This is a genomic window from Escherichia sp. AM3 (genome assembly GCF_032029835.1).
GTDB lineage: Bacteria > Pseudomonadota > Gammaproteobacteria > Enterobacterales > Enterobacteriaceae > Escherichia > Escherichia coli.
Map to the genome: position 1 here is coordinate 1 of NZ_JAVUPQ010000038.1, position 40393 is coordinate 40393.

A 40393-nucleotide genomic window follows, 5' to 3' on the forward strand; every position below is an offset into this window, starting at 1 on the left:
TCGAAACGTACTCTCAACAGTTCGCTTAGGCATGGAAGTTTTGCGGCATTCTGGCTACACAATAACAAGGGAAGACTTACTCGTGGCTGCAACCCTACTAGCTCAAAATTTATTCACACATGGTTACGCTTTGGGGAAATTATGAGGGGATCTCTCAGTGCATTGCCTCCAATTCCCATAATTTATTACGCCGATAATAACTTGGTGTAACCTTAAAAATGTACTTAAATCGACGTGTAAAAGATTGTTGGGAATCAAATTGATATTTTAATGCGATCTCAAGGATAGTTTTTTTCGTCAACCTCAACTCAACAGCCGCTTTCGTCAAACGACGAGCACGAATATAGCTAGCCAGTGTGACCCCTGTTACTTTTTTGAACAGCCGCTGAAAATACCACTTGGTATAACCCGCTTTATTCGCCACATCATCAAGCAGTAAAGACTGATCTAAATTATGTTCAATCCATAATAGAACATCTTTGATAACCGTTGTATGAAACTGCTTATCATCATATCTTAATTGGATGTTATTAGCTTTATTTTGATAGCGAGAATGCTGTTCAATATACATAAAATAACCTAAATGTTCTTAAGATTGTCACGACCACATCATCATGATACCATAAACATACTGACGGTATGTTATTTTAAATCTATCATGGAAAATAAAAATCATCAACAAGAAAATTTTAAGAGTACCTATCAATCACTGGTTAACTCAGCACGAATATTGTTTGTTGAAAAAGGCTATCAAGCTGTTTCAATAGATGAGATCTCGGGAAAAGCGTTGGTGACCAAAGGTGCCTTTTATCATCACTTTAAAAATAAAAAACAATTACTCAGTGCCTGTTATAAGCAGCAATTAATTATGATTGATGCCTACATCACAACAAAAACTGATTTAACAAATGGTTGGTCTGCCTTAGAAAGTATATTTGAACATTATCTTGATTATATTATTGATAATAATAAAAACCTTATCCCTATCCAAGAAGTGATGCCAATCATTGGTTGGAATGAACTTGAAAAAATTAGCCTTGAATACATTACTGGTAAGGTAAACGCCATTGTCAGCAAATTGATCCAAGAGAACCAACTTAAAGCTTATGATGATGATGTGCTTAAAAACTTACTCAATGGCTGGTTTATGCATATCGCAATACATGCGAAAAACCTAAAAGAGCTTGCCGATAAAAAAGGCCAATTTATTGCTATTTACCGCGGCTTTTTATTGAGCTTGAAAGATAAATAAAATAGATAGGTTTTATTTGAAGCTAAATCTTCTTTATCGTAAAAAATGCCCTCTTGGGTTATCAAGAGGGTCATTATATTTCGCGGAATAACATCATTTGGTGACGAAATAACTAAGCACTTGTCTCCTGTTTACTCCCCTGAGCTTGAGGGGTTAACATGAAGGTCATCGATAGCAGGATAATAATACAGTAAAACGCTAAACCAATAATCCAAATCCAGCCATCCCAAATTGGTAGTGAATGATTATAAATAACAGCAAACAGTAATGGGCCAATAACACCGGTTGCATTGGTAAGGCTCACCAATAATCCCTGTAAAGCACCTTGCTGATGACTCTTTGTTTGGATAGACATCACTCCCTGTAATGCAGGTAAAGCGATCCCACCACCAGCCAATAAAATTAAAACAGGGAAAACTAACCAACCTTCAGATATAAACGCTAAAAAGGCAAATGCACTACTATCTGCAATAAATCCGAGCAGTACTGCCGTTTTTTCGCCCCATTTAGTGGCTATTCTTCCTGCCACAAAGGCTTGGAATACTGAGTGTAAAAGACCAAGACCCGCTAATGAAAAGCCAACCATCATGCTATTCCATCCAAAACGATTTTCGGTAAATAGCACCCACACCGTTGCGGGAATTTGGCCTATCAATTGCGCTGAAAAATAAATAATCAACAAAATGGGCATCGTTTTAAATAAAGTGATGTATACCGAATTCGATTGCGTCTCAACCCCTACTTCGGTATCTGTATTATCACGTGTATTTTTGGTTTCACGGAACCAAAACATAACCACAAGGAAAGCGACAATATTTAGCAACGCAGCGATAAAAAAGGGACTATGCGGTGAAATCTCTCCTGCAAAACCACCAATAATAGGCCCCGCTATTAAACCAAGCCCAAAACTTGCCCCTAACCAACCGAACCACTTCACGCGTTGAGAAGCTGAGGTGGTATCGGCAATGACCGATGCCGCGACAGCCCCAGTAGCTCCTGTGATCCCTGAAAGCAAACGGCCTAAATACAGCATCCAAAGCGCACTTGAAAAAGCCAGCAATAAGTAATCCAGCGATGCGCCTATTAATGACAACAACAGCACTGGGCGCCGACCAAATCGGTCAGACATTTTTCCAAGCCAAGGAGCAAAGATAACCTGCATTAACGCATAAAGTGCAAGCAATACGCCAAAGTGGTTAGCGATATCTTCCGAAGCAATAAATTCACGTAATAACGTTGGCAAGACTGGCATGATAAGGCCAATCCCCATGGCATCGAGTAACGTAATTACCAATGCGATCTTTGTCGAACTATTCATTTCACTTTTCTCTATCACTGATAGGGAGTGGTAAAATAACTCTATCAATGATAGAGTGTCAACAAAAATTAGGAATTAATGATGTCTAGATTAGATAAAAGTAAAGTGATTAACAGCGCATTAGAGCTGCTTAATGAGGTCGGAATCGAAGGTTTAACAACCCGTAAACTCGCCCAGAAGCTAGGTGTAGAGCAGCCTACATTGTATTGGCATGTAAAAAATAAGCGGGCTTTGCTCGACGCCTTAGCCATTGAGATGTTAGATAGGCACCATACTCACTTTTGCCCTTTAGAAGGGGAAAGCTGGCAAGATTTTTTACGTAATAACGCTAAAAGTTTTAGATGTGCTTTACTAAGTCATCGCGATGGAGCAAAAGTACATTTAGGTACACGGCCTACAGAAAAACAGTATGAAACTCTCGAAAATCAATTAGCCTTTTTATGCCAACAAGGTTTTTCACTAGAGAATGCATTATATGCACTCAGCGCTGTGGGGCATTTTACTTTAGGTTGCGTATTGGAAGATCAAGAGCATCAAGTCGCTAAAGAAGAAAGGGAAACACCTACTACTGATAGTATGCCGCCATTATTACGACAAGCTATCGAATTATTTGATCACCAAGGTGCAGAGCCAGCCTTCTTATTCGGCCTTGAATTGATCATATGCGGATTAGAAAAACAACTTAAATGTGAAAGTGGGTCTTAAAAGCAGCATAACCTTTTTCCGTGATGGTAACTTCACGGTAACCAAGATGTCGAGTTAACCACCCTTTAGATTCATAAAGCGAAAATAATGCGGCTCCAACGTACCCACCTAAATGGAAACGGCGTTCACTCCAATCTAAACACGCACAACAGATTTTACGTGAATGTTTGGAAGGAACGTCAATTCCCATTTCATGAAAATATTGAATACCACTTAATGTGATCATTGAACCATTTTCAGTGATCCATTGCTGTTGACAAAGGGAATCATAGATCTTAACGGCAACTTCGCCAGCTAAATGATCATAGCAAGTACGTGCGGCTTTGTTGAATAAATCGAACTTTTGCTGAGTTGAAGGATCAGATCACGCATCCTCCCGACAACACAGACCATTCCGTGGCAAAGCAAAAGTTCAGAATCACCAACTGGTCCACCTACAACAAAGCTCTCATCAACCGTGGCTCCCTCACTTTCTGGCTGGATGATGGGGCGATTCAGGCCTGGTATGAGTCGGCAACGCCTTCATCACGGGGAAGGCCCCAGCGCTATTCTGACCTTGCCATCACGACTGTGCTGGTCATTAAACGCGTATTCAGGCTGACCCTGCGCGCTGCGCAGGGCTTTATTGATTCCATTTTTACACTGATGAATGTTCCGTTGCGCTGCCCGGATTACAGCTGTGTCAGCAGGCGGGCAAAGTCGGTTAACGTCAGTTTCAAAACGTTCACCCGGGGTGAAATCGCGCATCTGGTGATTGATTCCACCGGGCTGAAGGTCTTTGGTGAAGGCGAGTGGAAAGTCAAAAAGCATGGCCAGGAACGCCGTCGTATATGGCGAAAGTTGCATCTGGCAGTTGACAGCAACACACATGAAATCATCTGTGCAGACCTGTCGCTGAACAATGTGACGGACTCAGAAGCCTTCCCGGGTCTTATCCGGCAGACTCACAGAAAAATCAGGGCAGCATCGGCAGACGGCGCTTACGACACCCGGCTCTGTCACGATGAACTGCGGCGTAAGAAAATCAGCGCGCTTATCCCTCCCCGAAAAGGTGCGGGTTACTGGCCCGGTGAATATGCAGACCGTAACCGTGCAGTGGCTAATCAGCGAATGACCGGGAGTAATGCGCGGTGGAAATGGACAACAGATTACAACCGTCGCTCGATAGCGGAAACGGCGATGTACCGGGTAAAACAGCTGTTCGGGGGTTCACTGACGCTGCGTGACTACGATGGTCAGGTTGCGGAGGCTATGGCCCTGGTACGAGCGCTGAACAAAATGACGAAAGCAGGTATGCCTGAAAGCGTGCGTATTGCCTGAAAACACAACCCGCTACGGGGGAGACTTACCCGAAATCTGATTTATTCAACAAAGCCAGATGGAATAGCCCCGCTCGGTGATTTGGCGGACAGCTTCTTCCTTAAATTCAGGGGTAAAACGTGGTGTGCCCATAGACTATGACCTGCTCCCCGTTGATTAGTACACCCCGATGTTAGTAATGTCTTCATAAGCCACATGAGGACATCCCCATGAAGAAGCGTTTTTCCGACGAACAGATCATCAGTATTCTCCGCGAAGCCGAAGCTGGGGTATCCGGCGACGATAAGAACTGACCAGGGGCCGGAGTTCACTTGCCGTGCACTGGATCAATGGGCCTTTGAGCATGGTGTTGAGTTGCGCTTAATCCAGCCGGGCAAGCCAACGCAGAACGGATTTATTGAGAGCTTTAACGGACGATTTCGCGATGAATGCCTGAATGAGCACTGGTTCAGCGATATCGTTCACGCAAGGAAAATCATTAATGACTGGCGGCAGGATTATAACGAGTGTCGTCCACATTCAGCACTGAATTATCAGACGCCATCAGAGTTTGCAGCACGGTGGCGAAATGGAAAATGTGAAGGTAAACAAACCGACCTTACTAACTGACGGTTGTATCTAATCCTGGGGGCAGGTCACACGGATTCGCGAAACGCGATTATAGAAACTGTTGCCATATTAGACTTATGGTGTTTAATATCAGGAGCTTAAAGAATTTATTGAAATGCTCGTTGGCGATTATCTCGCTAAAAAATGCTAGATAAGAAGCAAAGCTAAACCTGTTTTTCTCTAGATGTAGATGTGTTGAGTTTGCAACACTTAGGTAATCCCTTTATTTATTTTTTGAATAGAAATCATGGCCTTAGAACAAGTTATCTACAATCTTGAAGAGGTTAAAGGGTTCTCTGATGAAGAGCTTTATCAATGCCTTTGTGAGAGTTGGGGGATTACGAATGGAAAACTGGCAGTTTGGGGCAAGATTCTAAATGGCCCAGATTCCGATAGCAGAAAGCTCCCAACCCGTCTTTTAGAGATTAAATCCCTCCAAACGGGACTGGATACTGAATATCCCATTAATGTTCGTTTGACGATGGACAAAGGTGTTTTTGTTTCCTTCAAAAGTGTCGAAGAGTTATTTGGCTTGGAAGATGGGAGTTTTGTCTCATGCGAGCTTGCTTTAGCGCCTCAATCTGAACGCGAAAAACATGAAAACCCGTTCGAATGCAATGTGGTAGTAAGTTCAGTCCGTCGACTTATCAAACTTCCTGAATATACGGCGAATGACATCATCAAAGGTGATGAAAACATCTTCCTTGATGAAGCTGTTTACAAGCAGCATTTACAGAACGTTCAATCAAGAATTGACAGCGAAGTGACTGCACTTAACGCAGAATTTGAGCGCGAAGAATCCTCATTGAAGGCTCAGATATCGTCATATAAAGATCAGCTTCAACATGTCCAAGATGACCTAAATCAAAAAAATAACGTTCTCTCTCAGGCAATTGCGAAAGCCCAAAAGCTGGAAGTTGAACACTCTGAATGGCAACACAAAATCGCATTGCAAAAGAAGGCAGAAGAAACAATGTCTAAAAAAATTGAACGCTTAAAAGCTTATGTCGAAAGTAAGGCTGGATTCCTAAAAAGCTTTGAGTTTTTGGATGATGACGATTTTGACCTTTTTGTTGGAAGCACCTTGTCTAATAAGGATCGTGACGAGCATATCTCTTTTTCGCAAGCTTTTGATTCTAACTACAGTGATGCCGTTTCATACATTCAAGCGCACCTAAAAGAACGAGATATCTTGTACCCGCGCCATATTATCGAGAACTTCCTAACGCTTATTCGCACCCATGATCTCATCATTCTGGCGGGGGACTCAGGCTCAGGCAAAACAAACCTGGTTCAGTCGTTTGCCAAGGCTATTGGTGGGGTATCGAAGATCATTCCGGTCAAGCCTAACTGGACTAGTTCAGAAGATTTGCTGGGTTATTACAATCCCCTAGAGAAGAAATATTTGGTGACACCATTTCTTGAGGCATTGATCGAGGCTAAGCAAAACCCAGATATCCCATACTTCATCTGTTTAGACGAAATGAACCTTGCCCGAGTGGAATATTACTTTGCCGACTTTCTTTCTAAGCTAGAGGAGCGTAACGAGCAACCGACCATTCAACTTTACTCGGATGATGAAGCTGCACACGTTCTTGCCGAGCTAAAAGGGGTTGTTTCTGTCATTTCTAACGCGCAAGAAAAGTTCAGCAAAAATGGCATCGTGGACTTCGTTGCGCTCATGCAAGATGAAGAAATTAACGCTGAAATGAAGCGCGCGTTTGGCTTTAGCGATAAAGACTCACTGATTAAATACCACGGTGATATCAGACGCATGTTGGCAGGTGTTCTCGGCACGCCTTCGTCAATCACGATTCCAGCGAACGTAAGAATTATTGGTGCTATCAACATCGACGAAACAACCCATTACCTCTCACCAAAAATTCTTGACCGCGCGCATGTGATGAAGTTTAAGAGTCCTTTGCTGACCGACTGGGATGCGATTTTTGATGAGATTGACTCTTACGGGCTAGACGACGTTACTTTACCGCTAGTGTTTGATATTGAAGAGCTTGGTGAGCGTACCCCTTATCCGAAATTTGAACGTACGAATGAATTCTGCGAGTTGTTTACGACCTTAAACCGAGATGTCTTTGATCCGCTTGGCGTGGAGTTTGGTATGCGTACCATTCGACAGGGGCTTAACTACGTAAGTTTGTTTAGCGATGTAAACGACAATAAGTCTCTGGCCATCAACAACTTTATCGTTCATAAGGTGCTACCAAAATTCACATTTGATGGTGATAAGCAAGTAGGCGATTACAGTAAAGCTGAGCTTGTTAGCCGTGTATTCTTGCCTCGCCTTGAGTCGCTGTTGGATAATCAAGCAGAGATAACGGCGGAGTTTTCTTGCACCAAATCGGTAGAGCGTTTGGTTAAAACGGCTGAATCGAATGATGGCGTTGTGAACTACTGGGCGTAATCATGGAAGCTCCATTCGTTATCAAGTTTATCGAGACCAAATGGCACGATAAGCAAACCTTAGTCAGTGTTAGCGAGTCGGAGTACTCGCTAAAGCTTGAGCAGACGGGGAACAATGCATTTTCCGCACACACCACCATCTACCCTAAGGTCGATGAGCTACGTTTTGCTCAACTTGCGATAAAAACTAAGCAGGGTGATCAGTCTCCGCCTTACATTGTCATGCCTAATGGTGATAGAAAGCAGTTAGAGTCGATAACCGATCCCGCATCTAATGCTGTGTGGTGGGTTGAGCCTGCTCATTGGGACGCAAAACAACGGGTGTGGCGCAGTGAAGCGAGGCGAACGGCTGGTCAGATCACGTTTGTTATTGGTAACTCGACACTAAAGCTTGATATTGATATCTCCGAACAGACCAAATCGGATCTTTCACGTTACCTGTCAGATTTTAAAGCGGACCTGTGGGAGCTGATCCTCGATGAGAATAGTCATATCACGGGCGACGCTAAAAATTCACAGGTTGCAGCCATCGGCCAAGAAGCGCTGTCATTAGTCGCATCAATTCTTAGCAATGCACAAACCATCCTCAAAAAGCCCAAAGTTGAACTGAAAGAAATTCAAGCGTTAAAGCCAGCAAAAGAAGTACGTCCTGTTCCACGTACATTTATGGAGATTTGTACCAAAGGTTCGCGTAAGCATTTAACGAGCCGCGCATCTGAGCCGAGTTACAACGTGCCAGAAAACCAGTATGTGCTGTATGTGGTTTCGAGCACGCTGAGCATTGTAAAGCAATTGGTTAAGGTGGCTGAGAGCAAAAAGAGTCGTTTTTCTGGGGCTATTGAAAAGCTCAATGAGCGTTTAGACAGTTTAAAAGACTATCGTATTATCAACCGTGACCTAGTAGTTAAAGACTTAGAACGACTTAAAAAGCGCTTTGATACAGAAGTAATCAATGCCGAGTTATCGGAACAGTTAGCGAAAATCAACGTTAATCTGTCTCGAAGTTACTCTGAAAAAGGTTACCTAAGATTGGAAAAAGCAACAGGCTCTGAGAATGAGTGGTGGGCTAAAATTAAACTATCGCAAAATGATGACTGGCAACAGTTTGAGCCAGATGGATATACCATTTTTAATTCTAGAGATCATTACGCCAGCTTGTTTAAAGCTTATAGCGACTATGAGATAGAAGCGAAGATCCCTTTACCGTTAAGAAGGGGAAAAGCGGTGGTCTTGTATCCAGAATACATCTCACGAATTTGCGTATTACCAGAGTCTCGTTCTATTCAAAGAGAGCAAGAAAATTTCACTAAATTGCGTGATAAAGGCATTGCTCTAAGTAAAAATGATTGGCAAGCGAAGCTGACAACAGATGAACTCGCTGAACAGGAAAAAGAACGTGCTACCATCAATAAGCGCTTGGGTTATTTCGCAACTGAACATGAAAAGGTGGGAATCGTACACAAAGCGCTTGAGCCAAAACTGAAACCTTTCCAGCAAATAGAAAAAGAATGGCGTCAATGCAAAGTCAAAAGTAAAAGCACCTTTCCTAACTCTATGACTTTTGTGCAAAACCCTGCCTATCAAGCGGTTCACTCGGGTTTTAAAAAGTTAAAAGAGCAGATTGGCTTGGCCGATGAGGACATTTTGCTTTCGCTGGAGAAGATCGAAGCGATTGGGTTAGTCAACATGCCACTACTTTATGAACGCTGGTGTTTGCTGCAAATCATCAAAGTGCTGACTCAGGCATTCCGCTATCAGCCAGAGGACAACTGGAAACGAAAATTGATTGCGAATATTCAAGGCAATGAAGAACAAATCAGCATTCAGTTTTTCAACCCAAGTGTTTCAAGAGCTATCACTCTGCAATACGAACCGTTCTTAGCAAATGGTAAGCGCCCTGATTTTGTTTTGGATGTAGAAGCGATTACCAAAAGTGGTAACCAGATTTCAAAGCGGTTAGTCGTCGATGCAAAGTACTATTCTGCTGCCTATCTCAAGCAAAGAGGTGGGATCGGTGGGGTTATCCATGAACTTTACAACGGCAAAGATTATAGCGAATGCCAAGAGAACAGTGTGTTTGTTCTTCACCCCGTGTTAGATGCGGTTGAGAAAGTCGTCTCTCCACAGGAATGGGCGAAAGACAGTTATTTGGGCGAACTATCCATGTTTGATTGGGAACCTGCACGCCATCAACGCCAAGCTACAAACTATGGTGCAGTATGTGCAAACCCAATGAAGTCGCAACGCTATCTTGATGAAATCCAACGTATGCTAGGGATGTTTCTACAGTACGGCATTGAAGACAATACATCTTTTCGAGGAGCATCGGATGATACTCATGCGGTGAATTTTTGTGTTTCTTGTGGGTCTGAAAAAGTAGTTGATGTAACGAAATCAATGAGTTCAAATAATCAAAAGCGTTGGTATCGGTGCAATGAGTGTACACACTTTACCGTGTATACCCACTGTGGTACATGCAATACACGATTAATTAAGAATGGCGAGTATTGGACCTATTTGTCTTTGATGCCTATGTCTTCAATTAACATAAAGTGTCCAAACTGCGAGTCTCCCGTGGCTTTGTTGAATAAATCAGATTTCGGGTAAGTCTCCCCCGTAGCGGGTTGTGTTTTCAGGCAATACGCACGCTTTCAGGCATACCTGCTTTCGTCATTTTGTTCAGCGCTCGTACCAGGGCCATAGCCTCTGCAACCTGACCATCGTAGTCACGCAGTGTCAGTGAACCTCCGAACAGCTGTTTTACCCGGTACATCGCCGTTTCCGCTATCGAGCGACGGTTGTAATCTGTTGTCCATTTCCACCGCGCATTACTCCCGGTCATTCGCTGATTAGCCACTGCACGGTTACGGTCTGCATATTCACCGGGCCAGTAACCCGCACCTTTTCGGGGTGGGATAAGGGCGCTGATTTTCTTACGCCGCAGTTCATCGTGACAGAGCCGGGTGTCGTAAGCGCCATCTGCCGATGCTGCCCTGATTTTTCTGTGAGTCTGCCGGATAAGACCCGGGAAGGCTTCTGAGTCCGTTACGTTGTTCAGCGACAGGTCTGCACAGATGATTTCATGTGTGTTGCTGTCAACGGCCAGATGCAACTTCCGCCAGATACGACGGCGTTCTTTGCCGTGTTTTTTGACTTTCCATTCGCCTTCACCAAAGACCTTCAGCCCGGTGGAATCAATCACCAGATGCGCGATTTCACCTCGGGTGAACGTTTTGAAACTGACATTAACCGACTTTGCGCGCTTGCTGACACTGGTGTAATCCGGGCAGCGCAACGGAACATTTATCAGTGTAAAAATGGAATCAATAAAACCCTGTGCAGCCCGCAGGGTCAGCCTGAACACGCGTTTAATGACCAGAACGGTGGTGACGGCGAGATCAGAATAGCGCTGAGGTCTTCCCCGTGATGAAGGCGTTGCCGACTCATACCAGGCCTGAATGGCTTCATCATCCAGCCAGAAAGTTATGGAGCCACGGTTGATGAGGGCTTTATTGTAGGTGGGCCAGTTGGTGATTTTGAACTTTTGCTTTGCCACGGAACGGTCTGCGTTGTCGGGAAGATACGTGCTCTGATCCTTCAACTCAGCAAAAGTTCGATTTATTCAACAAAGCCGTCTCCCGTATGACGGGTTCTATTTAAGATGATGTTAATTTCAGTATCTGTTATTACAGTTGGGTATCGGTGATGCTGCCAACTTACTGATTTAGTGTATGATGGTGTTTTTGAGGTGCTCCAGTGGCTTCTGTTTCTATGGGGTCAGTTTGGATATCGAAAATTATTGTACGTTAAGGTCGTTTTTTGACCTTTCTACTTTAGCTGGCCTCAGCCGACGAAACTTACCGGAGGCCGGTATTCTGTTGTTTTTCCAGATGTAATCGCCTGTCAGATTGATATGCTCCCAGCCTAACGGCGACAAATGTGACAGCAGTTGCTCGTTGATCTTCACCCCTTTACGCTTCAGGGCATCGACCGCTCTTTCCATATACACTGTATTCCACAGCGAGATAGTTGCTGTCAGCAGCGTCAGTCCACTGGCGCGGTAGCTCTGATTTTCCGGTTTACGATCCCTGATTTCACCCAGACGGTGCAGGAATACCGCGCGCGCTAGAGAGAGCTCCCATCGCTGCGCGACGGGCCCCAACCGGAGAACCAAGTTAGTTACAGCATTCAAATGAAAATTCATCATAAAACCGGCGCCGGTTTGCCAGCCAGGAGCCCCTCCCCACCACTGAAAAGCGCCGCCGCCCCCGGCCGAAGGCCGGGAGTAGTGTCGCTTTTAATGATGGGTGTTGTAACTACTCTTCGTCATCTCTGTGAGTAGTGTCGCGGTAAGTTCTGGGATACACGCTCGTAAGCGGCCCTAACGGCCCGCTAACGCGGAGATACGCCCCGACTGCGGCTGTCGCCTTGCCGGGACCACTCCGACCGCGTACAGAGGCATCTGAGCCGTTTTTAGCGGGTATAGCTTTGCAGGGAAGGGGGTGGGTGAGGCAGAACCTGTCAAAACAGCAGCCGGCTGCGCCGGGCGACGGCGCCATTTACCCGCAGTACTCCATTCAACTTCAGCTGGCGCCTCCATGCCGCTGACGCGGCATTATCTATACTTTAAGTCTGGCCACTGGAGGTAACCATGTGCGGACGTTTTTCTCAGTCTATGACGCGGGAAGAGTATCTTTCTCTCCTCGCCAATGAAGCCGATCGAAATATTGCCTACGGGCTTTGTTGAATAAATCAGATTTCGGGTAAGTCTCCCCCGTAGCGGGTTGTGTTTTCAGGCAATACGCACGCTTTCAGGCATACCTGCTTTCGTCATTTTGTTCAGCGCTCGTACCAGGGCCATAGCCTCCGCAACCTGACCATCGTAGTCACGCAGCGTCAGTGAACCCCCGAACAGCTGTTTTACCCGGTACATCGCCGTTTCCGCTATCGAGCGACGGTTGTAATCTGTTGTCCATTTCCACCGCGCATTACTCCCGGTCATTCGCTGATTAGCCACTGCACGGTTACGGTCTGCATATTCACCGGGCCAGTAACCCGCACCTTTTCGGGGAGGGATAAGCGCGCTGATTTTCTTACGCCGCAGTTCATCGTGACAGAGCCGGGTGTCGTAAGCGCCGTCTGCCGATGCTGCCCTGATTTTTCTGTGAGTCTGCCGGATAAGACCCGGGAAGGCTTCTGAGTCCGTCACATTGTTCAGGGGGTCTGACGCTCAGTGGAACGAAAACTCACGTTAAGGGATTTTGGTCATGAGATTATCAAAAAGGATCTTCACCTAGATCCTTTTAAATTAAAAATGAAGTTTTAAATCAATCTAAAGTATATATGAGTAAACTTGGTCTGACAGTTACCAATGCTTAATCAGTGAGGCACCTATCTCAGCGATCTGTCTATTTCGTTCATCCATAGTTGCCTGACTCCCCGTCGTGTAGATAACTACGATACGGGAGGGCTTACCATCTGGCCCCAGTGCTGCAATGATACCGCGAGACCCACGCTCACCGGCTCCAGATTTATCAGCAATAAACCAGCCAGCCGGAAGGGCCGAGCGCAGAAGTGGTCCTGCAACTTTATCCGCCTCCATCCAGTCTATTAATTGTTGCCGGGAAGCTAGAGTAAGTAGTTCGCCAGTTAATAGTTTGCGCAACGTTGTTGCCATTGCTGCAGGCATCGTGGTGTCACGCTCGTCGTTTGGTATGGCTTCATTCAGCTCCGGTTCCCAACGATCAAGGCGAGTTACATGATCCCCCATGTTGTGCAAAAAAGCGGTTAGCTCCTTCGGTCCTCCGATCGTTGTCAGAAGTAAGTTGGCAGCAGTGTTATCACTCATGGTTATGGCAGCACTGCATAATTCTCTTACTGTCATGCCATCCGTAAGATGCTTTTCTGTGACTGGTGAGTACTCAACCAAGTCATTCTGAGAATAGTGTATGCGGCGACCGAGTTGCTCTTGCCCGGCGTCAACACGGGATAATACCGCACCACATAGCAGAACTTTAAAAGTGCTCATCATTGGAAAACGTTCTTCGGGGCGAAAACTCTCAAGGATCTTACCGCTGTTGAGATCCAGTTCGATGTAACCCACTCGTGCACCCAACTGATCTTCAGCATCTTTTACTTTCACCAGCGTTTCTGGGTGAGCAAAAACAGGAAGGCAAAATGCCGCAAAAAAGGGAATAAGGGCGACACGAAAATGTTGAATACTCATACTCTTCCTTTTTCAATATTATTGAAGCATTTACCAGGGTTATTGTCTCATGAGCGGATACATATTTGAATGTATTTAGAAAAATAAACAAATAGGGGTTCCGCGCACATTTCCCCGAAAAGTGCCACCTGACGTCTAAGAAACCATTATTATCATGACATTAACCTATAAAAATAGGCGTATCACGAGGCCCTTTCGTCTTCAAGAATTTTATAAACCGTGGAGCGGGCAATACTGAGCTGATGAGCAATTTCCGTTGCACCAGTGCCCTTCTGATGAAGCGTCAGCACGACGTTCCTGTCCACGGTACGCCTGCGGCCAAATTTGATTCCTTTCAGCTTTGCTTCCTGTCGGCCCTCATTCGTGCGTTCTAGGATCCTCCGGCGTTCAGCCTGTGCCACAGCCGACAGGATGGTGACCACCATTTGCCCCATATCACCGTCGGTACTGATCCCGTCATCAATGAACCGGACTGCCACGCCCTGAGCGTCAAATTCCTTTATCAGTTGGATCATATCGGCAGTGTCGCGGCCAAGACGGTCGAGCTTCTTAACCAGAATGACATCACCTTCCTCCACCTTCATCCTCAGCAAATCCAGCCCTTCCCGGTCTGTTGAACTGCCGGATGCCTTATCGGTAAATATACGGTTTGCTTTCACACCTGCGTCTTTGAGTGCTCTGACCTGAAGATCAAGAGACTGCTGACTGGTTGAGACCCGAGCGTAACCAAAAAGTCGCATAAAAATGTACCTTAAATCGAATATCGGACAACTCATGTCTATTATTACAAATTTACGATTTAATAGACATATTAATGTAACAGTTTTACGATGTCCGATAATTTATAACATTTCGTACGGTTGGAAAAATGTTACTAAATGCCCGTCAGGCAGGGAGGCCGATATGCCCGTTGACTTTCTGACCACTGAGCAGACTGAAAGCTATGGCAGATTCACCGGTGAACCGGATGAGCTTCAGCTGGCACGATATTTTCACCTTGATGAAGCAGACAAGGAATTTATCGGAAAAAGCAGAGGTGATCACAACCGTCTGGGCATTGCCCTGCAAATTGGATGTGTCCGTTTTCTGGGCACCTTCCTCACCGATATGAATCATATTCCTTCCGGCGTCCGGCATTTTACCGCCAGACAGCTCGGGATTCGTGATATCACCGTTCTTGCAGAATACGGTCAGAGGGAAAATACCCGCCGTGAGCATGCAGCGCTGATACGTCAGCACTATCAGTATCGTGAATTTGCCTGGCCCTGGACATTTCGCCTTACCCGTCTTTTATATACCCGGAGCTGGATAAGCAACGAACGTCCTGGCCTGCTTTTCGATCTGGCGACAGGGTGGCTTATGCAACATCGTATTATTCTCCCCGGAGCCACTACGCTGACCCGGTTGATTTCAGAGGTAAGGGAAAAGGCGACGTTGCGCCTGTGGAACAAACTGGCACTGATACCGTCAGCCGAACAGCGTTCACAGCTGGAGATGCTGCTGGGGCCAACTGATTGCAGCCGCCTGTCTTTACTGGAATCACTGAAAAAGGGCCCTGTGACCATCAGTGGTCCGGCGTTTAATGAAGCAATTGAACGCTGGAAAACTCTGAACGATTTTGGCCTGCATGCTGAAAACCTGAGTACACTCCCGGCTGTGCGCCTGAAAAATCTCGCACGTTATGCTGGTATGACTTCGGTGTTCAATATTGCCAGGATGTCACCGCAGAAAAGGATGGCGGTTCTGGTTGCCTTTGTCCTTGCATGGGAAACGCTGGCGCTGGATGATGCATTGGACGTTCTGGACGCCATGCTGGCCGTTATCATCCGTGACGCCAGAAAGATTGGGCAGAAAAAACGGCTCCGCTCGCTGAAGGATCTGGATAAATCTGCATTGGCGCTCGCCAGCGCATGTTCGTACCTGCTGAAAGAAGAAACACCGGACGAATCGATTCGTGCTGAGGTGTTCAGCTACATCCCAAGGCAAAAGCTGGCTGAAATCATCACGCTTGTCCGTGAAATTGCCCGGCCCTCAGACGATAATTTTCATGAAGAAATGGTGGAGCAGTACGGGCGCGTTCGTCGTTTCCTGCCCCATCTGCTGAATACCGTTAAATTTTCATCCGCACCTGCCGGGGTTACCACTCTGAATGCCTGTGACTACCTCAGCCGGGAGTTCAGCTCACGGCGGCAGTTTTTTGACGACGCACCAACGGAAATTATCAGTCGGTCATGGAAACGGCTGGTGATTAACAAGGAAAAACATATCACCCGCAGGGGATACACGCTCTGCTTTCTCAGTAAACTGCAGGATAGTCTGAGGCGGAGGGATGTCTACGTTACCGGCAGTAACCGGTGGGGAGATCCTCGTGCAAGATTACTACAGGGTGCTGACTGGCAGGCAAACCGGATTAAGGTTTATCGTTCTTTGGGGCACCCGACAGACCCGCAGGAAGCAATAAAATCTCTGGGTCATCAGCTTGATAGTCGTTACAGACAGGTTGCTGCACGTCTTTGCGAAAATGAGGCTGTCGAACTCGATGTTTCTGGCCCGAAGCCCCGGTTGACAATTTCTCCCCTCGCCAGTCTTGATGAGCCGGACAGTCTGAAACGACTGAGCAAAATGATCAGTGATCTACTCCCTCCGGTGGATTTAACGGAGTTGCTGCTCGAAATTAACGCCCATACCGGATTTGCTGATGAGTTTTTCCATGCTAGTGAAGCCAGTGCCAGAGTTGATGATCTGCCCGTCAGCATCAGCGCCGTGCTGATGGCTGAAGCCTGCAATATCGGTCTGGAACCACTGATCAGATCAAATGTTCCTGCACTGACCCGACACCGGCTGAACTGGACAAAAGCGAACTATCTGCGGGCTGAAACTATCACCAGCGCTAATGCCAGACTGGTTGATTTTCAGGCAACGCTGCCACTGGCACAGATATGGGGTGGAGGAGAAGTGGCATCTGCAGATGGAATGCGCTTTGTTACGCCAGTCAGAACAATCAATGCCGGACCGAACCGCAAATACTTTGGTAATAACAGAGGGATCACCTGGTACAACTTTGTGTCCGATCAGTATTCCGGCTTTCATGGCATCGTTATACCGGGGACGCTGAGGGACTCTATCTTTGTGCTGGAAGGTCTTCTGGAACAGGAGACCGGGCTGAATCCAACCGAAATTATGACCGATACAGCAGGTGCCAGCGAACTTGTCTTTGGCCTTTTCTGGCTGCTGGGATACCAGTTTTCTCCACGCCTGGCTGATGCCGGTGCTTCGGTTTTCTGGCGAATGGACCATGATGCCGACTATGGCGTGCTGAATGATATTGCCAGAGGGCAATCAGATCCCCGAAAAATAGTCCTTCAGTGGGACGAAATGATCCGGACCGCTGGCTCCCTGAAGCTGGGCAAAGTACAGGTTTCAGTGCTGGTCCGTTCATTGCTGAAAAGTGAACGTCCTTCCGGACTGACTCAGGCAATCATTGAAGTGGGGCGCATCAACAAAACGCTGTATCTGCTTAATTATATTGATGATGAAGATTACCGCCGGCGCATTCTGACCCAGCTTAATCGGGGAGAAAGTCGCCATGCCGTTGCCAGAGCCATCTGTCACGGTCAAAAAGGTGAGATAAGAAAACGATATACCGACGGTCAGGAAGATCAACTGGGCACACTGGGGCTGGTCACTAACGCCGTCGTGTTATGGAACACTATTTATATGCAGGCAGCCCTGGATCATCTCCGGGCGCAGGGTGAAACACTGAATGATGAAGATATCGCACGCCTCTCCCCGCTTTGCCACGGACATATCAATATGCTCGGCCATTATTCCTTCACGCTGGCAGAACTGGTGACCAAAGGACATCTGAGACCATTAAAAGAGGCGTCAGAGGCAGAAAACGTTGCTTAACGTGAGTTTTCGTTCCACTGAGCGTCAGACCCCTTCAGCGACAGGTCTGCACAGATGATTTCATGTGTGTTGCTGTCAACTGCCAGATGCAACTTTCGCCATATACGACGGCGTTCCTGGCCATGCTTTTTGACTTTCCACTCGCCTTCACCAAAGACCTTCAGCCCGGTGGAATCAATCACCAGATGCGCGATTTCACCCCGGGTGAACGTTTTGAAACTGACGTTAACCGACTTTGCCCGCCTGCTGACACAGCTGTAATCCGGGCAGCGTAGCGGAACGTTCATCAGAGAAAAAATGGAATCAATAAAGCCCTGCGCAGCGCGCAGGGTCAGCCTGAATACGCGTTTAATGACCAGCACAGTCGTGATGGCAAGGTCAGAATAGCGCTGAGGTCTGCCTCGTGAAGAAGGTGTTGCTGACTCATACCAGGCCTGAATAGCTTCATCATCCAGCCAGAAAGTTATGGAGCCACGGTTGATGAGGGCTTTATTGTAGGTGGGCCAGTTGGTTATTTTGAACTTTTGCTTTGCCACGGAACGGTCTGCGTTGTCGGGAAGATGCGTGATCTGATCCTTCAACTCAGCAAAAGTTCGATTTATTCAACAAAGCCCATTCAGTCCTCAATTTGTGCATTTTTTAAACGAAAAAAGGGTGTCTAATACGGTGAAATCATAGTATTACCAAAGTAATAAATAAAAAGTTATTTAAATCAGTAATTTAGATTTGATTTGTAATACCTGGGTAATACCGCAGCATGGCTAAATTTTGTTTTTTTTCTTTTAAATCAGTGCAATAGCGTGATTTATCACGCTGCGTTAGGTGTATAGCAGGTTAAGGGATAAAAAATCATCTTTTTTTGGTAGGGCGATCTCCGTAGGTTAAGGGGCATTTGGCTAAAAAGCGTCCTATTCTTTGATGGTCATGCTTGCATGACCATCTGAGCAACCAAAAACTACAGATAAACTACAGATAAACTACAAAAAACGTTTTGCCTTAGTGTTGTAAGACTACAAATAGACTACAATAAAACTACAAATAAACTACAAAAAACGTGACAGACTACAAATAGACTACAATAAAACTACAGATAAACTACAAAACTCGATTGACCCCTTCTTACGAGTGTTGTAGAGTCATTTTCATACAACGGAGGGGGTTATGAATAAACCAGCAGATCTGAAACCCCGCAACTTATCGGCTGCTGTCAGATTGCGCCTAAATGAAATCGAGAACTGGCTGGACAGAGGGCTAACGCGGCATGAAATTGCTGAAATCCTCGACAGCGAATACAGCTTTTCGGTAACAGCCAAAGGGCTTGAGATGGCACTGTATAGAACGCGGCAAAACCGAAAAAATGTATTGCACAATACGCATGATAAGAGTAGCGCGAAGGGTGCAGCGGAAAGTGTATTGCACAATACACAACCGTCTGAGCCTGAAGTGCAGGAAAGTAAAAAAGCAGAGAGTCCCGGCATTATTGATAAAGAATTCTTCAAGAAAATCGGTGAGAATTTCGACCCTAAGAAGTTCAACAAAAAATTCTGAGGTGATTTATGAAAGTAGCGGTAATTAATTACAGTGGCAGTGTTCGTAAAACCTTAATTTCATCTTACCTGTTAGCCCCGCGCGGCTTTGTTGAATAAATCAGATTTCGGGTAAGTCTCCCCCGTAGCGGGTTGTGTTTTCAGGCAATACGCACGCTTTCAGGCATACCTGCTTTCGTCATTTTGTTCAGCGCTCGTACCAGGGCCATAGCCTCTGCAACCTGACCATCGTAGTCACGCAGTGTCAGTGAACCTCCGAACAGCTGTTTTACCCGGTACATCGCCGTTTCCGCTATCGAGCGACGGTTGTAATCTGTTGTCCATTTCCACCGCGCATTACTCCCGGTCAGCCGCTGATTCGCAACAGCACGGTTACGGTCTGCATATTCACCGGGCCAGTAACCCGCGCCTTTTCGGGGCGGGATAAGCGCGCTGATTTTCTTACGCCGCAGTTCATCGTGACAGAGTTGGGTGTCGTAAGCGCCGTCTGCCGATGCTGCCCTGATTTTTCTGTGAGTCTGCCGGATAAGACCCGGGAAGGCTTCTGAGTCCGTCACATTGTTCAGCGACAGGTTTGCACAGATGATTTCATGTGTGTTGCTGTCAACTGCCAGATGCAACTTTCGCCATATACGACGGCGTTCCTGGCCATGCTTTTTGACTTTCCATTCGCCTTCACCAAAGACCTTCAGCCCGGTGGAATCAATCACCAGATGCGCGATTTCACCCCGGGTGAACGTTTTGAAACTGACATTAACCGACTTTGCGCGCTTGCTGACACTGGTGTAATCCGGGCAGCGCAACGGAACATTCATCAGTGTAAAAATGGAATCAATAAAACCCTGTGCAGCCCGCAGGGTCAACCTGAACACGCGTTTAATGACCAGAACGGTGGTGATGGCGAGATCAGAATAGCGCTGAGGTCTTCCCCGTGATGAAGGCGTTGCCGACTCATACCAGGCCTGAATAGCTTCATCATCCAGCCAGAAAGTTATGGAGCCACGGTTGATGAGGGCTTTATTGTAGGTGGGCCAGTTGGTTATTTTGAACTTTTGCTTTGCCACGGAATGGTCTGCGTTGTCGGGAAGATGCGTGATCTGATCCTTCAACTCAGCAAAAGTTCGATTTATTCAACAAAGCCGTCTGTGTTGTAAAATGGCGCCGAAAGCCCGGCGTAGCCGGTTGCCGGGCTATAAATTCTGCCACCCTACCCCCTGCCCTGATTAGCCTTAACTCGCGAACAGCAATGAAGAAGTCAAAGTAATCCCTTTTAACCCCGGTGAGCGGGCTTTACGGCGTTTACGACGTAAAGGGCGTGATTTCCGGGGCCTAAGCGGCGGCAGCTTGCTGCTGACGCTTAGGGGGATGTTCATCAACTATTTCAGCGACACCAGGGAACTTAACACGGTAGCTGCAAAGCCCTAATCCCGCTCACCGCCACGCAGCTGCCGTACGTCCCCCACGGGGGTGCGCAGTGCTGCGCGCGGGAACGGCGGCCCGTCTGCGGGACGCGGCGCCGTACTGCGCGTTAGCGGCCGCACGCGGCCGGTTACGGGGGACACTCCGCCATACGACCAGCGACCCGCTGAGCTGCACAATCCACAGATAACACAAGCTACATACATGTCGATATGGGAATCGGCCCACCTTGCCGGGCGCCGGTGCCGTGTGGAAATCCGCCCACCTTGCCGCGCGCCGGTGCCGTGTGGGAATCCGCCCACCTTGCCGCGCGCCGGTGCCGTGTGGGAATCCGCCCACCTTGCCGGGCGCCGGTGCTGTGTGGAAATCCGCCCACCTTACCGGGCGCCGGTGCTGTGTGGAAATCCGCCCATCTTGCCGGGCGCCGGTGCCGTGTGGGAATCCGCCCACCTTACCGGGCGCCGGTGCTGTGTGGAAATCCGCCCATCTTCATGACAAAAATTTGTCAAATGACAGGCTCATGTGTGCTGATTTATGTCAGACGGGATTTTGCTTATCAATTATTGAGAACAGAAATTTTCCTGAATCATCAATACTATACTTAGCAAGTAAAGGTGTTTTCTCATTTATCTGCTTGAGTGCAGGATCAAGGAAAGATCGTTTCAACTCTGCCAAGTTCTTCTGCTGGGATTCCGGTAAGACGAAACGGTCATTTAACCAAGCATGAGTAGTAACCCATAAGCCTGAAGATTTGAATTGAGCAAGACTTTCATAAAGGCGGATCGTCCGGGGATTTCGAAGACTGCCACAATCGCGGAGCGAGTAGGTGGTGAACTGGTTGGTAATGACTCCAACTTACTGATAGTGTTTTATGTTCAGATAATGCCCGATGACTTTGTCATGCAGCGCCACCGATTTTGAGAACGACAGTGACTTCCTGCCCAGCCTTGCCAGATGCTGCCTCAGATTCTGGTTATGCCGCTCAATTCGCTGCGTATATCGCTTGCTGATAACGTGCAGTTCTCCCTTCAGGCGGGATTCATAAAGCGGCCAGCCATCCGTCATCCATACCACGACCTCAAAGGCCGACAGCAGGCCCGGAAGACGCTCCAGCGTGGCCAGAGTACGCTCACCAAAGACGCGTGCCACCACCGTCCTGCACATCCTGCCATAGGCGTAAAATAACCAGCGCTGACGTGATTTAGCCCCGACATAGCCCCACTGTTCGTCCATTTCCGCGCAGACGATGACGTCACTGCCCGGCTGTATGCGCGAGGTTACCGACTGCGGCCTGAGTTTTTTAAGTGACGTAAAATCGTGTTGAGGCCAACGCCCATAATGCGGGCAGTTGCCCGGCATCCAACGCCATTCATGGCCATATCAATGATTTTCTGGTGCGTACCGGGTTGAGAAGCGGTGTAAGTGAACTGCAGTTGCCATGTTTTACGGCAGTGAGAGCAGAGATAGCGCTGATGTCCGGCAGTACTTTTACCGTTACGCACCACGCCTTCAGTAGCTGAGCAGGAGGGACAACTGATGGAGATGGAAGCCACTGGAGCACCTCAAAGACACCATCGTACACTAAATCAGTAAGTTGGCACCATTATCCGGCAGGCGATCTGGATTATCGTCACGCTGTTAAATATGTCGCGGTAGGGATACCCGTTACCGGATACCCCCCGCACAGATCCCGGCGTGCGCGATTTACGCACCGGGCTCCTGCCTCGGGTGTCTGGCGGTGAACCGCTCCACAGGCCATGGATGAAGAACCCGAACCCTTGGTAGCCATGCGGCTGCCAGTTTGTTTGCTTTCGTCCAGGTCGTATCATCCTTCTGGCTCCTGCGCCTGAGCGCCCGGCGCCAGAGGTTTGTTACGTGTGTCCTGAACTTCTGCATGGTGGGGAAGTTGCCCGGTACCGAGTGATAGTTCAGGTATCCCTGAACCACTCTCCTGAGCCATTTTCCCTGTTCGGGGATTGAGTAATGCCAGCGCCTTCGCAGACCGTCTTTGATGGCTTTCAGAGTTGCCGTCATCCGATCCCGGCGGGTCTTTCGTATCAGCATGAACCTGCCGTTGCGATCTTTCCCGCTGATGTGCGTGAACCCGAGGAAGTTGAACGTTTCTGGTTTGCCTTTTCCCCTGATGGCACGGTTTTCGGCAGCGAAGCGGCCGAACTCCATCAGACGGGTTTTCTCCGGGTGAACCGTGAGTCCGAACTCCCTCAGTCTGCGCTGCATGGCTATACGGAAGCGCCGGGCATCGTATCGTTTGTCGAACCCGATGACGATGTCATCGGCGTATCTGACCATTACCACATTGCCTGTGGCATAGCGACGTCGCCACTGATGCGCCCACAGATCGAAGACGTAGTGGAGGTATATGTTTGCCAGCAGCGGTGAGATGACCGCACCCTGTGGGGTGCCTTCCTCCGTTGCTCGCCATTGACCCTCCTCCAACGTCCCGGCTGTGAGCCACTTACGTATGAGCCTGATTACGCTCCGGTCGCCGATCCGATGCTCTGTGAACCTGATCAGCCATTCGTGGCTCACCCTGTCGAAGAACTGACTGATGTCGGCATCCAGTACCCAGTTTACGTTAGTGCGTACCAGCCCTGTGGCCAGTGCGTCCAGTGCATCGTGCTGGCTTCGCCCGGGTCTGAACCCGTATGAGAACCCCATAAAGTCGTTTTCATAGACTGCGTTCAGGATTTTCACCAGCGCATACTGGACGATCTTGTCCTCCAGCGAGGCGATGCCGAGCGGGCGTTGTTTTCCATCCGCTTTTGGGATGTAGTGACGCCTGCCGGGCTGCGCCCTGTAGCTGCCCTAATGTAGCCTCCGGTGCAGATCTGTTATGTTGTTCTTCATGTTTCCGGCGTAGTCCATCCACCTGATGCCATCCACTCCGGCGGCCGCTTTCCTGCTCAGGGAGAGGAATGCGGCTTCCAGTGCTTCGACTGTCAGCAGGTGGAACAATGCTGTAAACCGTTCTTTCTTCCGCTGCTTCGCAGCTTCCCGCACGCGTGACAGCCTCTGTGACATGCTTTCCCGGCTCTGTGTCCGGCGCATGTGTGGCTGTTCCGCGTTCCCCTTGGCCCCGCTCCTTCGCTCCACTGACTCCGCTCCTTTCGGGTTGTTCGCCTGCTTCGCCGCTACTATGAGCGAGTCCGACTTCTCCTCTCCGTACATCACCGGCTATGACTCCTCGTCTTCCCGGTGCGGGCCGTCTCCGACACTGGCAGATGGTCAGAGGGGAGATCTCCCGGTTCCCGCGTAGAGATCGTATTGACATGCCAGGGTCTCAGACCCCGCCGGGTCCATGTGGCACTCGCAGTATCGCACCCTATGATGTTGCCTTCCGTTAACAGTACAACGTCGGCACCCGGTAATTTAATATACATTTCGTGGCTCAATGGCTGGCCTGTCAACACCCCTGTCAACGCTTCGCCCCATACCTCGCGGTATGCAACGCATGACTCGGGGACCTTGTGGATTGCTGGTCCTTCAATGGTCGGGGACTTTCACCCCTTGATCTCTACCGGTCTCCCGGTGAACACTGTATGTATAACCAGTAAAATTAGAGTGTCAGGAGGAAAGATGAAACTACAACTTTTCAGCACCGGGAAAGAACTCCCGCCACAGGCCCATCCATTGTTTGCCGATCTGGCCAGCTGCGGTTTTCCCAGCCCTGCTGCTGACTATGTCGAGTCCGATCTGGATCTCCATGATTACTGCATACGGCATCCGAGCGCGACGTACTACCTGCGTGCCAGCGGAGACAGCATGGCCGACGGCAGTCTGTACAATGGCGATCTGCTGGTTGTGGACAGTGCTGAAAAGCCGCGGCACGGCGATATCGTTGTCGCCAGCATGCAGGGGGAGTTTACGGTGAAACGGCTTCTGCTGACGCCGCGACTGACGCTGCAGCCCATGAATGCCTCCTGGTCGCCGATTTATCCTGATCCCGACGAGCTGGATATCTTTGGCGTCGTCACGCATATCATCCACCGCCCGAGGGAGATGTACTGATGTTTGCCCTGGCCGATGTGAACAGCTTCTATGCCAGCTGTGAACGTGTTTTCCGCCCGGATTTGAAAGGAAAGCCGATAGTCGTCCTGAGCAACAACGACGGGAATGTAATCGCTCGCAGTGCCGAGGCGAAGCCCTGGATCAAAATGGGAACTCCGTGGTTTCAGATAAAAAACGAAAGATACCCGGAAAAAATATATGCGTTTTCAAGTAACTATGAACTTTATGCCTCGATGTTGGCGCGCGTGATGAACAGCCTGGAGGAACTGGCCCCCAGAGTGGAACAGTATTCAATTGATGAGATGTTCCTCGATTTGACCGGCGTGGAGCACTGTATGGAGCTTGAGGACTTCGGCCGGCAGCTGCGTCAGCACGTGTATGACTGTACCCACCTGACCATTGGCGTGGGCGCCGGACCAACGAAGACCCTCGCAAAATCAGCCCAGTGGGCCTCAAAAGAGTGGAAACAGTTTCGTGGCGTACTTGCTCTGACCAGGGGAAATCCGCAGAGAACGCGGAAACTGCTTTCACTGCAGCCGGTTGAAGAAATCTGGGGGGTGGGTAACCGTATTGCACGCAAGCTGAATGTACTGGGCATTAAGACCGCGCTCGATCTCGCCCTGACGAACCCGGCCTTCATCCGCAAAAATTTTTCTGTGGTCCTTGAGCGAACGGTACGGGAACTGAACGGGGAAAGCTGCCTTTCGCTTGAGGAAGCCCCTCCGACGAAACAGCAAATTGTCTGCAGCCGCAGTTTTGGCGTGAAGATCACGGAGTACGAGTCACTCCGTCAGGCTATCTGTCAGCACGCAGAGCGGGCCTCTGAAAAACTGCGTAAAGAGCACCAGTATTGCCGGCATATTTCCGTTTTCATCAAAACGTCTCCGTTCGCCATTAAAGAGCCTTACTACGGCAACGTGGCTACGGAAAAACTTCTTACACCCACTCAGGACACCAGGGACATCATTGCAGCCGCTACAACGGCTCTGGAGCGTATCTGGAGGGATGGGCACCGGTATGCCAAAGCCGGAGTTATGCTGAATGACTTCACCGGCTCCGGCGTTTCGCAGCTGCAGCTGTTCGACGAACGCCCGCCACGCCCTTACAGTGCTGAGCTGATGAAGGTTCTGGACGGGATCAACAACTCAGGGCTGGGTAAAGTATGGTTTGCGGGGCGGGGTATTGCCCCGGAATGGCAGATGAAACGGGAGATGCTTTCTCCTGCTTATACGACACGATGGTCAGATATTCCTTCAGCGAAACTGGCGTAAAACTTTGGCGATTTCACCTTGAAATTCTCAGCCTAAACTGCCTAATTACAATAAGTTAGATGTGAAATCGCCATGGCGAAATTATTGACTCAAATTTCTGTCAAGGACCTCGTTGATAGCCTTGTCCAGTTCATCCTGAATCACTTTTGACATACGGCTAAACTCATAAGTCAGCGTACGCCCTTTCACACGCTTACGCGCGAACTTGTCCTTTTCTTCAAAAGACCAGAGTGGGGAAACCACTGACTTTTCCTTGGGAGATGGATCTATCAATGCCTGAGATGCCTGAGAAATCAGCTTCAGTATACTGGCTTTCTGTTCGTCTTCTGGTCGCTCGCCTTCACTCAAAATTGCATCGAGCTGAGCTGATACAGACTGAATGAGTTCTTCAGGCGTTAATCCCTTTTCACTGAGTTTTTCATTAACTTCTAAAAGAAGTTTATAGTCACTAAACGATAGCTCCGACTGAACCGGGAACAGAGAAATCAAGTCTTGCGGTACGGCCGCCGCCTGCAGCGCCCTGGTAACTTTAGCTTGAGATAACCCCTCCAGTTCAGCAATTTCCTTTTGATTAAATCCGGACTCTTTAAGAGCGATCAATCTCAGGCCAATCTCCCGAAGATTATGTTCTTTAGCTGTCTGGATATCTTTAGCCAGTTGGCGAGCTTCATCAGCTGATAAATGCTCTTCGGTAACCATTACATCAAGGCCTGTACGGACAAAAATTGCTGAGGCTCGCCGTCTTGAACCATCCAGTATCTCAATCCTTTCACTTTGCTTAATACCAATACAGGGAAAGAACTGCTGAAACTTAATCGTCTGGATAATGGATTTCAGGGATTCCCTGGTCAGTGCAAGTTGATCTCTTCCGTTGTTTTCCTGGTTTACGAAGGTCTTACTTTCAACTTCAGATGCAGGCACCCGAACAAACCTGAACGTTACCTTCCTGCCGGTTTTTAAGGTAAATACCTGGCTTCTACCGGTGTCCGTCATTTCCGCAATTGACGCCTGGGTATTTAACTGTCTGCCGATGGTTTTTCTTTTCTCATTCGACATCACATACCTCCGTTAGTACGAATGAACTCGATGCGATCAAAGACTGCCTTCGCAAAGTCTTCCGCTGCTGATTTTGCGCTTTTTAGTGCCTCTGTACTTCCATCATAGGTTGCTGGATTTGCTGAAATAACTGTGTCAAAAGTCTCCCCACAACGTTCGAAACCATCCAGTCTTGGCAGAACCATGTCTAGCATATCGGCACCGAAAACCTCTTTGGCCTGACTATGGCAAATTTTGTGATCAGACTTGTTCAGGATCTTGGACATGAAGCCGACATTACCGATGAGATTGCAGGTGTGCCCATCCATTTCGATGGAATCTATGAGGGCAGGGAGGCTGGCCACAAACTTCAGGGAAGAATGAAAATCAACCGTCGCCGGTGGAAGAGGGGTCAACATCAGGTCTGCCGCCCCAATGCAGTTTTTCAGGAACGCATCAAGGTGAGGACCACTATCAAGGAAAATAAAGTCGTAGTCATGCTGGAGCTTGTCGATAATGTTCTCTTTAAGCACCGCATGAATATTTTTCCCTGGCAGATGTTCTTCACACAATCCCTTCCAGCCTTCAGCAAGGAATGCATCGTCAATGGAAGCGGGGATTACATCAACACCAGGGATAATAGACGGTACTATAAAATCGGAAAGTAATTCTTCACGAGACACGTTCTGGAGCATGGCCTGAGCAGCCGTATTTTCAACCAAGCCCACTGAATTCTCATGGCTCAGGAACATTGTCAGAGATGCCTGCGGATCGAAATCGATGGCCAGAATACGCAGGTCTTCGAACAGAAGCTGAGGATGAGCTCGAAAAGCATGTGATAATGAAGCGGTAGAAACTGTCTTGGAACCACCACCTTTAAGATTACATACAAAAATCGTAAAGGCTTTATCGAAGCGATCCCTGTACTTCGGTACTTTACGATGGTTATACAGATCGATGACATTCTGAATCGTCATCGCGTATTTCATCGTATTACCAGAAGGTTTCTTTTTAAAAATGTAGCCACCGGCTTCCATTTCGGACACAGCATACTCAACACTGCCTTTACTGAGCTTAGGCAGCTTATACAGAGCGGCTTTGCTGTATTCCTGATAGAACTCGGTAAGCTTCAATTCCTCTTTTTGCTGTCGGATACTTTCGCTCAAAGATGTCAGAAGCTTACCTGCACGTGTAGCGACTTTCCGTAACTGCTCAATATTGTCCATTTATCACCTCATGACGTTTTTTGTCATTTTGAACAAAAAGTGTCATGTTGCAAGAAAAAAATCATATTGTTTTGATTTCGCTCTCAACAGAAGGGGGATGAAGCTCGACGGGCGTGCTACTAAATCACACTGCAGCAACACGCAGACGCACTTTTGACCATCAACAGCAACTCATACAAAAGGGCTTTGAGAAAGGTATTCAACTTGCAAGACAGGAGAGTCATTCAGAAGGATTCTGATTTTAGTTACGACCAGTGCAATGCTGAGCCTTATGTATCAGCGCTCGCCGCAGCCATGTAACCGAGCGTAGCGAGCGAACTGGCGAGGAAGCGAAGAGGAACCGTTCCGGCAGATAGCTCTTACGCTCAGCACAAGAAGAGTTTTCCATCCTCTGTGGGAAACAGGTCAACTTTAATGGACGCTCCGGACTATGGGAAACAGGTCAACTTCGCGGACGGCCCGGACTATGGGAAACAGGTCAACTTCACGGGCGGCCGGGAGTGTGGGGAACAGGTCAACTTCGCGGACGGCCCGGATTATGGGAAACAGGTCAACTTCGCGGGCGGCCGGGACTGTGGGAAACAGGTCAACTTTGCAGACGGCCCGGACTGTGGGAAACAGGTCAACTTCGCGGGCGGCCGGGAGTGTGGGGAACAGGTCAACTTCGCGGACGGCCCGGACTAAGGGAAACAGGTCAGCTTCTCGGACGGCCCGGACTATGGGAAACAGGTCAACTTCTCGGACGGTCGGGAGTGTGGGAAACAGGTCAAGTTAGGCAAGCACTATGGGAAACACAGCAAGTTCAGTATCCCCCCATATGTCAGCAACAAACTAAGGGGGGAGGAAATAAAAATTACAGACTATTGTTTTTTATCAAGAAAATTAAACAGCAAGCGACCATCTTCTTCAGTGGTATATGTTACCTTTAATGGCGTCTTCTCATTAATTTTCTTCAGAGCAGGTTCCAGGAAGGTACGCTTCATTTCAGCAATATTGTTTTTCTGCGAGGCAGGGAGCATAAACCTTTCACATAACCAGTCATGTGTGGTGATCCAGACACCAGTGCTCCGGAACTGACACAGGCTTTCATAAAGCCGGATGACACGAACACTATTAAGCTGGCCACAGTCATAGAGAGAATAGGTAGTGAACTGGGAGGTTAAGCCGACCAGGAATGGCATGACCTTGTAGTTAAATTCAATCTGCCAGGAACCCCGGCCTCGCTTCATTCCTGCTTCAGCCAGCCACGGACGTTTAACTTCTTCAAACTCACCTTCTTTTGGATAAAAGGTAACCGTTGATTCGCCCAGAGCATTTACCCCAGCCTTCACATCACGACTGGCGACAGACGTAGCGACATTGAAGTATTTGACGTAATCGGAAACGCTGATTTTGAAGAGCGGCAATACGTCAGAGTCATCTTCCTGGCTGTCATTAAAATAGGCCTGCATGAGGCATAACCACAGCACACGTTTTGCCTGAAGAGGCAGGTAATATGCAGCTTCGGTCAATTCGTTAGATTGCTTTATACTGGCGCGTTTTTTAAACGTTTTAGTAGCTGGCAAGAGTGCTTGAGTATCCATTTCAATGCCTATGGGTAAATTTTTACCCACCCATAATGACAGTGAAAACAGAAATTGCAAGCTATCGCGATACTTATCCACCGGAAAAATCTGCACTTTATCCACAAGTGGATAATTGAGAACTGAACTTGACCTCTTTCCCATAGCTTGTTGATGCGTATCCCATAGCTTGTTGACACAAAACCCACTGATACGTGATTAATTTCCCATATTATGTTTACCAGTTGCCCATACAGGCCCCCTCTCAGGCCGCACTGTACGCGGCTTTCAGGCTCCCTAAAAGATGTAAAATAAAGAAAAAGAATAAAAAAGTACTTTATAAAAATATGCCCGTGGATAAGTGGATAACCCCGAGGGGAGGTGATTTTTCAGGCATTGAGCGTAAGCAGAATTTATAAGTTTTGTTCCCTGGTGCTTCCTCGCTCACTCGGGGCTTCGCCCTGTCGCTCGACTGCGGCGAGCACTGCTGGCTCGATCATATCCGTGGCCGGAAGATACTACTCCTCCCCCGAGTCGCTCTCCAGAGCCGGCTACAGCGAGACAACCCGCACGAAGATTTCTATCGTCCCTGCAGACATATTCGAATCGTTTTTATTAACCCTGGCTTCCGTCGTGACAGAACACTACGTCCTGTAAAAGGGGGACTAAGGCCCCTGAATCACACACCTGAATAATGCGGAGTTTTACGATAATGTCATTGCTGGAAACTTTCCTGACCGCTTCTCAGGGGGCAACAATCCTGTTCCTTGCCATGCTGATCTACTGGCAAAAGCGATAAATCCAAGCGGGCTGGCCTTTGGCCAGCTTCGCTGTATAAGGGGAAAAATGCGGCATATCCAGACATTTCACTAGGCAATTTGAATTCAGATATCTATGCTTGGGATCCGGTCAACAGGAGGTAACAAGATGAAACTTGAAACTATACAGATAGATAATACCGTAAGGAGTGGTCTTAATTCTTTCACTGACGGGGTGATTATTCGTGATACAAAGGTATTGATCACGCTCAATCTCCCGGATGGACAGAAAACCACTATTGAGGGGGAATGGCGGCATATGTCGGACGCCAACAGGTTGTCAGAACGTATTACGATGCTTCAGCATGCGATCTATGAGCAGTATGAGGAATACAGAGCAGATATTCCCGTCAGCTGGTCCAGATAACGTCTGACAGACCTCCCCGGCGAGCAGGACGTTCGCCAGCATCATTCTCCTAAGTACTTAAATATTCCCTTTCAGCATGGCTACCGCATCCGCTTCGGGCATCTGAAACTGAACTCGATGCCGCGCAGCAACATCAAGTGCGAACACCTTCGTATAGACTTCCGTCGAGCTAATCGATTTGTGGCCCATCAGGCTCTGCAAAACCTTCAGTGGTATGCCGGCATACAGCATATGCATCGCGTAGGAGTGGCGGAACGTATGCGGGGTGACCGGCACCGAGAATGTCACCCCGTCGACGGCGGCCGCTTCAACCGCTTCGCCAATCCAGGTCCGTACTGTCCGGTCGGTGATGTCCCAGATGCGGGCTTTCTCTGTTCTGCCGGTACGCTTGTTGCGTCTTTCCAGCGGAATTTTCAGGGTGGCCACCATCATCTGCAGCTGGCTGACGTAGTGGTGATCGGAAAGCGGAACCAGACGATGAGCCTGGCTACCGGCGGGAGCTCGGCCGGCTGTCCTGGCCGCTTTTTCGGTGCGCTGCTTAAGCGTGGCCAGCTGCACGAACGGATACGGTGGCACCAGCGAAAAATCCCCCCGGGTCAGCGCCAGCGCCTCGTTGATACGTGCGCCGGTGTTCCAGAGGGTTGCCAGCAGCATCTTGCGGTGCAAATCGGGCACATAATGGAGCAGGGCGCTGACTTCCGGTGCCAGCAGGTATTTCGGTAGTTCATCTTGAACGAGCGCCATCTGGCGCAGGGCCAGCGCGGCGGGATAGTCAATGGCCACCGGCATTTGCGCCGGCTGCTGCGGGTGAGAATATGATAAGAGGCCGCTCATTGGTTTGACATTCCATCAGGTATCACTAATTGATTCCACTCCCTGTTGCGGGTAGCTTCAGCAGCGCGCAGGGCTCTTTCGCGCCTCCAGACTTTACGAAACACGGAAACTGCAGACCATTCATCATGACCTGTAAGACGTGTTTCGGGCATCCCGGTTGCCTTGCGCAGACGGACGGCAAGAATGACAGCGTTGATGCCCAAGCGCGTGAACTGATACTGCCGTTCCCTGAAATAGTCCTTATGCCAAGGAGGGTCGGAGTATTCGGCGGCATATGCAATTGCCCTGTGGGCCTCATCCTGGAGCACCGGCAGTTCACGGATGCGATACATAAGACGTGGCTCTAAAGTCCGCCAGTCACCGGAGACATCGATCAGATTCAGTTCAGGGTAATTCGTGACAGCTTTTCTCTCAGGCTGGGGGGCATCATCATCCTGGCCGTCATCCGTCACAACCCGGAAACAACCCTCAGCATACCGTTCAAGCATGAATACCAACTCGGTGGCAATGTAATGCAGTTCCTTTTTCATTTTATCTTCTGACGCCTGTCTCTCACGCTTAAGCGTGAAATAATGTGTCAGCCAGATGCCAGTGAGTGTTATACCCCCAGTAAGCAGGCCAGTGATAAGCCCGGTTGCCACGTTTCCCCAGATCCCCGCCCCTTGATTAATCAGCTGTACGGAAACCGGATGGGATGTCGCAGCAACTATACTCTCAGTTGCGGCCTGTATATCAGTCATTGATCATTTACCCCTTTATATTCCTGAGAAATCCCGCCCTCTGTCCGTAGTCAGCGGCCGGCAGCCAGCTCTTCAGCCAGTTTCACAAACCTTTTGTGCTCAGTCTGCAGGTAATGGCTGTAAATCCGGGCATCACGTTCTGTCAGTCCGGATGGATTGCCGGTGAAGTAACGTTGCAGCACCGCAATACAGTGATTGTAGGTATCGAGATCATATTCCCAGTTTCCCAGCTCACCGGCCGCATCCAGTTCCTGGCGAAACTGCTCGTATTTACGGAGCAGAATGCCAAGACCTAATTCTGTTGCAGCATAAAGATTATTTTCTCCTGGCGCGGAAATCGCATTACGGATTTTTTCAAAAGCATAACTGAAATCATTTCTCTCATTGAATGCAGTAAACATGTCCTTTCCTCAGTTGAATAGTTAGCCGTGCAATTTTACCACACCTCAATCATCGTCAGATGAGTGCCACTCTGTCGCGACAGTGACTTTCACGAGAGTGATTTTCACATACTAAAATAATAAGCAGCCATATAACAACGTAATTAAATTACCTGACGGCCGCTCTGGCCGGATCCGACTTTTATGTTATTCCACAGTTTCCGGAAGTGTACCACGCACACGGAATAACCACAGCGCCCTTTCAGGGTGGTGAGCGGCCGGTCACGGGGCAGGGGAGGGGCACAACATATATGGTCACTGACAGCTGGAAACACCGCTACATCTTGTGTTTCCGGGCCGCTGCGCGCCGGCGGGGCTGAATCAGATCCGGAACTGCCTTTTTTCGGATCTGAGCGGGAAAAGTGAGAAACCAACATAGGTGTAACATATCCATATGCCGGGCATCTGCATAGGCAAAGCATACGCATATACCTACCATCTGCATATGTAACACCTATACAAGCCGGGCTTGCAGGCATATACTTCACCTATGCGGGAATACTCCCTGGCACACTCAGCATATGAGGAAAAACCATGCGCACAGTTTCAATATTTAAAAACGGCAATAACCGCGCCATCCGTCTGCCCCGGGACCTGGATTTTGATGGCGTCAGCGAGCTGGAGATCGTCCGGGAAGGGGACAGCATCATTCTGCGTCCCGTCCGGCCGACCTGGGGCTCGTTCGCGCAGCTGGACAGGGCCGATCCGGACTTTATGGCGGAGCGTGAGGATGTGGTCAGCGATGAAGGACGCTTTGAGCCATGAAGAAAACCTGGATGCTCGACACCAACATCTGCTCGTTCATCATGCGCGAGCAGCCGGCAGCGGTGCTGAAGCGCCTGGAGCAGGCGGTGCTGCGCGGTGATCGCATTGTGGTCTCGGCCGTGACGTATGCCGAGATGCGCTTCGGCGCCACCGGCCCGAAGGCCTCGCCGCGCCATATTCAGCTGGTCGACGCGTTCTGCGCGCGCCTCGATGCCGTCCTGCCCTGGGACCGCGCCGCGGTGGACGCCACGACGGACATCCGGGTGGCGCTGCGCCTAGCCGGGACGCCGATCGGCCCGAATGACACGGCCATTGCCGGGCACGCCATCGCGGCGGGCGCCATCCTGGTGACGAACAATGTGAGAGAGTTTGCGCGGGTCCCGGGCCTGGTGCTGGAAGACTGGGTGAAATAATCCCGTAATAATTTCCGTGACGGAGACGACAGACATGAATGGGCTTTGTTGAATAAATCGAACTTTTGCTGAGTTGAAGGATCAGATCACGCATCCTCCCGACTGGATTTGCCCCTATATTTCCAGACACCTGTTATCACTTAATGGAGTGACCCCGAGCCCGTAGACAAATCTGCCCTATAGTTTGAGCATAGGAGGAGTCTATGGGCACATCACGTTTTACCCCTGAATTTAAGGAAGAGGCCGTCCGCCAGATCACCGAGCGGGGCTATTCTATTGCTGAAGTATCTGAACGGCTCGGCGTGTCGGCGCACAGCCTATATAAATGGCTCCGGGCTGTTAAGCCTGACAACAGTGGACAGCAGGCACAGGATTTACTGGATGCCAGAACAGAAATTCTCAGGCTGAAAGCACAGCTTAAACGCACTGAGGAAGAGCGGGATATTCTGAAAAAGGCAGCGCGGTACTTTGCAAGGGAGCCCGACTGAAGTATCGCTTTATCAACGATCACCGTGAAATCTGGTCGATCGTTACAATGTGTCGGGTCCTTAAGGTTGCCCGTGCCGGATTTTATGTCTGGCTCCATAACCCTGTATCTGCCGGAGAAAAGGATAACCAGCGACTGCTGGAACTCATCCGCGACTCCTATACGCTGAGTGGTGGAGTTTACGGTTATCGCAGGGTTCATGGCGATCTTCGCGAAATTGGCGAAGTGTGCAGCAGAAACCGGGTTGCCAAAATCATGAGGAAAAACAGGATTCAGGCTATACATGGTTATAAAGTGCCACGCGGGAGCCGGGGACGACCGTCACTGATAGCGCCTAATCACGTGCGGCGTGAATTTACTGTAGTGAAGCCCAATCAGGTGTGGGTCACCGACATCACCTACATCCGCACCTGGCAGGGCTGGCTGTACCTGGCAGTGGTTATCGATCTTTTTGCCCGTAATGTGGTGGGCTGGTCGATGAAGCCGACACTGTCGCGCGAGCTGGCACTGGATGCGCTGCTGATGGGGTCGTTTGCGGGAGAGGGCGAAATCCTACGCTAAGGCTTTGGCCAACGATATTCTCCGGTAAGATTGATGTGTTCCCAGGGGATAGGAGAAGTCGCTTGATATCTAGTATGACGTCTGTCGCACCTGCTTGATCGCGGCCGCGATAGCTAGATCGCGTTGCTCCTCTTCTCCATCCGCGTTCCAAGCTGCGGAAAGGCACCCATAAGCGTACGCCTGGTCGAGCAGGCGACGCGGATCGACGTCCAGCGCACGAGAGAATGCGTCCGCCATCTGTGCAATGCGTCTAGGATCGAGACAAAGGTCGTCTCTGTCAGCCGGATCGTAGAACATATTGGCGGCGCCAAAGCCCACTTCACCGACCAGACCGACGGGATCTATCACCAGCCAGCCGCGACTGGAGAACATGATGTTTTCATGATGCAGATCGCCATGTAGCCCACGCAGTTCCGAGGCATTGCTCATCATTTGATCGGCTATAATCGCCGCGTGGACGTAGTCAGTTTGACAACCTGCGTTTTGATCATCGCGCGCCCGCTGAAACAAAGCTGCAAAGCGATCCCGGATCGGGAGAAGGGCAGAAGGCAGGGGTTCCTCAGATGCGGCATACAGCTTCGCCATTAGTTCCGCTGCAATTTCGGTCGCCTGGTAGTCGCCGTGCTCGGCAACGATGTGAGAGAGCATTCGCTCCCCGGCATATTCGAGCAACATCAGATTGTTCTCACGACCGAGCAACCGGACTGCTCCCCTCCCATTGCGCCATACCAGATAGTCGGCCCCGCGCAGTTCATCAGCAATGTCTTCTATAGGTTTCAATCCCTTGACGATTGCAGGAGTCCCGTCTGGCAATGAAACTTTCCAAACGAGGCTGGAAAAGGTGTCCGCAATGAGAACAGGTTGCGAAACGTGCCAATGAGCAGGAAAAACAGGCGGCATGAACATCAACCCCAAGTCAGAGGGTCCAATCGCAGATAGAAGGCAAGGCGTTCGCGGTCGGGGGCTTCGATCCCCAATACATTGAATAGGACAGCGAAGGCGCGCTCTGCTTCATCTGGCGCTGCCCAGTTCTCTTCGGCGTTAGCAATCATGAGTGCCAAATCGGCATAGCGATCTGCTGTTCCGAGCCGCCCAAGGTCGATCAGACCCGTGCATTGAAGAGTTTTAGGGTCCACCATGAAGTTCGGCATGCAGGGATCACCATGGCAAACAACCATATCGGTGCGCTCTTGGTCGAGCCGCACCGGTAGCTCTCGTTCGACACGAGCCAAAAGATCGAGCTGCGGCGTACTCTTGTCCTCGTCCGGTAAGAAGTCGGGATTGACGGCATTGCGGGACACCACATCAACGGCGCGTCCGAACATTCGCGACAGCCTGCGCTCAAACGGACATTGATCAACCGATAGGCTGTGAACAGCGCCAAGTTGCTGCCCCATTGACGGCCACGCTTTGAGCAAATCCGCTCCAGACAGATCAGCCGCCGGTACTCCCGGAATTGCCGTTATCACCAAGCATGCACCCTCCTGTTCCTCCTGCCAGTTGATCACCTCGGGGCAAGCCACACCTCGACCTTTGAGCCAAATGAGGCGGTCACGCTCTCCAGCGAGCTCACCGCGGCGGGAAGCAGGTGCGATTTTCGCGAAGGCATGCCCGTCACCACGTCGAAAAACAAAATCACCAGATTCTCCGCCTCTGACAGGCAACCAGTCAGAATGCGATTCACCAAAAAAAATATTAGTTCGATTCAATGGAGGTTCCTTCAGTTTTCTGATGAAGCGCGGAGGTGGCTCAACCTGCGAAAAGAAACGAGTTGCTATGGACTTGCACCGGTTGTGTTCCGGTCTATCTCTCATTTTAAGCGGCTTTTTTCTCAAATGCCACCGGCGATTTCCAGCCGAGTGTTGAATGTCTTCGGCGTGGATTATAAAAGCCATTTATATATTCGAAGATTGCAATCTCAATATCTCGCCTTGTTTGCCAGTGTCTGCGCCAAATCAACTCAGCCTTTAATGATTTAAAGAAGCTTTCTACTGCGGAGTTATCAAAACAATTGCCTTTCCCGCTCATGGACGGCAGCAATTGATGTTTGAGCAGTAGCTTTTGATATTCATGAGCGCAATATTGGCTCCCACGGTCTGTGTGTTGAATACAACCCGGTGGTGGTTTGCGTAAAGCCAACGCCATATTCAGTGCCCTTAATGCAAGATCCTGCTTTAATCGATCACCTGTTGCCCAGCCAATCACGCGACGGGAATACAGGTCAAGGATAACAGCAAGATAGACCCATCCTTCTCTGGTCCAAACATAAGTGATATCGCCTGCCCATTTCTGGTTGGGTGCGCTTGCGCTAAAGTCTTGTTTTAATAGGTTCGGTGCAATGTTGAAGGTATGATGACTATCCGTTGTCCGTTTGAATTTACGCGTTCGAACAACTGTAATGTTATTCTGGCGCATCAAACGTCCAACCCGACGCTGCCCAACCTGCAGGCCCAGCGCTTTCAACTCTTCTGTCATACGCGGCCTACCATAGCTCCCCAAACACAACCGATGCTGCTCACGTATATGCGCTAGAAGTATAAGATCACGACGCTGGCGCAGTGATGGAGGACGGCGTTTCCATGCACGTAAACCACGATCTGTTACGCCCATCAAACGACATATGCGTGAACGTGAGAGAGAGCCACGGTAATCCGTAATAAACTGAAATCTCACAGCTTTTGTACTGCGAAAAATATTGCTGCCTTTTTTAATATCTCCCTCTCCTCCCGAAGGATACGGTTCTCTTTGCGTAAACGTTCATTCTCACGCAGAAGATCAGTGTCTTGGGTAGGAATTTTAGTTTCATCGGAAATTGATGCGATCCATTTCCCAAGCGTGGAAAGCCCAATACTTAAATCTGACGCAACTTGACGGCGTGTTAAGCCACTAGTGAGTGCTATGCGAACTGCATCACGCTTAAATTCATCACTATGCTTTAATGACATATATGGTCTCCTTGATAACAAATAATGCTCTCAAAAAGACCGGAACGAAACCGAGGCAAGTCCACTACGTAAGTCCGAGAACATGCTTTCCATGGTCTCTGAGCTCGCCTTTGGGACCGACATATCGGTAGAGAGTGACGCGCTCGATGCCGAGTTCCTTGCAGAGATCGGAAACTGAAGTATCGCGCTGGGCCATGGCGGCTTGCGCGAGACGCACCTGAGCTTTGGTGAGCGCGAATTTTCGTCCGCCCTTGCGACCGCGCGCTCTCGCGGAGGCGAGACCCGCCATGGTGCGCTCTCGGATCAGATCCCGCTCGAACTCGGCCAAGGTGGCGAAGATTCCGAACACCATGCGACCGGACGCAGTCGTGGTGTCGATCTGAGCGCCCTTTCCAGTCAGAACCCGCAGGCCGATCTTGCGGTCTGACAGCTCCTTCACCGTGTTGACCAGATGGGCAAGCGATCGTCCGAGGCGATCGAGCTTCCAGACCACCAGCACATCGCCGTCACGCAATGACTTGAGGCAGGCAGTCAAGCCAGGGCGATCATCACGACCGCCGGAAGCAAGATCATCATAGATATTGTCCCGTTCGACACCTGCGGCGCGCAAGGCGTCGTGCTGCAGGTCGAGAGACTGCGAGCCATCGGCTTTGGAGACGCGGGCATATCCGATCAGCATGTATCACAAACGTTGGTTTGAGGCGGCGCTTCGGCCACGATTGCATTGACCTCTGGAAATGTATCTCAACCAGCTTCATAAACAAAGCGTCTTGAACGCTATCAGATTTTGAAAAAGGAACATGTATGCCGCGTCGCGTCACTCTAACCGATCGGCAGAAAGACGCGCTGTTGCGCTTGCCGACTTCACAGACGGATTTGCTCAAGCACTATACGCTGAGTGATGAAGACCTTGGGCATATCAGGCTCTGATGAATCCCCTAATGATTTTGGTAAAAATCATTAAGTTAAGGTGGATACACATCTTGTCATATGATCAAATGGTTTCGCGAAAAATCAATAATCAGACAACAAGATGTGCGAACTCGATATTTTACACGACTCTCTTTACCAATTCTGCCCCGAATTACACTTAAAACGACTCAACAGCTTAACGTTGGCTTGCCACGCATTACTTGACTGTAAAACTCTCACTCTTACCGAACTTGGCCGTAACCTGCCAACCAAAGCGAGAACAAAACATAACATCAAACGAATCGACCGATTGTTAGGTAATCGTCACCTCCACAAAGAGCGACTCGCTGTATACCGTTGGCATGCTAGCTTTATCTGTTCGGGCAATACGATGCCCATTGTACTTGTTGACTGGTCTGATATTCGTGAGCAAAAACGACTTATGGTATTGCGAGCTTCAGTCGCACTACACGGTCGTTCTGTTACTCTTTATGAGAAAGCGTTCCCGCTTTCAGAGCAATGTTCAAAGAAAGCTCATGACCAATTTCTAGCCGACCTTGCGAGCATTCTACCGAGTAACACCACACCGCTCATTGTCAGTGATGCTGGCTTTAAAGTGCCATGGTATAAATCCGTTGAGAAGCTGGGTTGGTACTGGTTAAGTCGAGTAAGAGGAAAAGTACAATATGCAGACCTAGGAGCGGAAAACTGGAAACCTATCAGCAACTTACATGATATGTCATCTAGTCACTCAAAGACTTTAGGCTATAAGAGGCTGACTAAAAGCAATCCAATCTCATGCCAAATTCTATTGTATAAATCTCGCTCTAAAGGCCGAAAAAATCAGCGCTCGACACGGACTCATTGTCACCACCCGTCACCTAAAATCTACTCAGCGTCGGCAAAGGAGCCATGGGTTCTAGCAACTAACTTACCTGTTGAAATTCGAACACCCAAACAACTTGTTAATATCTATTCGAAGCGAATGCAGATTGAAGAAACCTTCCGAGACTTGAAAAGTCCTGCCTACGGACTAGGCCTACGCCATAGCCGAACGAGCAGCTCAGAGCGTTTTGATATCATGCTGCTAATCGCCCTGATGCTTCAACTAACATGTTGACTTGCGGGCGTTCATGCTCAGAAACAAGGTTGGGACAAGCACTTCCAGGCTAACACAGTCAGAAATCGAAACGTACTCTCAACAGTTCGCTTAGGCATGGAAGTTTTGCGGCATTCTGGCTACACAATAACAAGGGAAGACT

At 49.1% G+C, this 40393-nt stretch carries 31 protein-coding genes and 13 pseudogenes; 20 read left to right on the forward strand and 24 right to left on the reverse strand.

From position 1 onward, the window contains the following. Positions 1-145: pseudogene (locus tag RTW80_RS14435) on the forward strand (IS4 family transposase); the annotation flags it as partial. Between the two features lie 30 nt (positions 146-175). Here the strand turns inward: RTW80_RS14435 and RTW80_RS14440 are convergent. Then, a pseudogene (locus RTW80_RS14440) lies at positions 176-571 on the reverse strand (helix-turn-helix domain-containing protein); the annotation flags it as partial. Between the two features lie 87 nt (positions 572-658). Here RTW80_RS14440 and tetC point away from each other — a divergent pair. After that, the gene (gene tetC / locus RTW80_RS14445) at positions 659-1252 is read left to right on the forward strand and encodes a tetracyline resistance-associated transcriptional repressor TetC (protein WP_000428546.1); all 594 of its coding nucleotides are present in this window, start codon (positions 659-661) and stop codon (positions 1250-1252) included. A gap of 112 nt (positions 1253-1364) precedes the next feature. Here tetC and tet(B) read toward each other — a convergent pair whose 3' ends face one another. Further along, positions 1365-2570, reverse strand: a complete 1206-nt coding sequence (tet(B), locus tag RTW80_RS14450) for a tetracycline efflux MFS transporter Tet(B) (protein WP_001089068.1) — start codon at positions 2568-2570, stop codon at positions 1365-1367. A gap of 81 nt (positions 2571-2651) precedes the next feature. Between tet(B) and tetR(B) the strand changes: the two genes are divergently transcribed. Further along, the gene (tetR(B), locus tag RTW80_RS14455; RefSeq protein WP_000088605.1) at positions 2652-3275 is read left to right on the forward strand and encodes a tetracycline resistance transcriptional repressor TetR(B); all 624 of its coding nucleotides are present in this window, start codon (positions 2652-2654) and stop codon (positions 3273-3275) included. Here the strand turns inward: tetR(B) and RTW80_RS14460 are convergent. After that, positions 3253-3600: pseudogene (locus RTW80_RS14460) on the reverse strand (transcriptional regulator); the annotation flags it as partial. The gene tetR(B) and the pseudogene RTW80_RS14460 sit on opposite strands and share 23 nt — an antisense overlap. A 26-nt stretch (positions 3601-3626) precedes the next feature. Between RTW80_RS14460 and RTW80_RS14465 the strand changes: the two are divergent. The 4 genes and pseudogenes from RTW80_RS14465 (at position 3627) to RTW80_RS14485 (ending at position 10232) form a co-directional block, all read left to right on the forward strand. Further along, positions 3627-4595, forward strand: coding sequence for an IS5-like element IS903 family transposase (locus RTW80_RS14465; RefSeq protein WP_001348255.1), 969 nt, complete (start codon positions 3627-3629; stop codon positions 4593-4595). A 267-nt stretch (positions 4596-4862) separates the two neighbouring features. Beyond that, positions 4863-5204, forward strand: a pseudogene (locus RTW80_RS14475) (integrase core domain-containing protein); the annotation flags it as partial. Positions 5205-5451: 247 nt separating this feature from the next. Continuing rightward, positions 5452-7626 (forward strand): AAA family ATPase, encoded by a 2175-nt coding sequence (locus tag RTW80_RS14480; protein WP_032494870.1) that lies wholly within the window; start codon positions 5452-5454, stop codon positions 7624-7626. A gap of 2 nt (positions 7627-7628) precedes the next feature. Next, on the forward strand, positions 7629-10232 hold the full coding sequence (locus RTW80_RS14485) for a nuclease domain-containing protein (RefSeq protein ID WP_032494871.1): 2604 nt from the start codon (positions 7629-7631) through the stop codon (positions 10230-10232). A 25-nt stretch (positions 10233-10257) separates the two neighbouring features. Here RTW80_RS14485 and RTW80_RS14490 read toward each other — a convergent pair whose 3' ends face one another. Together RTW80_RS14490 and RTW80_RS14495 are read right to left on the reverse strand one after the other, a co-directional pair. Further along, positions 10258-11226, reverse strand: a complete 969-nt coding sequence (locus RTW80_RS14490; RefSeq protein ID WP_032494872.1) for an IS5 family transposase — start codon at positions 11224-11226, stop codon at positions 10258-10260. A gap of 205 nt (positions 11227-11431) precedes the next feature. Beyond that, a pseudogene (locus RTW80_RS14495) lies at positions 11432-11757 on the reverse strand (Tn3 family transposase); the annotation flags it as partial. A gap of 519 nt (positions 11758-12276) precedes the next feature. On the opposite strand from RTW80_RS14495, the pseudogene RTW80_RS14500 reads away from it, so the two are divergent. Then, positions 12277-12360: pseudogene (locus tag RTW80_RS14500) on the forward strand (SOS response-associated peptidase); the annotation flags it as partial. Between the two features lie 57 nt (positions 12361-12417). On the opposite strand, the pseudogene RTW80_RS14505 reads toward RTW80_RS14500, so the two are convergent. The 3 genes and pseudogenes from RTW80_RS14505 to RTW80_RS14515 form a co-directional block, all read right to left on the reverse strand. Beyond that, positions 12418-12843: pseudogene (locus tag RTW80_RS14505) on the reverse strand (IS5-like element IS903 family transposase); the annotation flags it as partial. Positions 12844-12990: 147 nt separating this feature from the next. After that, positions 12991-13851: a broad-spectrum class A beta-lactamase TEM-1 gene (locus RTW80_RS14510; RefSeq protein WP_000027057.1), complete on the reverse strand. Its 861-nt coding sequence runs from the start codon at positions 13849-13851 to the stop codon at positions 12991-12993. Positions 13852-14033: 182 nt separating this feature from the next. Then, complete coding sequence (locus RTW80_RS14515) at positions 14034-14591, reverse strand: recombinase family protein (protein ID WP_001235713.1); 558 nt, start codon at positions 14589-14591, stop codon at positions 14034-14036. A gap of 163 nt (positions 14592-14754) precedes the next feature. On the opposite strand from RTW80_RS14515, the gene RTW80_RS14520 reads away from it, so the two are divergent. Beyond that, positions 14755-17760, forward strand: a complete 3006-nt coding sequence (locus RTW80_RS14520; protein WP_001143760.1) for a Tn3-like element Tn3 family transposase — start codon at positions 14755-14757, stop codon at positions 17758-17760. Between the two features lie 35 nt (positions 17761-17795). Here RTW80_RS14520 and RTW80_RS14525 read toward each other — a convergent pair. Then, positions 17796-18341: pseudogene (locus tag RTW80_RS14525) on the reverse strand (IS5 family transposase); the annotation flags it as partial. 580 nt (positions 18342-18921) lie between these two features. Between RTW80_RS14525 and stbA the strand changes: the two are divergent. Continuing rightward, positions 18922-19308 carry a plasmid stabilization protein StbA gene (gene stbA / locus RTW80_RS14530; protein WP_001039464.1) on the forward strand — a complete coding sequence of 129 codons (387 nt, stop codon included), beginning with the start codon at positions 18922-18924 and terminating at the stop codon, positions 19306-19308. Positions 19309-19447: 139 nt separating this feature from the next. On the opposite strand, the gene RTW80_RS14535 is transcribed toward stbA, so the two are convergent. From RTW80_RS14535 to ltrA, 4 genes and pseudogenes are all read right to left on the reverse strand, one after another. Continuing rightward, positions 19448-20416 carry an IS5 family transposase gene (locus tag RTW80_RS14535; protein ID WP_030005799.1) on the reverse strand — a complete coding sequence of 323 codons (969 nt, stop codon included), beginning with the start codon at positions 20414-20416 and terminating at the stop codon, positions 19448-19450. Positions 20417-21263: 847 nt separating this feature from the next. After that, positions 21264-21572, reverse strand: a pseudogene (locus RTW80_RS14540) (replication initiation protein); the annotation flags it as partial. 9 nt (positions 21573-21581) lie between these two features. Continuing rightward, positions 21582-22279 (reverse strand): IS1-like element IS1X3 family transposase gene (locus RTW80_RS14545; RefSeq protein WP_223229472.1). Its coding sequence is split into 2 segments (ribosomal slippage): positions 21582-22030 and positions 22030-22279, totalling 699 coding nucleotides; the frame shifts between segments, so codons are not numbered across the junction. 151 nt (positions 22280-22430) lie between these two features. Next, positions 22431-23918 (reverse strand): annotated as a pseudogene (gene ltrA / locus RTW80_RS14550) (group II intron reverse transcriptase/maturase). A 405-nt stretch (positions 23919-24323) separates the two neighbouring features. On the opposite strand from ltrA, the gene umuD reads away from it, so the two are divergent. Continuing rightward, a complete protein-coding gene (gene umuD, locus RTW80_RS14555; RefSeq protein ID WP_000776034.1) occupies positions 24324-24755 on the forward strand; it encodes a translesion error-prone DNA polymerase V autoproteolytic subunit in 432 nt (143 codons plus the stop codon). Beyond that, complete coding sequence (locus tag RTW80_RS14560) at positions 24755-26026, forward strand: Y-family DNA polymerase (RefSeq protein ID WP_000457559.1); 1272 nt, start codon at positions 24755-24757, stop codon at positions 26024-26026. The genes umuD and RTW80_RS14560 overlap by 1 nt, the downstream gene beginning before the upstream one ends. 81 nt (positions 26027-26107) lie before the next feature. Here RTW80_RS14560 and RTW80_RS14565 read toward each other — a convergent pair whose 3' ends face one another. Then, on the reverse strand, positions 26108-27082 hold the full coding sequence (locus tag RTW80_RS14565) for a ParB family protein (protein WP_000064119.1): 975 nt from the start codon (positions 27080-27082) through the stop codon (positions 26108-26110). Then, positions 27082-28287: an AAA family ATPase gene (locus RTW80_RS14570; RefSeq protein WP_000368714.1), complete on the reverse strand. Its 1206-nt coding sequence runs from the start codon at positions 28285-28287 to the stop codon at positions 27082-27084. The genes RTW80_RS14565 and RTW80_RS14570 overlap by 1 nt, the downstream gene beginning before the upstream one ends. A gap of 414 nt (positions 28288-28701) precedes the next feature. On the opposite strand from RTW80_RS14570, the gene RTW80_RS14575 reads away from it, so the two are divergent. Then, a complete protein-coding gene (locus RTW80_RS14575) occupies positions 28702-28971 on the forward strand; it encodes a hypothetical protein (RefSeq protein WP_000339857.1) in 270 nt (89 codons plus the stop codon). A gap of 176 nt (positions 28972-29147) precedes the next feature. On the opposite strand, the gene RTW80_RS14580 is transcribed toward RTW80_RS14575, so the two are convergent. After that, entirely contained in the window at positions 29148-30014 is an 867-nt protein-coding gene (locus RTW80_RS14580) for a replication initiation protein (RefSeq protein ID WP_004118283.1), read from the reverse strand. Between the two features lie 529 nt (positions 30015-30543). Between RTW80_RS14580 and RTW80_RS14585 the strand changes: the two genes are divergently transcribed. Together RTW80_RS14585 and RTW80_RS14590 are read left to right on the forward strand one after the other, a co-directional pair. Beyond that, entirely contained in the window at positions 30544-30648 is a 105-nt protein-coding gene (locus tag RTW80_RS14585; RefSeq protein WP_032409716.1) for a hypothetical protein, read from the forward strand. 128 nt (positions 30649-30776) lie between these two features. After that, a complete protein-coding gene (locus RTW80_RS14590; protein ID WP_000764642.1) occupies positions 30777-31034 on the forward strand; it encodes a hypothetical protein in 258 nt (85 codons plus the stop codon). Positions 31035-31091: 57 nt separating this feature from the next. Here the strand turns inward: RTW80_RS14590 and RTW80_RS14595 are convergent, their stop codons facing one another. The 4 genes from RTW80_RS14595 to RTW80_RS31380 form a co-directional block, all read right to left on the reverse strand. Further along, positions 31092-31868, reverse strand: coding sequence for a site-specific integrase (locus RTW80_RS14595; RefSeq protein ID WP_000015958.1), 777 nt, complete (start codon positions 31866-31868; stop codon positions 31092-31094). Further along, entirely contained in the window at positions 31865-32608 is a 744-nt protein-coding gene (locus RTW80_RS14600; RefSeq protein WP_000129823.1) for a hypothetical protein, read from the reverse strand. The genes RTW80_RS14595 and RTW80_RS14600 overlap by 4 nt, the downstream gene beginning before the upstream one ends. 50 nt (positions 32609-32658) lie before the next feature. Continuing rightward, positions 32659-33009: a hypothetical protein gene (locus RTW80_RS14605; protein WP_000493378.1), complete on the reverse strand. Its 351-nt coding sequence runs from the start codon at positions 33007-33009 to the stop codon at positions 32659-32661. A gap of 143 nt (positions 33010-33152) precedes the next feature. Then, positions 33153-33527: a hypothetical protein gene (locus RTW80_RS31380; RefSeq protein ID WP_024130061.1), complete on the reverse strand. Its 375-nt coding sequence runs from the start codon at positions 33525-33527 to the stop codon at positions 33153-33155. Between the two features lie 55 nt (positions 33528-33582). On the opposite strand from RTW80_RS31380, the gene vapB reads away from it, so the two are divergent. The 3 genes and pseudogenes from vapB to RTW80_RS14620 form a co-directional block, all read left to right on the forward strand. Then, entirely contained in the window at positions 33583-33813 is a 231-nt protein-coding gene (vapB, locus tag RTW80_RS14610) for a type II toxin-antitoxin system VapB family antitoxin (RefSeq protein WP_001261276.1), read from the forward strand. Then, positions 33810-34226 (forward strand): type II toxin-antitoxin system VapC family toxin, encoded by a 417-nt coding sequence (locus tag RTW80_RS14615; protein ID WP_000754566.1) that lies wholly within the window; start codon positions 33810-33812, stop codon positions 34224-34226. The genes vapB and RTW80_RS14615 overlap by 4 nt, the downstream gene beginning before the upstream one ends. Before the next feature lie 203 nt (positions 34227-34429). After that, positions 34430-35238, forward strand: a pseudogene (locus RTW80_RS14620) (IS3-like element ISEc15 family transposase); the annotation flags it as partial. Positions 35239-35343: 105 nt separating this feature from the next. Here the strand turns inward: RTW80_RS14620 and RTW80_RS14625 are convergent. The 4 genes from RTW80_RS14625 to RTW80_RS14640 all read right to left on the reverse strand — a co-directional run bounded on the left by RTW80_RS14625 (position 35344) and on the right by RTW80_RS14640 (position 38898). Beyond that, positions 35344-36180, reverse strand: coding sequence for an aminoglycoside O-phosphotransferase APH(6)-Id (locus RTW80_RS14625; protein ID WP_000480968.1), 837 nt, complete (start codon positions 36178-36180; stop codon positions 35344-35346). Next, on the reverse strand, positions 36180-36983 hold the full coding sequence (gene aph(3'')-Ib / locus RTW80_RS14630) for an aminoglycoside O-phosphotransferase APH(3'')-Ib (RefSeq protein WP_001082319.1): 804 nt from the start codon (positions 36981-36983) through the stop codon (positions 36180-36182). Before aph(3'')-Ib ends, RTW80_RS14625 begins: the two co-directional genes overlap by 1 nt. A gap of 106 nt (positions 36984-37089) precedes the next feature. Further along, a protein-coding gene (locus RTW80_RS14635) for an IS3-like element IS1133 family transposase (protein ID WP_085959879.1) occupies positions 37090-38219 on the reverse strand; the annotation gives its coding sequence in 2 pieces (ribosomal slippage) (positions 37090-37973 and positions 37973-38219; 1131 coding nt in all). 64 nt (positions 38220-38283) lie between these two features. Beyond that, positions 38284-38898 carry a recombinase family protein gene (locus tag RTW80_RS14640; RefSeq protein WP_000904906.1) on the reverse strand — a complete coding sequence of 205 codons (615 nt, stop codon included), beginning with the start codon at positions 38896-38898 and terminating at the stop codon, positions 38284-38286. Positions 38899-39023: 125 nt separating this feature from the next. On the opposite strand from RTW80_RS14640, the pseudogene RTW80_RS31385 reads away from it, so the two are divergent. Both RTW80_RS31385 and RTW80_RS14645 read left to right on the forward strand, forming a co-directional pair. Beyond that, positions 39024-39146 (forward strand): annotated as a pseudogene (locus RTW80_RS31385) (DUF4158 domain-containing protein); the annotation flags it as partial. Between the two features lie 106 nt (positions 39147-39252). Next, positions 39253-40393: pseudogene (locus RTW80_RS14645) on the forward strand (IS4-like element ISVsa5 family transposase); the annotation flags it as partial.

Excerpts from the sequence above, each read along its gene's own strand:
- tetC (WP_000428546.1), top strand. The coding sequence starts at position 659 with ATGGAAAATAAAAATCATCAACAAGAAAATTTTAAGAGTACCTATCAA.
- RTW80_RS14480 (WP_032494870.1), top strand. The coding sequence starts at position 5,452 with ATGGCCTTAGAACAAGTTATCTACAATCTTGAAGAGGTTAAAGGGTTC.
- RTW80_RS14485 (WP_032494871.1), top strand. The coding sequence starts at position 7,629 with ATGGAAGCTCCATTCGTTATCAAGTTTATCGAGACCAAATGGCACGAT.
- RTW80_RS14510 (WP_000027057.1), bottom strand. The coding sequence starts at position 13,851 with ATGAGTATTCAACATTTTCGTGTCGCCCTTATTCCCTTTTTTGCGGCA.
- RTW80_RS14515 (WP_001235713.1), bottom strand. The coding sequence starts at position 14,591 with ATGCGACTTTTTGGTTACGCTCGGGTCTCAACCAGTCAGCAGTCTCTT.
- RTW80_RS14520 (WP_001143760.1), top strand. The coding sequence starts at position 14,755 with ATGCCCGTTGACTTTCTGACCACTGAGCAGACTGAAAGCTATGGCAGA.
- stbA (WP_001039464.1), top strand. The coding sequence starts at position 18,922 with ATGAATAAACCAGCAGATCTGAAACCCCGCAACTTATCGGCTGCTGTC.
- umuD (WP_000776034.1), top strand. The coding sequence starts at position 24,324 with ATGAAACTACAACTTTTCAGCACCGGGAAAGAACTCCCGCCACAGGCC.
- RTW80_RS14560 (WP_000457559.1), top strand. The coding sequence starts at position 24,755 with ATGTTTGCCCTGGCCGATGTGAACAGCTTCTATGCCAGCTGTGAACGT.
- RTW80_RS14565 (WP_000064119.1), bottom strand. The coding sequence starts at position 27,082 with ATGTCGAATGAGAAAAGAAAAACCATCGGCAGACAGTTAAATACCCAG.
- RTW80_RS14570 (WP_000368714.1), bottom strand. The coding sequence starts at position 28,287 with ATGGACAATATTGAGCAGTTACGGAAAGTCGCTACACGTGCAGGTAAG.
- RTW80_RS14575 (WP_000339857.1), top strand. The coding sequence starts at position 28,702 with ATGGACGCTCCGGACTATGGGAAACAGGTCAACTTCGCGGACGGCCCG.
- RTW80_RS14580 (WP_004118283.1), bottom strand. The coding sequence starts at position 30,014 with ATGGGAAAGAGGTCAAGTTCAGTTCTCAATTATCCACTTGTGGATAAA.
- RTW80_RS14585 (WP_032409716.1), top strand. The coding sequence starts at position 30,544 with ATGCGGAGTTTTACGATAATGTCATTGCTGGAAACTTTCCTGACCGCT.
- RTW80_RS14590 (WP_000764642.1), top strand. The coding sequence starts at position 30,777 with ATGAAACTTGAAACTATACAGATAGATAATACCGTAAGGAGTGGTCTT.
- RTW80_RS14595 (WP_000015958.1), bottom strand. The coding sequence starts at position 31,868 with ATGAGCGGCCTCTTATCATATTCTCACCCGCAGCAGCCGGCGCAAATG.
- RTW80_RS14600 (WP_000129823.1), bottom strand. The coding sequence starts at position 32,608 with ATGACTGATATACAGGCCGCAACTGAGAGTATAGTTGCTGCGACATCC.
- RTW80_RS14605 (WP_000493378.1), bottom strand. The coding sequence starts at position 33,009 with ATGTTTACTGCATTCAATGAGAGAAATGATTTCAGTTATGCTTTTGAA.
- RTW80_RS31380 (WP_024130061.1), bottom strand. The coding sequence starts at position 33,527 with ATGCCTGCAAGCCCGGCTTGTATAGGTGTTACATATGCAGATGGTAGG.
- vapB (WP_001261276.1), top strand. The coding sequence starts at position 33,583 with ATGCGCACAGTTTCAATATTTAAAAACGGCAATAACCGCGCCATCCGT.
- RTW80_RS14615 (WP_000754566.1), top strand. The coding sequence starts at position 33,810 with ATGAAGAAAACCTGGATGCTCGACACCAACATCTGCTCGTTCATCATG.
- RTW80_RS14625 (WP_000480968.1), bottom strand. The coding sequence starts at position 36,180 with ATGTTCATGCCGCCTGTTTTTCCTGCTCATTGGCACGTTTCGCAACCT.
- RTW80_RS14640 (WP_000904906.1), bottom strand. The coding sequence starts at position 38,898 with ATGCTGATCGGATATGCCCGCGTCTCCAAAGCCGATGGCTCGCAGTCT.